Below are 57,671 nucleotides of genomic sequence, written 5' to 3'. Positions count from 1 at the left end.
GTTTTAAATGATTTACATATCAAAAATGGAAAAATCGATCAACAAACATTACCTCAACCTGCCAAAAATGTAGAGCCTAAACAAGCAGAAACTACATCTAATTTCGAACAAAAAGGTTTTCAGTTTAAGCCAATTGTAACTTCTAATAAAGCAGAAAAAGATGTTTTTTTTAAAGGAAAAATCAAATTAGAGATTAATCAGAAAGACTATAAAGTCATTTTAATAAGCGAAGGAGGACACCTTGTAAATAATGCAAAGGAGGATAATCCGGTAAAAGTCCGAGTAGTATTAGTGAAAGACCTGAAGGAAAATGAAGACGGGAAAGGCTTTAATATAGCAGAATATTCATTAGACAATGTACCGGCACAAACAAAATTTGCTAACTTTACCTTTCAAACAAACTTATTACGCTTGATACCAAAAGGTAAATATACACCTGTTCTGATGATTGCAAAAGAAGAAAACGGGGAATATTTATTCAAATCTAGCTATGTTTTCGATAAAGAAATAGAGATAAAAAACTAACATTCTTTACGGTGTAAAAAATTAGTTTTTAATTATTTATAGCAAAGACTTAAACTATCTGTTTAAGTCTTTGTTGTTGATATATTCAACCAATGGTAAATCAAATATTTTTTTATCAAGATCAGTTTTTTTTTACTAGTTTTAGATGATAATATTTATCAAGTTTATCAAGCTATTTATTTATGTTACCTAAAGATAATCCGAAATATATAAAAGCCTGGGTTTCTTATGATTGGGCAAACTCTGTACATTCTTTGGTGATAGCATCGGCAATTTTCCCGGTTTATTACAGTGCTATTACTTTATCGGGTACCGATCAACCCATAAAATTTTTAGGATTATTGCCCGAAACAGCATTTAATTTCTCTTTGGCAATTTCCTTTTTAATTGTGATTATTCTCTCACCTATTTTATCATCCATTGCCGATTTGTTAGGTGATAAAATCAGATTTCTCCGTTTTTTTTGTTATATGGGATCATTCTCGTGTATGGGGATGTTTTTCTTTTCAAGTGCCGATTATATTTGGCTAGGATTGTTGCTAAACATTACAGCAAGTATAGGATTTTGGGGAAGTTTGGTATATTATAATGCTTATTTACCCGAAATAGTTTCCTATGAGAAAATGGATAAGGTTTCGGCTTGGGGATATATGTTCGGATATATAGGCTCGGTATTGTTGTTGGCGTTTTGCCTAGCGATAATCATGTTTGGACCAAAAGAAGAAGAATCTTTACTTACACGAACTTCGTTTTTGATAACCGGAATTTGGTGGTTCGGTTTTGCGCAATATGCTTTACGCGTTTTACCAAACAAAAAGAACAATAAAAAAGTACCCAAAAACATTATAGAAAGCAGTTTTCGTGAATTGAAAAATACCCTAAGAGATTTGATGCAATACCGAAATTTGCGGGTATATTTAGCAGGATTTTTCTTCTTTAGTCTAGCCATGCAAACGATTTTTTTGATGGCAGCCTTGTTCGGTAGTTCAGAAATTGGCTTAGAAAGTGATGAGCTAATTTTGACTATTTTATTAATCCAGATCGAAGCCATACTAGGTGCTTGGTTATTTTCTCTACTATCAGGGAAAATAGGAAACAAAAATACAATCTTGATAGCTCTATTCATTTGGATTGTCACCTGTTTCATTGCGTACTTTATGGGTAAAGACGATCCGAATGTAAAATTGAAATTCTATCTTATGGCCGCTTTGGTTGGCCTAGTTATGGGCGGGTTACAACCTTTGTCTCGAAGCACTTATTCTAAACTTCTGCCTGAAACCGATGATACGACTACTTATTTTAGCTTTTATGATGTGTTCGAGAAAAGTGCATTGTTCTTCGGATTAGTTATTTATGGTGTTTTGATAGAATATTCTGGCGGAATGAAACTATCGGCTCTTGCAATGGGGGTATCGTTTATGATCAGTGTGGTGATATTTTTATTTTTTAAAATGGAAAAAGCAGAAAAATAATCCTAACATTCTATCGGTAAATCAGGATTTGCACCCCATTCTGACCAAGATCCATCATACACTTTTACAGAATGATAGCCTATAGAATAGGCTGCCAAAGCCAAAATACTTGCTGTAATTCCCGAACCACAACTAAAAATATAATCATTTTCAGGATCTCCAATAGCCTTGAAAATTAAATTGATTTTTTGTGGAGATTGTAAAAAATTTTCATCCAGAATATCTTCAAAAAACACATTGTACGCATTTGGGATATGTCCACTTCTTATACCTGGGCGTGGTTCTGCTTGTTTACCCCTAAAACGTGCAGGAGAACGTGCATCTACAATACGTACGTTTTCATCTTCTAAAACCTGTAAAACATTGTCTGCAGTTGCTATCCATTCTTTGTTTAATTGTACCGTTATTGGAGTTGTTTTTTTAGTTTCTATGTACGCATCAACCACTGGTAATTGATTACCTTTCCAGGCAGGTAAACCACCATCTAAAACAAAAACATTCTCAAAACCAAAAACCTTAAAAGTCCACCAAGCTCGCGGAGAAGAATAGACGCCCCAACGATCATATACGACAATAATCGAATCTTTATGAATGCCCAATTCTGCTATATAATTAGAAAAATTTTCTACAGAAGTCAATGTGTGTGGGAGAGGAGAGCTGGTTTCTGAAGCTCTATTCTCGGTATCGAAAAAAAGTGAGTGCGGGATAAGCTCTAATTTTTCATCTTTAAGAGAAGCATCAATTTTATCAATTGTTGCATCTAGAAGAACCAAATTTTCGTTATCGAATATTGCTTGCAATTGTTGCGTTGTGATAAGCGGATGTTGACAATTCATAAAAAAAATACCTTTATTACGAGAATAAAGGTATTTAAAAATAACGTAAGATAAGTTATTTATTGTTCAGAAAATGATTCTGTCTGTGCTTGGCCGATGCTACCATTAGGTGCTTCGATTTTTAGTAAAGAAGACAAAGTTGGTGCGATGTCTGTCATGTTAACGGTCTTATAACTTTTACCATGTTTTACTCCCCAACCCATCATAACGAACGGTATATGCGAATCGTACGAATTCCATGATCCATGCGTAGTACCAGGAGAGTTTTGTTTCCCGCTATACCATTGTGGATTTAGAATGTATTGTACTGCGCCACTTCTTTTATTGTGGTATCCGTTGACAATTCGTTCTTTAAGTAGGCTTGGTACAGAATACATCCCGATTCGTTCTACATCTACTGCAAAGGAAATTGCCGGGTGTTTTTGTAACTCACGCACAATTGCATCTTTCAATTTTATCTCATCAATTTTATTACTTTCGATAATCGGATAATTTAGATGAGCTTGATAATTGGTCAATGATCTTACCAAGTTACTAACACCAAACTCTTGTTCTAATGCCGTGTTTAGTTGATCTCTTGTTTCTTTCGACTGAAAGTATCCACCATTTCCTTTGTGGTCTGTTATATATTTTGGGTTGTGAGCGGCACCGTGATCAGCGGTTAAGAATACTAAATATTCTCCTTTCCCTACTTTTTGATCCAAAAATGTAAAGAATTTAGCCAAATCTTGATCCAAACGTAAATAAGTATCTTCGATTTCGGTTGTGTTTATCGAGTAATGATGCCCTATGTAATCGGTAGCAGAAAAACTTATTGCAAGAAAATCGGTAATGCCTGGTTTATTCTGTCCCAATTTTTCGTTTTCGATAAGGGCTTGAGCTAATTCTGCTGTAATTGTATTTCCGTAGGGCGTTACTTTTATCAAATCGTATCCATTCTCCTTCTTTAGTTGAGCCAAATTTTTCGGAAAGTCAGCTTTCTTTTCTCCTTTAAAAAGTCCTTTGTATTCATATCCTTCTTGGTCGGTATTGACATAGGTATTTTTAGGATAAAGCGTGTTCCATTCTTTTAAATATTTATCTGCAAACTTACTGTCATTCAGTTGGTTAATCCATTTTGGTAAGGTTTTCATGTAGAAGGTACTCGAAATCCATTTTCCCGTCTCACCATCTAACCAATATGCTGCATCACCAAAATGTCCGGCAGGTAAAATTCCTCCACGATCTTTGATAGAAATTCCATAAACTTTCGAACGGAAATTCGTTGCTAATTTCAATTGATCTGTAACGGTAGAAGCTAGTAAATTTCTAGGCGACATTTTACCGTTTTTGTTTGTTGTACCAACACTTTCTACACTATCATCTTGTGTACAATACATGCTTTCTCCGGTTGCTTGGATGATAAAGTCATTTCCTGCAATACCATGAATAGCAGGTACACTTCCGGTGTATATGGAAGAGTGGCCAATGGCTGTGTAGGTTGGGATATAATCGATATAGGTATTTTCGTAGGTAAACCCTTCGTTGAGTAAGCGTTTGAAGCCACCAGGCGAGTAGCGATCCTGAAAACGGTACAAATAATCCCAACGCATTTGGTCTACTACGATTCCGACAACAAGTTTTGGTCGGTTAACTTCTTGCGCTTGTGTAAATTGAGTTGCAAATGCAAAGATAAATCCAAGAAATAATTTCTGAAATTTCATTTTTGATGTAATTTTTTGGATGTAAAATTAAAGTTTATTTTTTTTGTTTAAATTAAGATTGGATTAAGTTTTATCTCATACAACAGAATTAAATAGTCTATAAAGAAAAAAACCATCAACTTTTTTGATGGTTTTTATGTTTTCTAACTATTCTTGTACGAAATATTGATAAAAGTAAGGGATGGTTTCGATTCCTTTGTAGAAATTGAATAAACCATAGTGTTCATTTGGTGAGTGGATTACGTCAGAATCCAAGCCGAATCCCATCAATACAGATTTTGTACCTAATTCTTCTTCGAACAAGGCTACAATCGGTATAGAACCTCCACCACGTTCGGCAATGGCTTCTTTCTCGAACGTTTCACTCAAAGCTTTTTTTGCAGCTTTGAAGCCTTTGTGCGAGGTTGGTAATAGATAAGGTTTACCACCATGGTGTGGCATAACTTTTACTTCTACCGAGTTTGGTGCTAAGGTTGGGAAATAGTCGACAAATTTTTGGGTAATATCATCCGGATCCTGTCCTGGTACCAAGCGCATAGAAATTTTGGCATAGGCATGCGATGGAATAACTGTTTTGGCTCCCTTACCAATATAACCACCCCAAATACCGTTTACGTCTAACGTAGGTCGGGTAGATGCACGCTCTATTGTACTGAAACCTTCTTCACCTTGAATATCTTTTATTCCTATAGATTTTTTATAGTCTTCTACATCAAAAGGAATTTTGGCTAATTCTTCTCTTTCTTCTGCAGTAGGTTCGATAATATTATCATAAAACCCTGGAATTGTGATGTGTCCTTTATCGTCTATTAATTTGTCGATCATCGAACATAGAATGTTGATCGGATTGGGAACTGCTCCACCATACACCCCCGAATGCATATCTCGATCAGCACCTTTCACTTCGACTTCGATATACGATAAACCTCTTAAACCAACATTGATAGAAGGTTGATCGTTTGAAATGATAGAAGTGTCTGAAATTAGGATTACGTCATTCTTTAGTTTTTCTCGGTTATTTTTCACGTAATTCACCAAACTAGGCGAACCTACTTCTTCTTCGCCTTCGATCATGAATTTTATATTGCAAGGCAATTCATTTGCCGCTATCATGGCTTCGAATGCTTTTACATGCATAAAGAATTGTCCTTTATCATCAGCAGATCCGCGAGCAAAAATTGCACCTTCTGGGTGAATTGTTGTTTCTTTGATTACTGGCTCAAATGGTCCGGACTCCCATAACTCTATTGGGTCGGCAGGCTGTACATCATAATGCCCGTAGACCAAAACAGTTGGCAAAGCTGGATCGATAATTTTATCACCATACACTACAGGGAAACCTTCTGTTTCTTCGATACTAACATTATCTGCTCCTGCTTTGGTAAGAAAATCGGCAACTTTCTCTGCGGTATCGTATACGTCTTGTGTATATGCAGGATCTGCACTGATTGATGGGATTTTTAAAAGTTCAATTAATTCATCCAAAAAACGTTGTTTGTTTTCTTGTATAAATTGTTGTGTCTTGTCCATTTTTTATTTTTAATGAAATATTCGCCTAAAGTAATAATAAAACTTCGAAAAGTCTTCATTAATCCATTTTTTTTATCTTTGTGCAAATGATTTGAAACATGATTATATACAATACCACATTCTTTGTAGATGCTGCTGTAGAAGAAGAATGGCTAGAATGGTTTCAGAACGAACAGATTACAAATTACTTAGAAAAAAAACATTTTTCAGAAGGAAGGTTTGCCAAAGTTACCTCGCACGAACAAGATGGTACGGTCTCGTATGCTATGCAATTATTTTGTGAAAACCAAGAGAAATTAATGCAGTTTAGAAAAGATATATTGCCATATTTGCAAACAGAAAGTCTAAAGAAATTTGGTACGAAAGTACTTTCATTTGAAACTGAAATGTTGCACATAAAGGATTTCGGATCAAATTAATAACGTTGTAGCGATACCCTAAACAAGTTTAGGGTATTTTTTTTGGTTTACTTATTTTATATCCTACACTTTTTTCTAAACTTCTCTTAGAATCGCTTCTATTTCGTGGGCTTCTATCACATGAACTGCTGGCCATTTTTTTTGGGCTACAGTAAGCATTGCCTGTGCCAAACGATAGGTAGGAAGTGGTTTTTGTTTTTGCAGTAAACCGATGCGATTGATAAATTGCAGCACATAAACCGCTAAGTTTTCTCCTTTTCGATCAGAGTTGGGGCGAACCAAAAGTGGAGGACGAACTATAATACATTGCTCAAACTTCAATTGCTCTACAGCTTTTTCTAGTTTACCTTTCATTTTCGAGTAAAAGAAAATCGAGTTTTCGTTGGCTCTACTGGCCGACACCAATACATATTTCGGTACCTTGTTTTCTTTGGCAATCCGAGCAAAGGTATACTGATAGTCAAAATCGATCGTCCATTGATTTTTTTTACTACCTGCTTTTTTCAGCGTGGTGCCCAATGCAGAAAACAGAACATCTCCCAAAACCCATTGTTGCCATTTTTCGGGTTTCGAGAAGTCGATGCAATGAACGGTCAATTTAGGATGCACTTTAAACGTATTTTTTCGTACAAAAATAGTGATCGAAGAATACGCCGGATGTTCGAGAAGTTGTTGTACCAATTCTTTTCCTGTCGCGCCCGTAGCACCGATAATCAGAGCATTCATTGTTTTTTGTTTTATAAAATATAATCCTAAAGATACATCAATTTCTTTGATAATCGAACACTCAGGGGACATGGTTAATAAAGTATTCTTGGGATGTTGTTTAGAAGTATGTTCGACGAGCAGAATACCTTATGCATATTTGTGTATGAGCTAAAGTTGTTATTGTGTGCTATTTGTTTCAATGTGAGATTTGTGAATAGAATTGCAGCAAGTGCTTTCAGCATTCGCATTTTTACAACGTATTGGCTATAGGTACAATTGAAATAAAACTTAAAAGCATTCTGAACTTCGTAGATCGAGTATTATAATATAACCTATAACATATACGGTTTTGTTTGGATGAAATTCTGAAACAAATGAATGCTAAAAAAGATTACTTTTGCGTTGGTTTTTCTATCGACTTTTCGCCACTAAGAAAATCATATGATATAGAAAATTGATGTTCAGAAATTTATAAATAAACAGGATAGAAATTTATGTTCAGACACAGCGGTAAAAAAAGAACTTTCAGGCACAACATGCGTATTGCGTCTCTTTTATCTTTTGTAGCTGGAATTGTGAATGTTGCTGGTTTTTTATCGATACAACAGTTAACAACCAATGTAACGGGACATTTTGCGTTCTTTGTTGATGAGGTATTCCGTTGGAATTTTTGGGGAAGTTTAGTTTTCTTTCTTTATATTTTTTTCTTTTTGTTAGGCTCCTTCGTGTCGAATATGATTGTAGAAATTATATCTAAACTCAACGACAAGCCAAGTTATCGTACACCGATTATCATCGAAAGTATTATCTTGTTATTGGTGGCTACTTTCGGACAAAAATTAATTTACACTCATGCAGATTTCATCGCTTGTGTATTGCTTTTCACGATGGGTTTACAGAACTCATTGGTAACGAAAATCTCTAAAGCTACCGTTCGTACTACGCATCTTACCGGACTTTTTACCGATTTGGGCATCGAATTATCGCAGCTGTTTTTCTATAAATTACCCGAACAAAAAAAGAAGCTCTTGTCTTCTATCAAATTGCGTTTGACCATTATTAGCTTTTTCTTTTTAGGCGGATTTTTGGGTGGAATTTTGTATTCTTCGCTACAATTGAATATTTTGGCAATTGCCGCTGCTTTTTTACTATTCGGATTGATCTATGATGAGATTCGATTGAAAATTGCACGTTTCAATCATTAATGTTAATTGTTTTTGATCAACGAGTTTTTCTATATTTAAATTTTCAAACCATACTGTTTATTTTATGAAAATTGCTTATTCTAAAAAGAGACTTCTTATCAATGCATTTTTAGGCTTTTTTTGGGTGCCAATGGGAGCGATATATTTAATGACAAATGTTAATTTTTCTTGGTTGAGTTATTTAACGATCATTTTAGGATGTCTGTATATTTATTTGTTTGTACGAGATTATTACAAAAAATATATAGAAGTGAATGAGAATTCTTTGACAGTTAATACTTTCCCTGTTAAAACTATTCTTTTTAAGGATCTCATTAATGTATCATATTTTGCAGGTGAGTTTACATTCAAGACTGATAAAGCTACAATTCGAATTAATAAAAATTTATTACAAAAAAGTCAACAAGTTTTTTTCGAAGAGTTTTTTCAAAACTTAAAAAATAGAATAGACTAATATTGAACCAAAACTTATTATTGTATCTATTTTTACCGCTTATTTATAGAAGTAAAGGCAGAATATTCGGCAAATTCTACCGAAAAGATTAACTTTACGTAATTAGAAAATTATCGAACAAAATAGATTACCATGAGAAAAAGATTAATTACTTTGTCTATCATGGCTTTAGCAATAAATTATTCTTGCTCTAGCTCGAAAAGTACAGTTAGTTTACCCATGACACAAAGTGACGAAAAAATTGACGAAAAATACAAAGACAATCCGTTCTTTACCAAAAGCTCTTTACCGTATCAGGCACCGGATTTTGATAAAATAAAAGACGAACATTATCAACCTGCTTTCGATTTTGGATTGCAACAACAATTATCAGAAATTGAGTTAATTACGAAAAATGCAGAAGCTGCAACCTTCGAAAATACAGTTTTGGCTTTAGAGAACAGCGGAAAAGTATTGAAGCGCGCACAGATTATATTTTATAACATGACAAGCGCGAATACGAATGATGCTTTGCAAGCTTTGCAAGAAAAATATGCACCGATTTTTGCGGCTCATTATGATAAAATTTATTTGAATGAAGATTTGTACAAGCGGATAAAAAGTGTTGATACGAAGAATCTAAATTCAGAAAGTAAGCGTTTGGTTGAGTATTATTTACAAAACTTCGAAATTGCGGGCGCCAATCTTTCTGTAGAAAATAAGACCAAGTTGAAAGAAATCAATCAACAATTGGCAAGTTTATCGACCCAATTTGGGAGCAAATTATTAGAAGCCAGAAAGAACGGTGCTGTTTTGTTTGATGATGTAAAAGAACTCGACGGACTTTCTGCAGATGATATTGCTGCAGCTGCGAATGATGCTAAAAAAGCTGGCTTTGACGGGAAATATCTCTTAGCCTTGCAAAATACTACCCAACAACCTTTGCTGCAAAACATGAAAAATAGAGCTTCTCGCGAAAAACTTTTCAAAGCATCGTGGACGCGTGCAGAAAAGGGGGATGCCAATGATACCCGAGAAACCATCGAGCAATTGGCCAAATTGCGTTTAGAAAAAGCTCAGTTGTTTGGTAAGAAAAACTTTGCCGAATGGAAACTGCAAGACCAAATGGCCAAAACGCCCGAAGCGGCTTTTGGTTTGATGAAACAATTGGCCAAACCTGCAGTAGAAACAGCCAAGAAAGAAGCCGCAGAAATTCAATCGTTGATCGATCAACAAAAAGGGAACTTCAAACTCGAGCCTTGGGATTGGAATTTCTATGCAGAACAAGTACGAAAAGCTAAATATGATTTGGATGAAAACGAGATAAAGCCTTATTTCGAATTGAAAACGATTCTGGAAAAAGGAGTATTCTTTGCTGCTGAAAAATTCTACGGAATCACCTTCAAACAACGAACAGATTTGCCGGTTTATCATCCAGATGTTGTGGTTTACGAAGTGTTTGATCACGATGGAAAGTCGATGGCATTGTATTATCTAGACTTTTATACCCGTAACAATAAAAGTGGTGGTGCTTGGATGAATAATTTTGTGGAGCAGTCTCATTTATTAGGACAAAAACCAGTCATTACCAATGTATTCAATTATCAGAAACCGGCAGACGGAAAACCCTCGTTGATTTCTTTTGATGATGTAACCACGATGTTCCACGAATTCGGGCATACGTTGCATGGTTTATTTGCAAATCAGGATTACGTATCTCTTTCAGGAACCAATGTTCCGCGAGATTTTGTTGAGTTTCCTTCTCAAATCAACGAACATTTTGCGTTAGAAGCAGAAGTATTGAAAAATTATGCAGTTCATTACCAAACGAAAAAAGTAATGCCACAAGCATTGGTTGATAAAATAAAAAAAGCATCTAATTTCAATCAAGGCTATGCGACAACCGAATTGGTAGCTGCTGCTTTGTTAGATATGACGTATCATACCGTAAGCAAAACTCAAGATTTTGCACCTGTTTTGGAATTCGAAAAACAAGCTTTATTGTCAAATGGTGTTGCATTATCACAAGTTCCGCCGCGTTATCATTCACCATATTTTGCACATGTCTGGGGAGGAGGTTATTCGGCCGCGTATTATGCTTATATTTGGTCGGAAACCTTGGATTCAGATGCTTGGGAATGGATAAAAGCTAATGGTGGAATGACCCGAGAAAATGGAGATCGATTCAGAAAATACATTCTTTCGATAGGGAATACGAAAGATTTGAATCGAGCTTTTGAAGAATTTACTGGCCGAAAAGCAAGCATAGAGCCACTGCTAAGAACACGGGGATTCATCAAATAGAACAAAATAACCGATAAAAAAGCTATCATTTTTTGATGGCTTTTTTGTTTATACAACACAAAAAAACATGATTGGCTAGTTGTATATCCTAAATAGATGGTCTATTATCGCACAGAGTTTACAGAAATAGTAGTATCGAAATAATTGAGTAATTTTATATAAAAATATTAAACCATGTACACCATTTTACACAATTCACGTTGCGGAAAAAGCAGAGAAGCAATGAAGATATTGGAAGAATCGAACAAAGAATTTACGGTTAGAGAATACCTTAAAAACCCATTGAACAAGGAAGAAATTGTATCGATATTAGGAAAGTTGAACGTGAAGCCAATGGACATTATCAGAACCAATGAAGAGGAGTGGAAAACGAATTTCAGGGGAAAAGAGTTGAGTGATGAAGAGTTGATCGATGCGATGATTGCGTATCCTAAATTGATTCAACGGCCCATTGTTTTTGATGAAAAGAGTGGAGTAGTAGGAAGGCCAACAGAATTGGTAAAAGAATTTATCCAATAACCTATGGCTTGTAAAAATCCATCTAAAAATCGATAGGCTAAATTTATCATCATAATAATAAAATAATTATAAAAAAAACATTCTAAGGTAAATTGGTTTGATAATTGAAGGTTTGAATATAAAAACCTTTAAAAAAATGGAGAACAACAAAAAAATTAAACAACTTACCAAAAGTGTAATTGATAATCAGGACCAAGTTCTAACGACGAACGATGGTGTACCGATTTATGATAATAACAATACACTAAAAGCGGGTGATCGAGGACCTTCTTTACAACAGGATCATATTTTTTATGATAAATTAGGACATTTTGATCGAGAAAGAATCCCAGAAAGAGTCGTGCATGCAAGAGGAAGTGGTGCGCATGGTGTATTAGAAATTCATGAAGATATTTCAGAATTTACGTGTGCTAAGTTTTTACAGAAAGGAGTGAAAACACCATTATTTACTCGTTTTTCTACCGTAGCCGGTTTCAAAGGTTCTACCGATTTGGCTCGTGATGTTCGTGGTTTTTCTGTGAAATTCTATACCGAAGATGGCAATTTTGATTTGGTAGGAAATAATATTCCGGTATTTTTCATTCAAGATGCAATGAATTTTCCAGATCTTATACACGCTGTGAAACCAGAACCCGACAAAGAAATTCCACAAGCCGCTTCGGCGCACGATACTTTTTGGGATTTTGTATCGTTGATGCCAGAATCTGCTCATATGATTATGTGGGTGATGTCTGATCGAGCCATTCCTCGAAGCCTCAGAATGATGGAAGGTTTTGGGGTGCACACATTTAAGTTGGTGAACAAAGATGGGAAAGGAACTTTTGTGAAATTCCATTGGAAACCAAAATTGGGTGTACATTCTGTTGCTTGGAATGAAGCACAAAAAATATCTGGATACAATTCAGATTTTCATCGTCAAGATCTATGGGATGCAATCGAAAGTGGTAACTATCCGCAATGGGATTTGGGTGTACAATTGATTCCGGAAGAAGATGAATTCAACTACTCTTTTGATCTATTAGACGCAACCAAAATTGTTCCTGAAGAAGTAGTGCCGGTGAAAATTATTGGTACGATGACTCTAAATAAAAATCCGGATAATTTTTTTGCAGAAACAGAGCAGATTGCTTTTGATCCAGGTAGAATTGTTCCTGGCATCGATTTATCGGATGATCCTTTGTTACAAGGACGTGTTTTCTCGTATATGGATACACAAAATTATCGTCTTGGTGGGAATTTTCACGAAATTCCGATCAATAGATCTATCGTACAAAAGCATAACAATCAGAAGGATGGAAGTTCACGTATCGATATTCTGAAAGGTAATGTAAGTTATTTTCCGAATAGTAAAGCTTCAGGTTGTCCGTACCAAGCGATGTGGAAAGGTGAAGAAGGATTTGTTTCGCACAAACAAAAAGTAGATGGTGCGAAAGTTCGTGCAAGATCAGATTCTTTTGCTGATCATTTTTCACAAGCTACTTTATTTTATCGATCTCAGTCGGAAGAAGAGAAGCAACATATTATAAATGCTTTAAGTTTCGAGTTGAGTAAAGTAAATGATCCGAAAATTAGAGAACGTCAAGTTGCGATTTTATATCAAATTGATCCTACTTTAGCGCAAAAAGTTGGTGATAATTTACAAATAACTCCTCCGACCGAATTGGATGAGTTGACGTTGAAATTTGCTCGTCAGAACCATCCTAATTATCCTATCCAACCTAAAAAAGTTGAAGTAGAAAAATCGGCTGCACTTAGCATGAAAGTTGGCAAAGGAGAGGGAACGATTGCAACAAGAAAAGTAGCCTTTTTGGTTAGCGAAGGAGTTGAAAAACAAAGTATTGATGCGTTGAAAAATGCTTTAGAAAAACAAGGCGCAGAAGCGGTGCTGATCAGTACAAAAGTAGGTGATCTTACGTTGGATAATGGAGAAAAAGTAAATATAGAACATACGTATACAACGGACCCTTCGGTATGTTTTGATGCTGTTTATACTCCGGTAGGCGCTTCGGTTGACGTCTTAAAAGACAATGCAGATTATTATGAGTTTATCAATGATGCGTATAGACACTGTAAAGTTTTGGCTTTTGCGAAAGGCACTGAAAAGTTATTGGATAAATCTTTTGTAGAAAAAGATGCAGGTGTTTTCTTAGCCAATGAAAATGATCAGTGGGTCGATGGATTTATCGATATGTTGAAAAAACATAGAGTTTGGGAGCTAGAAGAAAGTAGAAAAGTTCCCTCATAAACTTGTACTACCGAATAATCGTCTAGATTGAAATGTAAAAAGGGAAAAGTTTTCAGGCTTATCCCTTTTTTGGTAATTGTTTCTCTGCAAATTGTTTAAGTTTTTGTAAACCTTTTCCTGTGCGATTATTTAATATGGCTATTCAGACAAAGCTTCATCAAATATATTATTAAGAATTAAAAATTAAGAACGAATAAAAAAAGCTCTGTAAAAATATACCTACAGAGCTTTTCATGATAAAAAAATTATGGTTTTGATGAAATTATTTTTTCATAAATTTTAATGTAATAAATTGGTTGTCTTTTGTTTGAAGTTTTAGGATATACACACCTTTTGTAAGGGTTTGCACATCTATTTGCTTACCGTTGTATTTTTGTTTTCGAATTGTTCGTCCGGCAACATCTTTGATTTCGTAAGCAATAAGGTTTTGACTGTTTTCTAAGTTTAGGAAATCATTCGTTGGGTTTGGATAAACTTTTACTGATGAAGCGTAAAACTCGTTAGTATTTAGATTAGTTGTTACTTCTAATTTAAATGTCCCTTCTGTAAAATCGATAATAGAAGAAGAGCCAATATTGATGTAGTATTTTCTACCTTCTGTAGTGTTAAGTAAAGTAACAGTTTCTGGTTTAGAAAAGCTTTGATCGTCTACATTTGCCAAACAAGAGGTTTCGTCACAGCTACCTTCTTTCACTACTATTTGCGGATTCCAGAAAGATGTTGGCGTTACGGTAATGGTAATATCACTGCCGTTACCTTCTACTACATACCAAAGTCCATCATTCGCTACTCCTTGACCGTTACAATTTACGGGACCTTCTGAGTTCGATGCAAAACTTCCGTCGATGTCTTTAGAGAAGGGTAGGGTAGTGATTGATTCTGCTGTAGAACAATTGTCATTGGCCACAGGTGTACCTGTTGTGAAAGTTGTAATTTGACAGTTTTCTGCTTCACCTTCTGCATTTACCGGTGTTATTTGCACATAGTGCTTGGTATTTGGCTTCAGTTCATAGGTGAAAAAATAGTCAAGATAAGAGCCATTATCATATTTGTTGGCGATATTCCAGTTGCCTTGTTCATCACCTACAGAAACCAAATATTTTTCTGCTCCTGCTGCTGCATCATAAGCAATTTTTGGCAAGAAAATCTGGTTTGTAGCACCGTCTACAGGGAGTATAGCTTTGGTACAGCTTGGTAGAGTAGATCCGCCTTCTAATCCATACAAAGTGATGTTTGGTAGAATGTCATATAATTTTCCTTCGCCCGGATTATTCGGATTAATTACGTTAGCATCTGATAATTCTCTACGGTATAATGATGAGTTATTAGCACTCAAAGTTCCTATAAATGCACTAGAAAAACTACCATATCCTTTCTTTTTTTCGTGAATAGTTACTACCAGATGGTCTATTCCGTTGTACGTAAACTCTTGATCGAAATTGATTTTTACCTTGTTATTTGCATCAATAACCAATGTACCCGAAAAAACTATCGTCGATTCTGAATTAGGAGACCAATCGGTTGTCGAACCAAAACCATCTTCTTTTTTGTGCGACAAATAAACATCTACTTCATCAGAATTATTCAAGTTGCTACCTGCTTTCATGGTGTATTCTATCGCATTTATTTTACCAGAAACGCCTATTGCGCTTGCTTTATAAATAGACTGCGAGTAAGTATAATTGTAAGGAATAGAAATTGGCAGGTTGGTAGAATAGGTGTCATTTCCGATGTGGATTTGTCCTATTGCGAAAGTACCTAATAATAAGGCTAGAGAGTAAAGATGTTTTTTCATTTTTTATTAAAGTTAATGGTTGCAAAAATAATATAATAATCAACGATAAGCCATTATATTCAGGAAAAATTTCAAGCATTTTGTCTTATGTTAGAATCGTATTCTACTAGATTGTTCTGAATGATTTATCTATTTCGGATATAAGAATACATCTTATCAAAAAAAATAAATGATTAAATAAAGGTTGTAATTTGCTATTTTGCAGTTCTGTAAAAGTAAAATTTATACCATGAAAAGCTTCCTTTATCTTGCCAGTGCAATTTTGTTCGAAACCTTTGCCACTTCTATATTGAAGAAAACCGAAAATTTTACCAAGCCATTTCCGTCGGTTCTATTTGTTGTTTTTATGGGTTTTTCTTTTTATATGCTTTCTTTGGCACTCAAAGGGATTCCGATAGGTATTGCGTATGCAATTTGGTCTGCCGTAGGAATTATTTTCATTTCTTTGATTGGCTTTTTTGTCTACAAAGAAAAACTAGATTTCCCGGCTGTTTTGGGTATACTCTTCATCATCGTTGGTGTAGTCATCATCAATGTTTTCTCTGAAACCAATACTCATACGTAAAACAATAATTTGATACAAAATAGAGATTATTATCCTGTAAATCGAGGAATGCAAAAGGGAAATTCGTCTTTAGTGAGTGATAAAAAAGCAAATAAATAGGGTCCGATTCAAAAAAAATAAAAAAAATTCCTAACGATTTAATTGCTAAATTAACCCAAAAATTTACGGTTAAAGATTGGATACAAATATATGGGCAAACACTGTAGAAAAAATAATGCCAATAAAAAACTTTAGACAATGAAAATTAAATTGTTGCGACTCAACGAGAAGAATAGATATTTACATATTTATAATCGTTTTTATTGCCAAAAAAATATTATTCCTATTGGCAGTGATTGTCATGCTGCGTATATTCTAAACGCTTTGAATTTAAGGAAACAATCGATTGTTTTTGATTGGCTTTTTTGCAATTCGAAAAAGGGAGTTGAATATGTCAATAAGATGATAGAAACAAATTTTTCTGATTTTTTATGCAATTTGACCAAGAACGAAAGACAACATATTATTTCTGAAAATTATCCTTATGTAGAGTTTTTTCATGAAAAGAATTTAATTGATTCCTCGACCGATCGTAATAAAATGAGCAAAAGAGGAAAAAGATTTCTAGAGGCAATTGAAAAAGAATCTTGTATTTTATTGTTTGTATGTTGCAAATTATGAGTTTTTTAAAAAAGAAAGCGATACCGATTATTTTATCGAAACTTTGCATCAATTGAACATATTAACTAAGAATGCACATTCCATAAAAATATTTATCAAATGCAATCAAAATGTAAATAATTTCGAGCAAATTAATTATTTTGTAAATTCTTGTAATGAACTAAAAAATGTTAAAGCTGTAAAATATTTTCTCGACACCCAAAAATATGGTGCTTGGGGGAATGCAAAAGATTATATACCTTTGTTAACAGCTTTAGAAATTCCGGTAAAAAAACACTTTCTACCAAAAGTTTTTATCAAATAAAATTATACAATATAAATCTCGAGAGAAAAAAATATATATTTACGAAAGCACCCATATTTTGGTGGGTACTTATGGATTCATTTAAAGAAAAACCATGAAGCAGTTAAAGAAAACATATTATGATTTTTTGATAGAAATTATAACGTATATTGTGATAATAGTATCGGTTGTTTTTTTATTTATTAATTATCAACAATTACCAACAACAATTCCGATTCATTTCAATGCGCGTGGTGAAGTTGATGGTGTTGGAGAAAAATACACGCTCTATATTTTGGTGTTGATACAAATTATTCTTTTTATTGGTCTCAATTTTCTGAGTAAAAAACCGCATCTCTATAATTATCCTGTACCCATTACCGACGATAATAAAGCACAACAATATCAATTGGCAAGTCGTTTTATTCGGGTGCTTAACCTGTTTATTAGTTTTATTTTTTTCTTGCTAATTTATGAGACTATTTCAGTTGCTTTAGAGAAATCGAACGGTTTGGGAGAGTGGTTTTTACCGCTATTTCTTGGCCTCACCTTCGTACCGACTTTGGTATATTTGGTGCGAGCCAGTAAAATTAAATAAACTTAATCCATAAAATACATTTGCACCTCAAGCGAAGGAAAAATATCTAAAAAGATAATATAAAATAAATATCAACTGCTAGAGTAATAAAATAACAGTGGTAGGACAATTGAACGCATATTTGTTTTATCAAGTAAATCTTTGTATCTTAGCAAAAGATGTATACTGCTACATGAAGATAGTTTTATCAATATCTCAATTTTTGTGTTGTGCAAAAAGTCTCGTTTCTTCTTTGGCTTATTTGCATGATGATTCTTATATACGAAACTCGAAAGAGTTTATCAACTAAGCCCTGCTAAGATCTAAAAAGCAGGGAAAAACAGCTTACGAAATTTAACGTTTAACTTATATCATCGTTCTTCTTTTTCGATTCTATAAAGCTAATTAATTTACTACATGCATTTATAGGAAAAAAAGAAGAACACTATTACAAAAAAAAATATTATGGAGTACAATGTAGTTTTTACGACGGGGATCAGTGATATGATCAGAGAGCACTTGAGGAGGAAACTAGTAAACCCACAAGTAGAGAATTTATTAACCGAAGAAATCAGAAACATGGAGTTGGTTTCTCGAAAAGAATTACCTGCAGATATAGTAAATATCAACCGAAAAGTACGCGTAAAAAATCACACAAAAGGGACTGAACAAGATTATATTTTCTTGTCGAGTAACTTCCGTGAAAAGCCAAAGAAAAATAAATATTCTATTCTTTCTTCAATGGCATTGGTTACACTTGGGCGCAAAACAGGAGATCGCTTTACTTGGCCGTTTGATGAAGGAGAAATGGATATAGAAATTCTAAGTGTAGAAGATTATTCAAACCCTAACTAATTTTTTAGCGTTTAAATAAATACATTAAGCGAAGAGCAATACAAAATTTTTTATCGAAAAACAGCAAGCTTTTTTTAATAAGCTCTGCTGTTTTTTTTGCACACAACTCAAAAATAATAATCACATAAGATAAGTATGCAGCCAATATTTTTTGTAGAAAAAATACGTATATTCAACAAATATTGAAAAATAAAAAAATATGAACTATTCTATTCTCGACTTGGCCTATGTAATGAAAGGAGATACGTTTACACAAACTTTCGAGAAATCAGCATTATCAATCCAACTTGCAGAAGATTTAGGATATACCAGATATTGGGTTTCGGAGCATCATAACATGGCAAACGTTATCAGTTCGGCAACAAGCATTTTGATTGGTTACTTGGCAAGTAAAACTAAAAAAATACGTGTTGGTTCGGGCGGAATAATGTTGCCCAACCATACCACCTTATCCGTTGCAGAACAGTTTGGTACCCTCGATGCAATGTATCCCAATAGAATAGATTTAGGTTTAGGGCGAGCTCCAGGAACAGATGCGCTAACAGCACAACGATTGAGAAGAGGCATTTTAGACTATAATTATCCTTTTGAACAGCATATAGAAGAACTAGAGCTTTATTTTTCTATAGAAAATGCTCAATCAAAAGTGAGAGCTTTACCAGGAGAAGGAGCAAATGTACCTTTGTATATGCTAGGTTCTAGTACCGATTCTGCCTATCTATCGGCAAAACTAGGTTTACCCTATGCATTTGCAGGTCATTTTGCGCCAGCTCAGTTCTTCGCAGCCCATAAAATTTATCATGAGAATTTTCAACCATCAGAACGACTAGCAAAACCATACATGCTTTTGTGCGCAAATTTTATTCTGGCCGATACAGTAGAAGAAGCACATTATTTGTCCAAAACCATGTATCAATCATTTGCAAATATTGTAACCGATCATCGTAAACCGATTGTTTCACCCGAGGAAACTTCATTAGAAAATCTAAGCAAAGAACAACTTGCAGTAGTACAAAACATGACAGCTTTCAGTTTTGTCGGAGATATAGGAACAGTGAAGTCTGATTTAGAGCAATTCCTTCGCCCAAATCCGGTCGATGAAATTATTGTATCAACCAATATTTATAACCTTCAGAAAAAATTACATTCTTATCAATTAGCCGCAGAAGTTTTTAATACAAAATAGGTTACTTACTTTGAATGATAAACTCTATATTTGTGAGAATTTATTAAAAAAGAACATGCACTCAATCGAAGAACTTCATCAAATAATCGATCAAGCTATCGAAAAAAATTTAGATATTAAATCGCCAAGGGAACTTTATGAGCCGATTGAATATATTTTAGGAATCGGAGGAAAAAGAATTCGTCCGTTGATTGTACTGATGGGCAATCAAATGTTCAACGGTCTAATAGAAGATGCCGTGAAACCTGCCATAGCGATGGAATATTTTCATAATTTTACCCTGATGCACGATGATATTATGGATTCTGCTCCGCTGCGTCGTGGGAAAGAAGCGGTGCATATTAAATACGGTATAAATTCAGCAATTTTATCAGGAGATACCATGCTGATTCGGGCATACGAGTTATTAGAAGACTTACCAAATGATGTGTTTAAGGAAGCCATCCGACTATTCAATAAAACTGCAATCGAATTATGCGAAGGACAACAGTACGATGTAAATTATGAAACCCAAAAAGAGATTTCTTTCGAAGATTATTATAAAATGATCAAAGGAAAAACAGCTGTTTTGGTGGGGGCTTGTCTCAAATTAGGAGCACTTATTGCTGGTGCCCCCAAAGAAGAAGCTGATCGGCTGTACGAAATAGGGCTTAATTTGGGTATTGCTTATCAACTAAAAGACGATTATCTTGATGTCTTTGGTACATCGGTGAAGATTGGTAAAAAACATGCCGGTGATATTTATGAAAATAAGAAAACTATACTTTTTGTGACTGCACTCCAAAATGCTGATGCAAAAGAGCGAGACGAGTTATTGTATTGGTACAACATAAAAGCAGAAAACATAGACAAAGTGTATGCGGTAGAAAAATTATATCGAAAACTAAAAGTTAATAAACAAATAGCACAACTGATAAAAGATTATACAAAAAAAGCGAAGCAATTAATAGACGAAGTAGCAGTCGCCGAAGAAAAAAAATATTATTTACGAGAGTTGAGTGAAATGTTAATCGATCGCCAAGAGTAAACTATGCAATTTCGGACAGAAATTACCCCCAAAAAACCACCTTTTTTTATCCATCATAAACATAAAATTGTATCGATAGGATCATGCTTTGCACAAGAAATAGGAGCTAGAATGTCGAATGCAAAATTCAATATTCAGACCAATCCTTTTGGGATTTTGTTTCATCCATTGGCTATAGAAAACGCATTGGGCAGAATCCATTCTCGTATACATTACATAACCAACGAAATATTCGAGTATAATAATTTATTTTTTTCATGGGATCATCATTCGAGTTTTAGTAACCCATCGAAAGTAGAATGCATCAATCAAATTAATCAATCTATAGAATTTTACAACGACTTCTGTAGAAACGCAGATTATTTTATTGTAACTCTTGGGACTGCATGGGTATATAAGATAAAAAGTATGGATTTGATAGTAGCAAACTGTCATAAATTACCCCAACGAGAATTCGAAAAAAAAATACTATCAACCCAAGAAATTTATCAATCATTGCAGACGATAATGCAATTGATCCTAGACATGGCACCGACTGCAAAAATTATTTTCACAGTAAGCCCAGTTCGTCATATCAAGGATGGATTGATGGAAAACCATGTTAGTAAAGGTCGATTGATTAACGCAGTTTACGAAATAGAAAAACAATACAATGAGTTGTTTTATTTTCCGGCATATGAACTAATGATGGACGATTTACGAGATTATCGATTTTATAAAAATGATTACCTTCATCCGAATGAATTAGCAATCGATTACATTTGGGATAAGTTTACACAAACTTGGATGCAGCCACACACACATGATCTACTAAACGATATAAAAAAAGTAAATCAAGCCTTAGGACATCGAGCTTTTAATGAACAATCCATACAACATCAATCTTTTTTATACAATACTATAAAAGAAATGAAAAGATTGAATGAAAAACTCACCGAAAACAACTATAAAAAAGAAATAGAATTACTAGAACAAAAACTTGGAAAATGCTAATCGATACCCATACGCATCTTTATTCTGAGCAATTTGATGAAGACCGAAACGAAATGATTCAGCGAGCCTTAGCGGTTGGTGTAGAGCAGTTTTATATGCCAGCAATAGATTCATCGTATACAGAAGCAATGCTTCAATTGGAAAGACAATATCCAGAAAACATACACGCTATGATAGGGTTGCACCCAACCTCTGTAAGTGCTGAAAATGTGGAAGAAGAGCTGACTCATGTAAAGCATTGGTTAACCAAAAGAACATTTAAAGCAGTTGGTGAAATTGGCATAGATTTGTATTGGGAAAAAGAAAATTTAGTAATACAGCAAAAAGCTTTTAAAGAACAAATTCAGTTAGCCAAACAATATCACTTACCGATTGTGATCCATTGTCGAGAAGCTTTCGAAGAAGTTTTTGATGTTTTGGAAGATGAAAAAGAGGATACACTTTTTGGAGTCTTTCATTGTTTTACTGGAACAATAGAAGATGCAAAACGCGCACTGGATTATAACATGCATTTGGGTATAGGAGGTGTGGTAACATTCAAGAATGGAAAAATTGATCAGTTTCTCCATGAAATTCCTCTAGAAAAAATAGTATTAGAAACAGATAGTCCATATTTAGCCCCGACACCCTATAGAGGCAAGCGAAATGAGAGTAGTTACCTCACTCGAGTGGTAGAAAAATTAGTTGATATTTATAGAAAAACTCCTGCCGAAATTGCCGAACAAACAACTGCGAACGCTCTATCAATTTTCGAACGAAGCTAAAATTCAGCATAGAATATTCATCAAATCCATTATATTTGCAAAGAAATCCTTTTAAAAATGAAATACAAAAGAATACTCCTCAAGTTAAGTGGAGAAGCCTTAATGGGTGATTTACAATATGGTATAGATCCTGCAATTTTACAACAATATGCAGAACAGATAAAAGAAGTCGTAGATTTAGGTTGTGAAGTTGCCATAGTCATCGGAGGAGGAAATATTTTTAGAGGAGTACAAGGTGTCGCCTCGGGGATGGATCGCGTGCAAGGTGATTATATGGGGATGCTTGCAACTGTAATCAACAGTATGGCTTTGCAGGGTGCTTTGGAAGATATCGACCTGAAAACACGTCTACAAACCGCAATTCGTATGGAGCAAATTGCAGAACCTTTTATCAAAAGAAGAGCAACAAGACATCTAGAAAAAGGACGTGTCGTTATTTTTGGTGCAGGAACCGGAAATCCATATTTTACTACCGATACAGCAGCAGTATTGCGCGCCATTGAAATTAACGCAGATGTAATTCTGAAGGGAACTCGGGTAGACGGCATCTATACTGCAGACCCTGAAAAGGATAAAAATGCAGAAAAATTCGATACGATTACGTATGAAGAAGTATACAATAAAGGTTTGAAAATCATGGATATGACAGCCTTTACTTTAAGTGATGAAAACAATTTACCGATTATCGTATTTGATATGAATACGAATGGTAATCTGAAGAATTTAGTTTTAGGAGAAAAAGTAGGAACATTGGTAACAAATAATTAAATCCCGAAATGGAAGAATTAGATTTAATCATTGCACAAGCAAAAGAACAAATGCAAAAAACCATGGAGCACTTGGATAATGCATTCGGAAAATTAAGAGCCGGTAAAGCATCACCAGCCATGTTGAGTACTGTAAAAATCGATTATTATGGTAGTGTTACACCATTAAGTCAGGTAGCGAATATCAATACACCCGATGCGATGACCATTAGCGTACAACCTTGGGAACGTAACTTAATAGGTGAAATAGAAAAAGCAATCATCAACTCTAACCTTGGATTTGCACCATCCAACAATGGAGATATGATTATTATTAACATTCCACCATTGACAGAAGAACGTCGTAAAGAATTATCTAAATTAGCTAAGGCAGAAGCTGAACATGCAAAAGTTAGCATTCGTAATGCACGAAAAGATGCCAACAACAATCTAAAAAATATAAAAGATATTTCTGAAGATGTTGTAAAAGGATATGAAAATGACATACAAGATTTAACAGATAACTACATCAAGAATATCGATGTAGCTTTTGCTAAAAAAGAGTCAGAAATCATGAAAGTATAATACAATCAAGCATTTATTATACACAAATTGATAAAAAATATCAATGAAAAGCAGCATAATGCTGCTTTTTTTATTTACTTTGCAAAAATTGCAAAAATGGGTAAATATATACTTTGTTTATCTTTCTTTCTCGCTTCCTTTGTACAAGCACAACAACTTATTCGCGTTTATGATGCAACGGATGAATTTCGTGTTTCTAAAGCAAAAATTCTAAACACCGATAATCAATTAATTGGACTGACCGATGAAAAAGGAGAACTATTACTTGCTAAATTCTATGCAAAAATTATAGTTTATCAAGATGGATACGATACACAACTTATACATCTTTCACCAACCCAAAACCCAATCGATGTTTACCTAGAACCTTCGTATATAGAGCTAGAGCAAGTGAGTGTTGGGCAAGAAAATCAGAATAAATTGGGCAAAAACTTTATGCAACAAGTTGTAAATCGGATCAAAGAAAATGATCTGAATACGGCAGATTCTTATTTTTTCAGGAGTTATACCAAATATTGGAGCTCTGTAAACAAAGATTCTATTCCATTTATCCTACAACCCAAAAGTGAACGAGATGTTATTAGCAATCATTGGCGAACTATTTTAGAAAAGAGTCATTTATTTCTAGGTGAACGAGCAATGGATCATAAATACGCCAAAAAATTTGGACGCAAGAACATTGTCCAATCTTCTAAAATTGCAGGAATCAATTCGCCAATTCATGAGTATTTAGCCATACAACCGGTTGCATTACAATTCAATAGGCCAACAATTAATTTCTTTTTTCGTGATATCATCAATCCAATTTCCACAGAAGGTTTAGCGTATTACCGCTTTATTATCAAAGAAAAAACCATCTACAATAACCGTCCAACTACTATAATATCTTTTACTCCGTCCAAGCGAACAAGCGAACAACAATTCAAGGGAATATTATATATCGACGACGAAACTCTGGGTTTAACAAAATTCAAAGCAGAGAACTTTTTTAGTGATGAAATTGCCGAAATTGATGCCGATTGGAAGCTCGTTAACGGATTGTGGTTTCCGTATAAACAAAAGTTTCTCTTAGATGCAGGGAATTTTGGATACAATGCAAATGCTAATAAAGAAAATGAAGAAGAAAAAGAACAAGCAGAAAAAATATGGATACATATAGAAATAGCCATATCCAACTTACAATCACCACATTCTTATAAAAGAAAAGAGTTTGCAGGCTACGAAAATGAAATTGCCTTTCAGAATATGAAACCAGGTAGATGGGAAGATGTGATGCAAAATTATCGAAACCAAAACCTTACGACAATCGAACAAAACACCTATCCAATTATCGATAGTCTAAGCGGTGATACATACGCTAAAAAACAAAAAATAATGCGTTTTCTAGCAACGGGCGGAAAAATAAGTTTTGGAAAAATCGATGCCGACGTCACGAAATTCTTGTCGTTCAACAATTACGAAGGAACTCGCTTGGGAGCAGCACTAAGCACGAACGAAAAAGCAAGTCAGAACTATTCCCTCAACGCATATGCCGCGTACGGCACGAAAGATAACGCCTGGAAATGGGGAAGTGGTCTGGATGTTTTTGTCAATAAGCCATATTCGGGTAGAATACAACTCAATTATGCACAAGACATAAGTCCGTCTGGCAAAACGAGTAACTTGCTACAAAACGGCTACAATCGTTTTATGAACCATACTTTGGGTAATTTATACAACGATCAGTTTTATCATTACCACCGTTATACGTTGGGGTATGAACAAGATATCTTCAATAATTTCACGTTCAATGCCTCTACAAGTTACGAAAAACAAAGTGCGAATTTTGATTATTTATACCAAAATATAAATAAATCCTACCATACTTTATACAGCAAATTGGCTTTGCGCTGGGCACCAAAAGACCAATATATCCGTACACCATACGGGAAAGTTACGGTAGAAAGAGGCCATACAATTTTCTATTTTACACTACAAAAATATTGGGATTTATTCGATGCTGATTTTTCTCCGGTACGAATGAATTTTTCGTATTATGATATTTTGGAGAATTATTTTGGTGAAACTCATCTCAATATCAATGCTGGAATGTTGATTGGCAATGCACCGATTATGAATCATTTCGAATCGTCTGGTAATGCAAAACTCGGAGGATTCCCTAAAAATTTTCAGCTTGCAGGATTGAATAACTTTGAAACGATCCGTGCCGGAGAGTTTTATTCTTCTCAATTCTTATCTTTTCAAGTGAAACATACATTTGGTGGTTTTGATTGGTTCGGTCGAGCTGTCTTTCCATTGTTTATATACCGCGGAGCATTGGGCGAAATGAAAAATGCAAACCTACACACTGTTTTTGAATATAAGCAATTAAACCATTATTACCAAGAAGCAGGTGTAGAGTTTAATCATTTAATTTTTAATACGTTCGGTCTTGGGACTTATTATCGATTTGGCGCATATCAATACCCGAAATTCAAAGATAATTTCTTCTTAAAGTTAACGTTTCGACTCAATTTATATTGATTTTTTAAGAATCGAAATCATAGAATTCAACCTATCGGATACTACCAGAAAACTTGTAGAAAATTTTAGAGCTTAGCAAAAATTATGCCTCCTATTTTCTAAAGGTAAATAAAAGTATTAATTTTGTGAAACTATAGAATTTTAGAAATGCAATCATACAGTATAAAAACCTTGTTGGAGAAAGGCAAAGAAGTAGCCTTGCAAGAAGTAAGTATTCATGGATGGGTGAGATCTTTTCGTAGTAATCGATTTATCGCACTCAATGATGGATCTTGTTTAAAAACAATTCAAGTCGTTGTAGATTTTGATAAGTTTGATGAAGAACTTATTCAACAAATTACTACAGCAGCATCCTTACAAGTTGTAGGAGAAGTAGTAGAAAGCCAGGGTAAAGGGCAAGAAATAGAGATCGTAGCCAAAGATATCAAAGTGCTAGGCGTTGCAGCTTCTGAAGAGGTTCAGGGGACAATTCTACAGCCCAAAGCACACTCATTAGAAAAGTTGCGCGAACAAGCACATCTGCGTTTTCGTACCAATCTGTTTGGTGCTGTAATGCGAGTGAGAAATGCGTTGATGTTTGCAATTCATCAATACTTCAATGAGCTCGATTTTGTCTATATTAACACACCTATAATCACAGGCTCTGATGCAGAAGGAGCAGGAGAGATGTTTCATGTGACAAATTTCGATTTAGATAATTTACCACGTACCGAAGACGGCAAAGTAGACTATAGCCAAGATTTCTTTGGGAAAGCGACAAACCTTACAGTTTCTGGACAATTAGAAGGGGAAGCTGCCGCTATGGGGTTGGGTAAAATCTATACATTCGGACCGACTTTCCGTGCAGAAAATTCGAATACTTCACGTCATTTAGCTGAGTTTTGGATGATCGAACCCGAGATGGCTTTTTATAATTTGGATCAAAATATGGATTTGGCCGAGGATTTCCTGAAATATGTTATCCAATATGCCAAAGATAAATGTCCAGAAGATTTGGCATTTTTAGCCGAACGTTATGCCAAAGAACAAAGTCAGAAACCAGCCGATGAGCGATCAGAGTTAGGTTTGATGGATCGTTTAGATTATGTTTTGAATAATCGTTTTATTCGCTTATCTTACACCGAAGCTATTGATATTCTGAAAAATTCTAAGCCAAACAAAAAAGGAAAATTCAAATATCCGGTAGATGGTTGGGGTGTGGATTTACAATCTGAACACGAACGTTATTTGGTAGAAAAACATTTCAAAACACCAGTAATTTTGTTCGATTACCCACAAGAAATTAAAGCCTTCTATATGCGCCTAAACGAAGACGGAAAAACAGTTCGTGCAATGGATGTTCTCTTCCCTGGAATTGGTGAAATTATAGGCGGATCACAAAGAGAAGAACGTTTAGATGTGTTGGACGAAAGAATAAAACAGTTTGGTATCGATCAAGAAGAAATATGGTGGTATAGAGACACACGCCGCTTTGGTACCGTACCACATTCGGGTTTTGGATTAGGACTAGAACGCTTGGTTCTTTTTGTGACCGGAATGGGAAATATACGCGATGTTATTCCGTTCCCTAGAACCCCGAACAATGCAGAATTTTAGTATAAGAAGTTAATCGAGTAGAAGAAAAATCATATGTTAAAGCAGGAATTAAATCTAAAATTACAACAAAAGTTATCACCACAACAAATTCAATTAATGAAGTTGGTGCAATTACCTACTGTTGCCTTTGAACAAAGAGTGAAAGAGGAGTTAGAAGAGAATCCTGCTTTGGACGAAGATTCACCTAATTACGAAGATGAATTCGAGATGTCGAATGATAACGACTGGGATTCGCAAGATGAATACCAAGAAGAAAATGTTATCGATACAAGCGACATCAATATCGATGAGTATTTGAGTGATGATGATATCCCGAATTATAAAACCTATACCAATAATTATAGCGATGACGATGACGAAAAATCTGTTCCTTATGCACAAGGAGTTTCGTTTATCGAGTATCTAGAAAAACAATTGTATACTAATCGTTTGACAGAAGAAGAATATGAAATCGCAGAATTTATTATCGGAAATATTGATGAAGATGGCTACATCCGCCGCGATCTAAAAGCTCTGGTCGATGATTTAGCATTTTCGCAGAATATCTATACCGAATTAGAAGTAGTAGAAAATTTACTTGTAAAATATATTCAACGAATGGATCCTGTTGGTGTAGGAGCAAGAGATTTGCAAGAATGCTTGTTGATACAACTCGAGAATAAAACCCAAAACGAGTCTATCGAATTGGCCGAAAAATTAATTACTGAATCGTTTGATGCATTTACGAAAAAACATTATACAAAATTAATGACCAAGTATGGTGTGAACGAAGATGAATTGAGAGACGCAATTAGCGAAATCGAACGATTGAATCCAAAGCCAGGAAAATCATTCTCGAGTAGTAGTAAAATTATCGAACAAATTACACCCGATTTTACGATTACAATAGAGAATAGTGAGCTAAATCTTTCTCTTAACGGTAGGAATGTACCAGAATTGCGTATCTCCTCTGCTTATGCAGAAATGCTCGAAACTTATAAAAAAACAGAGAATAAATCCAATGAGCAAAAAGAGGCAGTATTGTTTGTTAAACAAAAATTAGACTCGGCCAAATGGTTTATTGATGCAGTACAGCAAAGACGAAACACGCTCATGATTACCATGCAGGCAATCATGAAGTTTCAGAAAGAATATTTTCTTACAGGAGACGAAACCAAAATCAAACCAATGATTCTGAAAGATATATCTGATCTTATCGGTATGGATATCTCAACAGTTTCTCGAGTAGCTAACAGTAAATATGTACAAACACCCTACGGCACTTTTTTAATCAAAGATTTATTCTCAGAGAGTTTAACAAATGACGAAGGTGAAGAAGTCTCGACCAGAGAAATCAAACGCATATTACAAGATGTCATTAACGAAGAAAATAAACGTACACCGTTGACAGATGAAAAACTAACGGAAATACTAAAAGAAAAAGGCTACCCAATTGCGCGCAGAACTATTGCAAAATACCGTGAACAATTGAGTATTCCGGTAGCGAGATTACGTAAAGAAATCTAAAATATTTTGCCATAAAAAAACCAGCTAACGCTGGTTTTTTTATTCAATCTGGATAGGTGTTGTTCGAATTCTATTTCAAAATCTAGGTTGCTTTTTTCTGTAGTATCTTGTAAGCTTGCCGAGTAGGTAGATGATTTTTTATCGACGGAGATTGTTGTAACTTCCAAATTAAAAGAGCGAATTTCACCATTTATAGCATCAAATCATCCAAACAGATATTTTGAATGATTAGTGATAAATTCTGAAATTTGTTTTAGCCTATCATTTTTTCTGCAAGAATTATTTCTAAGAATTGATAAAGTCAAAATACATTCGATAATCGTTTCGTCGGAATTTTTCATAAAAATCTCTTTATTGATTGAACAAGTAAACAAACTAAATAGGAAGACAAATAAACCAAGAATAGAGTTTTTTCTCTATAAGGAAATTGGATTTTAGTAAAAGTAGAGATATACTTTTTTGCTTTGTACGATGAGAACAAGTATCTTTGATAATGTTAAAAAATATAAAAAGATAAAATGAGAAAGACATTGATGAAAACGTCGTTGCTTTTGAGTTTTTTGGCTCTCGGTAACACTCTTTTTGCACAAGGCGGAGGAATGTGGATACCGACAGAACTGAACGAAAAAGAAATGAAAGAAATGGGACTAAAAATTTCTGCAACCGATATTTTTAGTAACGGGAAAAAGAGCATAAACAATGCCATTGCCCATTTTGGCGGTGGATGTACATCAGAAGTAATATCCCCAAATGGATTGTTGCTAACCAATCATCACTGTGGATATGGTCAAATCCAAAGTCATTCGTCATTAGAGAACGATTATTTAAAAGATGGCTTTTGGGCCAAAGATATGAAAGCAGAATTACCAAATAAAGGACTCACAGCTACTTTTATTGTAGATATTATCGATGTTACAGATAAAATTTTACAAGGAGTAACTGATAATATGCCAGAGGAGCAACGGATGGAGTTGGTGAAACAAAACATACAAACACTTTCTGCACAAACCGAAACAAAATCGTACCAAGAAAATTATGTTCGACCATTTTACAAAGGGAATAAATACTACCAATTTATCACCGAAACCTTCCGCGATGTACGTCTAGTAGGAGCTCCACCTTCGGCAATAGGTAAATACGGTAGTGATACCGATAACTGGGTTTGGCCAAGACACACAGGAGATTTTGCATTGTTTAGAATTTACGCTGATAAAAACAATCAACCTGCAGATTACTCACCAAACAATGTACCTTACAAACCAAAACATTTTTTACCGGTAAATATTGGTGGGATAAAAGAAGGTGATTTTACATTTGTTTACGGATTTCCAGGAACAACGGATGAATATCTACCAGCTTCATCATTGCTTCAAATCCAAGATGTGATAAATCCTGCTAGGATAGGAGCAAGAACGATTGCACTGCAGCATATAGATAAAAAAATGCGTGAAGATGATGCAACGCGTATCAAATATGCCTCTAAGCAAGCGAGAATTTCTAATGCACACAAAAAATGGATAGGAGAAAAATTAGGATTAGAAAGGAGTAAAGCTGTAGAATTGCGTTTGGCTAAAGAAAATGATTTTGCAAAAAGAATAGCCAAAAATAAACAACAAAAGAAAACATACGGGAATATCATTCAACAATTGAATGCGTTGAACAAAGAAAATGAAAAGTTTGCGGTTGCAACCACCTTGTTTGGCGAAATTTTCTCTACAAACTCAGAAACTTTTCGTATGACTTTGGCATTGAATAATTTAGCCAATTCATATAAAAAAGAAAGTTATCAGAATATTAAATCTCGTGTAATCAACCAATTAAATGGGATGTATAAAGATTATGATGCAGCCTTGGATCAGACTATTTCTGCAGAATTAATCGAATATTACAATACCACAATGCCCAAAGACTTATTGCCAAAAAAAGTTGCTTCGGCAGAAGAGATACAAACTGTTTTGGATAATACGTTGATTAACGGAACAGCAACAATTAATGGCAAAACTCTGCTAACTTCCTTAGAAGAATTATCGAAGAATGACGATGAATTTATTAAAGCAATACAGCAAGATCCTTTGGTATTATTGGTTAAGCGTTATTTGGATACTTATCAAGAAAAAGTTAGTACACAATATTTAGCGAACCAAAACAAAATGAATCAGCTGATGCGTACCTATATGAAAGCACAATTGGAAGTGTTTTCTGATCAAAAACTATTCCCAGATGCCAATTCTACTTTGCGCGTAACCTATGGTAAAGTTGATGGATATCAGCCGCGTGATGCAGTTTATTATGAGCCAGTTACATATTTAGATGGTGTGGTAGAAAAACATATTCCGGGAGATTATGAGTTCGATTTGCCACAACCATTGATTGATTTGTATAACAAAAAAGATTTTGGGAAATACGCAGATAAAAATGGAAAATTACCCGTTAATTTTATTGCAACCAATCACACAACGGGCGGTAATTCTGGAAGCCCGGCAATTGATGGAAATGGAAATTTGGTAGGATTGAATTTTGACCGTGTTTGGGAAGGAACAATGTCTGATTTGAATTATGATCCAGAAATTTGTAGAAACATTATGGTTGATGCACGATATATTTTATGGGTTATCGAAAAATATGGAAAAGCTGACCACTTAATAAAAGAAATGAAAATCGTAACTAAATAATTTTTAATTCAGTTTATGAGTCCAGTAAAATCCCGTATATGCATACGGGATTTTTTGTTTAATAACTTTTCCTATAATATATATTATGTTAAATAGAAAGATTGAGTTTAAGAAAAGCTATCATTTTTATTTGATAGCTTATAAATGTAATTTAATCAACTCATTCTTCTTCTGTATTTTTCATCGCCATAAGTAAAGCATATGCACCTTTCGAAACATATTTTTTGTTAGAATCTAATGGCGACTCAATTGCAACCATATTTTGTTCTACTTTACCTATTTTCACTTTTTTCATCTTATACGTGTTATTGCTAAGCACTTCATACACATAATCTTTACCTTCAAAATGTACTACAGATTCTTCAGGTAAAACTTGCGCAAACTGATTAGCAAACGATAATTCTACTGTAAAATACATTTTAGAAATCATTTGTTGTGGCAAAGGATTAGACAACTGAGCCAAGACATTTACAGATCCATCAGAATTGACTTCTTGACCAATAGAAATCACCTTAGCTTCGTATTTTTGCTCTGGGTTTTGATTGGTTGACGCTAAAATTTTTTGACCAATTTTCAATGCAGCTAATTGATTTTCAAAGGCTTTTATTTCCAATAATGGTGTTGAAGATTGGATAATTTCCAACAAAGGTTCTGAAGCCGAAACATATTGACCTCGATTTACAGAAACCTTATTTATGGCGCCCGAAACCGGCGAAACAACCGTTAAATTTCTTTTGATAGCATTTACGGTGACCGAATTTGGTGACAAATGCATCAAGTGTAATTTTTCTTCCAAAGCCCTTTTCTTGATCAGCAATAATTTTCGATCGGCTTGTGCTTCTTCCAAAATTTTGGTGCTTGCCGCCTGCGCTTCATTCAGTTCTTTTTGTCGTTTAAAGTTAGATTCCGCCTTCTCCAACAAAGCTTTTGTCGTGAGATATTCCTCTTGTATTTGCACAAACATTGGGTCTTCTAACACTGCCAAAACTTGCCCTTTTTTCACATACGTTCCCGGAATTACCTGAATCGACTTCACAAAACCACCTAGCATATGCGTTACCGAAATTCGGTCTTGCGGCAACACTTGAGTTCTTGCGCTCAATTGCATCGTAGCATTCAGGTCTATCGTTTCTACTTTCACGGTTTCGATCGTGAGTTGTTTTTGCTGCGCTTGGGTTAATGTTATTTCCTGTGTGTTTTCGGTTTCTCGAAGCGTTTTGTTTTCTTCTTTTTGAGAGGTACAAGCACTGAAATTCATTCCGATAATCAATGCCCAAATATAGTTTTTCATTATTCGTTTGTTAAAAAATTAAAAGTTATAACCGATTGATTTCGTTGCAAAAGTTGATCTGCAAATTGATTCTGAATCTGAATCACCTGATCATTTTGCACCACCCAATCGAGATAATTGATTTCACCGCTCAACAATTGTTGCGAAATGGTTTGTTGTAAAAGTTGCGTTTCTGGCCACTGAACCGATTGATACGAAGTAAGCACTTTGTCTAACGCGTCAATTTCGTTGTTGATTTGTTGCACTTGATTCGACCAGTTTTTTTGTTCGATTTGCAATTGATTTTCTTGCATTTGCACCAAAACTTCTGCCGATTCGATGTTCGATCGAATGCTTCCAGAAAAAAGCGGAACCGCAACACCCACCATCAAACCTTGGTAGCGTTTGTCATTAAGTTCCTTAAAACTCTGATTAAAATATCCTACCGAAAACTCTGGCAACCGCTTTGTTTTCTCCACATCTACTTGCATTTGATTGATAAGAAGTTTCTCTTTTTCTACTTCTATTTGTGCCGATGTTGTTCCGATTTGCTTTTGGGGTAGGAAAAAATCTTGCTCGGTTTTGGGTTCGATGGGTTCTTCGATTTGCAACAAATTCTGAAGGTTCCAACAAATAGACTGCAATTGAGATTGGATAAAAACAGCTTCATTTTTCAAGTTCTGAAAACGAATTTTAGCCATCGAAACCTCTGCTCGATTGCTCTCTCCTTTTTGGAAACGCAAAGAAGCCTTCGCTAAAAAATCTTCATATATCTTTAGATTTTTTTTGAGAATAGCTTGTTTCAATTGCCAATATTGCCAAGCAACATATTGGTCTGCAATTTTTTTTTCGAAAACCTGCTCGCCTAATTTTTCTTGCATTTTCGCCTTTTTGATCCGTTGCTGATTCACATTTCGTTGTTTCTGAAAATAAGTAGGAAATGGGATTTTCTGAACAACACTAATTTTTTCATCAAACAAATCACTATTGATTTTTCCGAATTCGACTGAAAAATCCGTAGGTGCCAAACCTAAATTGGAACGATTGTTCTTTTGATGGTACGCGGTTTCAAAACGAGCTTGCTTCAAATGTAAATTCTGATTTTTTCCGACCGAAATCATTTCGTCATACGTCATAATTTGTTGCGCACTAAGCGAATTTCCTATCAAAAGAAACAAGAAAATACTGACCGTTTTTAGCGGTGTGGATACTTTGGATTTCATATGTGTTTTTTCGAATAAAATGTATAAAATGGGTAAAACAAAAAGAGTGAGAAAGGTGGCAATCAATAAACCTCCGATGACCACAGTGGCCAAAGGACGTTGTACTTCTGCACCCGAACCGTGACTGAGCGCCATAGGTAAAAAGCCAAGCGATGCAACCGAAGCTGTCATCAGAACAGGACGTAAACGGGTACGAGTTCCCATCAGAACAACGCGCGGAATATTGTGAATGCCTTGTGCTTTGAGGCGATTATATTCGGACACCAACACGATGCCGTTGAGTACCGCCACTCCGAAAAGTGCAATAAAACCAACGCCTGCACTGATGCTGAAAGGCATGCCTCGAAGAACTAATAAGTAAATGCCGCCAATAGAAGACAAAGGAATAGCGGTATAAATCAATAAACTGTATTTGATTGATTTGAAGGCAAAATACAACATCAGAAAAATCAATAAGAGAGCTACAGGAACTGCGACTCCTAAGCGTTTTTTGGCCTGATTGAGGTTTTCGAAAGCGCCGCCATACGTTGCATAATATCCTGAAGGAAATTGAATTTTTGCGGCCACTTGTGCTTGTAAATCTTCTACAACGGTTTGCACATCTTTATCTTTCACATTGAATCCTACAATAATTCTTCTCTTGGCATCTTCTCGCTGAATTTGGTTTGGCGTGTTTTTATAAGCCACTTCGGCCACTTGAGAAAGCGGAATTTGCAACCCGGAATCGGTAGGAAGCAGCAGATTTTGAATATCGGTTATCGATGCTCTACTTTTTTCATCCAAGCGAACCGTTAAATCAAAACGTCTTTGTCCTTCGAAAACATTTCCGGTTGTTTGACCTGCAAACGACATATTGATGATTTTATTCGCATCGCCAATACTCAGACCATGTTGAGCCAATAACGCACGGTTGAATTCTATCACCACTTGTGGCGTTCCGCTAACGGGTTCGATGTACAATTCGTGTGCTCCCTCTACTTGCTGAATTACATTCCCCAACTTTTGTGCATAATGTGCCAAACTATCCAAATTTTCTCCAAATATTTTCACAACTATATCTTGCTGTGCACCGGTCATTAGTTCGTTAAAACGCATTTGTACAGGAAATTGAAAACTAGTACTTAGACCAGGAACTTCTGCAACGGCAGCACTCATTTTATTGGATAATTCGGGGAAAGTTTTGGCAGAAGTCCATTCTTTCTTAGGTTTCAGTACAACAATCATATCTCCTGTATCCATTGGCATAGGATCGGTTGGGATTTCTCCACTTCCGATTTTAGTAACGACCATTTCGACTTCTGGGAAACGATCTTTCAGGATTTTAGCAGCTTTGTTGGTGAATTCTATCGTGGTTGATAAATTACTTCCGGGTAAAACACGTGCTTCTACGGCAAAGTCACCTTCTTCTAGAGAAGGGATGAATTCACCTCCCAAACGGCTTAAGAGAAACACTGCCAATGAGAACATCAAAACAACTGTAATTAATACGAGTTTTCTTTGTTTGATAGCTTTCAGTAGCCAATGATAATGAATGTTTTCTATTCTAGCCATTACTCGATCTGATAGGTTTGGCTTTGTTTTTTTCTTTTTACTCAACACCATAGAGGTCATCATTGGTACATAGGTAAGAGACAAAATAAAGGCGCCGACCAAAGCTAAAGAAACGGTTTGTGCCATGGGTTTGAACATTTTCCCTTCGATTCCTTGCAAAGTGAAAATTGGAAGATAGACGATTAGGATGATAATTTGTCCAAAAACGGCTGAGTTAACCATTTTTTTAGCAGCTGAACCTACGGTAGCATTCATGTTTTGCGTAGAAAGTCGTTGATTTTTTCCGAATTGTTTACTGAGGACTAATTGATGCATCGCGGCTTCTACAATAATGACAGCGCCGTCAACGATCAAACCAAAATCAAGTGCTCCTAAGCTCATTAAGTTGCCGCCAATTCCTAAAATATTCATCATAATAATAGCGAAAAGTAATGCTAACGGAATAACAGAGGCAACGATGAAACCTGCACGAAGATTTCCTAAGAATAAAACTAATATAAAAACAACGATCAAAGCACCTTCTAGAAGATTCGTCTGAACGGTATGGATTGTATTATCGACCATTTTTTTTCGATCGAGAAAAGCTTCAATTACTACGCCTTCGGGTAATGTCTTTTGAATTGTTTCTATCCGATCTTTTACCCGTTTAACGACTTCATTACTATTCTCTCCCTTGAGCATCATGACGACTGCGCCCGAAACTTCACCTTGGCCAATATAAGTCATGGCTCCATACCGTGTTGCATGGCCGATTCTAACTTCGGCTATGTCTTTCAGCAATAAAGGCAAACCGCCCGAAATCCGTTTTACTGCAATATTTTCTATGTCTTGAATGGAACCAATCAATCCTTCGGAGCGAATAAAAAGAGAAGTCGGACCTTTTTCGATATACGCGCCACCGGTATTTTGATTGTTCTTTTCTAAGGCATCAAAAACATCGTTTATAGTGAGATGATGCGCCTGCAAACGGTTCGGTTGTAAGGCAATTTCGTATTGTTTTAACTTCCCACCAAAACTACTTACATCGGCCACACCGGGAACGCTTATCAATTGTTGACGAACAATCCAGTCTTGAATGGTGCGCAATTCTGTGGCATCAAAACGATCTTCGTAACCTTTTTTCGGACGAACAACGTATTGATAAATTTCTCCCAAGCCGGTAGAAATCGGGCCTAATTCAGGCTCACCAATTCCGTCCGGGATTTCGTTTCGTACTTGCAGTAAACGTTCGCTCACTTGCTGTCTTGCCCAATAAACATCGGTCTTATTGTTGAAAACAATCGTTACCAAAGACAAACCAAAGCGAGAGAAACTCCTCAATTCGGTAATTCCTGCAATGTTTGCCGTTGCTTGTTCGATTGGGAAAGTAACCAAACGTTCGATATCTTCTGCTCCAAAAGAAGGTGCAACGGTAAGAATTTGAACCTGATTGGATGTGATATCAGGTTGAGCATCAATAGGTAACTTCTTTACTTCGTAAATTCCGAAAACGAGTAAAGCAAGTGTAAAAAGACCTATGATGAATTTATTTTTGATTGAAAAATCAATGATTTTATTTAACATCATTTTCTTTATTAATCCAGAAATAGATTCATTATCAGTAAGATAAATCAAACCGAATAATGAAATTTCTAGATGAATTAACCACTAAGTGAAACTTGAATTCTACCGAAAATAGAATTCGAAATTATGCGAAAATGTGTTGTTGTTTTGGCGGTTGCCAAATAGATGCGAGATATGAAGACTGTGTGAATTGATCGACCCATATATGCATAGTTTGTGAATCGATATCAATAATTTTATTAGTGATTTGAAGTTGAAATTTTGGTACAAAACAAGGGTCTTGATAAACGCGATCAACGGTCATAAAAGGTAGTTTCTGGTCGGTCTCCCAGTCTTCATCCATCTCATGATTATCGTAATGAAGTACAATAAATGTTTTGAACTCGGAAAATGTCCAGTTGTTTTGACTGTGTTCGATGAAGTGCGAAAAGAACAGAGGAATCTTGTACAACTGTGAGAATTGAGTTGTAGAGGCCAACTGCATGAAAGTAATCGTTAAGATTAACCATCTTTTCATACAACAAAAGTAGAGATGTTATCTAAAAAGATATCATAAAGAATGAATGAAAGAGGTAGTTTAGAATTGGATTAAATATTGAAATTCTAGGTAAGAATACGATAAAAAAGAAGTGTAAAAACAATAACCCCACCACACGGTGAGGTTATTGTTAAAATGAATTTTAGAAAAGGAAATAAAATGATTTAGAATCATTGAGGTGCTTGAAAAAGTATGAAGTGAAATCGGTAACTTTTGCGTGCACCGCATTACCACTACTGATTCTTTTTACTCCTAAATTTTTCTGTGCTGGATAATCTAATGATTTTGCTGTAACAAATGTATTAAGCGGTAAATCTATAGTTTGTACCATTTTTTTTATATCTTCTTCTGTAGTAATTAATGGGACAAAAATGCCGTCTGCTCCTACATCTTTATATATTTTCGCACGTACAATTGTTTCGTCTAATGCTCTTGGATGTTCTGTGGTATAGGTATCAATTCTCGCATTAATGAATAAATCTTTTCCTTTTGCTTTGAGGTAAGTCTTGATAGAATGGATTTTGTCGGCTAATACTTTCACATCGTCTAACTTACGTTCATCGGTGCTTGTATTTCCATCTTCTATATTGATGCCCACTACTCCAACATCTACTAATTTCTCAACATACTCATTCAATTGATTGAGGTCTTTCGTAAAACCCGACTCTATGTCTGCGCTTACCAATAAATTCGTAGATTTCGCTATGCGTTCTATCATGTATAACATTTCATAAAACGACATATTTTCTCCGTCTTCATACCCTAATACATTAGCAATTGCATGACTCGAGGTTCCAATAGCTTCGAAACCAGCTGCTTCTGCCGCTTTTGCACTTATAACATCCCAAACATTAGCAAGAAATAGCGGATCTTCTTGCTCGTGTAATTTCCTGAATTTATCTACTTTCATAAGTAATTGTATTGTTTTTTGTTTTGTTTAATTATTTACCTAAAATACAATAAAGCTTTGAGTATGAATTGATAAATTATTGTTAAAAATTACTTGGTCTCTAATCTACCTGCACGATTGGCGTCTACAGCGACTGGCCATTGAGCTGTTTTACCATCTTTTGTAGGTAAAACTCTTTTCGTACGATCTACCAACTCTTCTTCCTCTGAAGCTAAATATGCTAAACTAGCTGTTAAGATGACGTTGTTTCTTACTTCATCAAAAATAATTTTATCGTACGTATCTTTATTAGTATGCCATGTGTAACCAAAATATCCCCAGTTTAGAGAACTCAACATAAAAGCAGGTATACCCGCAGCTACAAAGGAAGAATGATCAGACCCTCCTCCACTTGGCATACCAGGGAAAGACGTTTCTATGTGTTTACTTACGTCGTTTGGGACTTGATTCAACCAGCGAGAAACATACTCATAGGCATTTACAAATCCTTGTCCATTGATGTTTACTACTCTTCCTGTACCATTATCTTGGTTGAAAACGACTTGGGTTTTAGCAACAATGTCTGGATGATCTTTTACAAAAGCTCTAGATCCATTGAGGCCTTGTTCTTCGCTCCCCCATAGTCCAATAATAATAGTTCGTTTCGGGTTTGGATAAAGTTTCTTTAGGATACGTGCAGCTTCCATCATAGTTATAACGCCCGTTCCATTATCTGTAGCACCTTGTGCACCATCCCACGAATCGAAATGTGCCGATAAAATGACATATTCATTCGGTTTTTCTTTTCCTTCTATTTTTGCAATGGTGTTAAAGGCTTTTGCTTTTCCTAAATCTTTTGATTGTACATTGATAGAAATTCTTGGTTTTTTATTGTTAACTGCCAATCTATACAACATTCCATATTGTTCAAGTTCGATATCGATCATGGGAATGTTTTTCGTTTTCGCATCGAAAATTCTATTGGCGCCCATAATTCCACTCCAATTAGAAATTACGATTGCTGCTGCTCCTTTTTGCTCTAAAAATTCAGCTAATTGGTTTTGGGTATATCCTATCGCTTGTAAAAAAGATTGATATTCTTTTTGCCTATTTTCGTTTTCTTTTTTTAGCTTTTCGTAAGTATCAGGCGTTGCAAATTCCTTTAGCTGATAATCGGGTCTACCTACTGGTTGATACATAGATAAAAGCACCACTTTATTTTTGATCTGATTGCTCCATTTCGCAAAATCTTTAGGGTCTTTTGGCAAGGCCACAACCTCTGACTCGATAGTTTTTTTGGTTGCTGGGCTCCAAGCAAGTTGTGTTGCATTTAGAGATACTACACGCGGTGAAGTCATCGTAATGTTTGATGCTCCTCTTTGCCATGCTTTCCATTCGCCATAGTTTTGTCTTTCGGCATCAATTCCCCATTGTTTGAACTGTGCAATGGCCCAATCACTTGCTTTTTCCATTTCAGGTGATCCTACCAAACGCGGCCCGATTCCATCCAAAAGTTCGGTTGCTAAAAGCTCGAGTTGAGAATTGTTTTGTGCTTCTTGAGTAATAGCACTGATAATAGCATCTTGTTGTGTGTTGTTCTGTGCCGTTAAAGTTATAGAGGCACATAAAACGGTTGCCAATTGTAATGGTCTATAAAACTTCATTATGATATTTTTTTACTAAAATAATAAAAGCCTCTTAAATAGAGACTTTATCTTGATGTTTTTTTATTTCATGGATGTTTTTCTTCTTTATTCCACCCAATAAATGTTCCTGTATTCAGTAAGGTGAAAAGTTTTGATTAATTAATAATGTATTGATTATACATCGAAATTTAGACTATTTAGCTATGTGTGTTTTTTGCGTAAAAAGAATGTATAATTTATAAATAGTTACTTTATTTTTTCTTTAATATAGGCCAAAATTTTATCTCCTTCTTTGGGTGAGAACCAACAAACACTCTTATCTTTTCTGAACCATGTGAGTTGTCTTTTTGCAAATCTCCTTGTATTTTTCTTAATTTCTTCTACTGCTTGTTCTAGTGTAAACTCTTGGTCTAAATAACAAAATAGCTCTCTATACCCAACAGTTTGCAAGGCATTTAGGTTTTTTTTAGGATAAACTTCTTTCACTTCGTCTAGCAGATTATTTTCCATCATAAAATCTACTCGACGATTAATTCGATCATACAACTCTTCCCTTGGCAAATCCAATCCTATCTTGATAATCTCGAAAGGTCTTTGCACAATAGAATTGCTGCGGTAGGATGAAAATTTATTTCCTGTTCCACGAATTATTTCTAACGCTCGAATAATTCTTTTTCCATTCTGCTGATCTACCTCTGCAAAATATTCAGGATCTTTCTCTGCTAATTCTTGTTGCAAAACTTCTATCCCATCTGTAGCAAAAATTGTATTTAGCGTTTCTCTAATCAATGGGTCAACTTCTGGAAAATAGTCCAAGCCTTGAGTAAGTGCTTTTTCGTACAAACCAGAGCCACCGACCAAAAGAGCAATATTGTTGGTGTTAAAATAATTTTCTAGAAAAGCCAATGCTTCACGTTCGAAATCTCCTACCGAATAGTCATCTTCAATAGATATGTGTTGTATAAAATGATGCGGAACATGGGCTAATTCATCTTTTGTAGGAACAGCAGTGCCGATAGAAAGTTCTTTGAAAAATTGTCGAGAATCATTGGAAAGAATTTCGGCTTGTAAATTTTTGGCTAAAAAAATTGCTAAGTCGGTTTTACCAATTGCAGTAGGACCGACTAAGCTAATTAAGTATTTTTTATTTGTATCAATCGATGATTTTTGCATCTTCTAGGTACGAATATTTAGGCTGTAAAATTTCCCATGCAAGATACTTTTCTATTTCTTTATTTAAAAATTTTAGACCAAACATTAAAATCCCGAAATCATCTATTAGACCGATTGGCCCGAACATAAAAGAAGGTATAAAATCTAATGGAGAAAGTATATAAATAAACGCCAAGAACGGAAGTATAATGTTTTTCCAAGTCGGTTTGTAAGTTCCACGAACTATATCATTTAGCATACGAAAAGTGGTTTTTACTTTTGTTGTGAATGTTTTGTCTTGCTGTGCTTTAGCAGCTGCAGCTCCAGCTAATCTAAAAAATCTTTTTTTGTTCATTTCCCTAAATAGTTTTTGATGTGTTATGTAAAATTCAAAGCACGTGCCAAAGTCTATTTGTCAGTTTTACAATACTTTATAGACAAATAAGTTATTACAAACTTTCAAGGTTTTCTAAATAAAATAAAAGCCTCGAAATTTCGAGGCTTTAGTGTTAATGCATAATTTTCAGATTGTTTACATATTTCTGCGATACTGTCCACCTACATCAAATAATGATTCTGTTATCTGACCAAGTGAACAAACTTTTGTAGCTTCCATAAGTGCCTCAAAAATATTACCGTTCTGGATGGCAACTTCTTTAACTTTTTCTAATTGTTCTTTTTCTTCAGCCTCTTTTATTTGGTGTAGTTTTTCTTTGGTCAGAATTTGGAATTGTTTTTCTTCTTCAGTCGCACGAATAACTTCCGCAGGAATCACTGTTTTTGATCCCGTAGAACTTAAAAATGTATTGACTCCAATGATAGGATAATCTCCGTTGTGTTTTAGTGTTTCATAATACAAAGATTCTTCCTGAATTTTCGAACGTTGATACATGGTTTCCATTGCACCTAAAACTCCTCCACGCTCCGTAATTCTATCAAACTCGGCCAAAACGGCTTCCTCAACCAAGTCGGTCAATTCTTCGATAATGAATGAACCTTGTATCGGATTCTCGTTTTTCGCTAAACCTAATTCTTTATTGATAATGAGCTGAATCGCCATGGCTCTACGCACCGATTCTTCTGTTGGTGTTGTAATAGCCTCATCGTAAGCATTGGTATGCAGAGAGTTACAGTTGTCATAAATTGCATATAATGCTTGTAAAGTGGTGCGTATGTCATTAAAATCAATTTCTTGTGCATGCAACGATCGACCAGATGTTTGGATATGATATTTTAACATTTGTGCTCTTTCGTTTGCGCCGTATTTATACTTCAGGGCTTTTGCCCAGATTCTTCTTGCTACTCGCCCGATTACCGAATATTCTGGATCGATTCCGTTCGAAAAGAAAAATGACAAGTTGGGTCCAAATGCATTGATATTCATTCCTCTAGATAAATAATACTCTACATACGTAAAGCCATTTGCCAAGGTAAAGGCCAATTGCGTTACTGGATTTGCTCCTGCTTCGGCAATGTGATAGCCGGAAATAGATACGGAATAAAAGTTTCGAACATTATGATCGATAAAATATTCTTGTACGTCACCCATCAAGCGCAAAGCAAATTCGGTAGAGAATATGCACGTATTTTGTGCCTGATCTTCTTTTAGGATGTCTGCCTGTACGGTTCCGCGTACTTGTGCCAAAGTTTGTTTTTTAATTTCTTCGTATACATCTTTTGGCAAAACCTGATCGCCAGTTACACCCAATAGCATGAGTCCTAAACCATCATTCCCTTCTGGTAAGTCGCCATTGTATTTTGGTCTTTCAAAGCCTTTGTCTTCATATATTGCTTTTATTTTGGCTTCTACTTCGGCTTCTAATCCATTTTCTTTTATGTATTTTTCACAATTCTGGTCGATAGCTGCATTCATAAAAAAGCCTAACAACATCGGTGCAGGCCCGTTGATAGTCATTGATACCGACGTCATCGGATGCGACAAATCGAAACCAGAATACAGTTTTTTAGCATCATCCAAACAACAAATCGATACACCTGCATTCCCAATTTTTCCGTAAATATCTGGTCGGTGTCCTGGATCGTTACCGTAAAGCGTTACCGAGTCAAAAGCGGTTGACAATCTTTTGGCGGGCATCCCCTTTGAGACATAGTGAAAACGACGGTTTGTGCGCTCTGGTCCTCCTTCACCGGCAAACATTCGGGTAGGATCTTCTCCTTCGCGTTTGAATGGATATAAACCTGATGTGAACGGAAATTCACCCGGTACATTTTCTTGCAAAACCCAACGCAACAAATCGCCCCAAGCTTCGTATTTTGGTAATGCTACTTTAGGAATTTGTAGGTGTGATAAAGACTCTGAGTGGGTTTTTATTTTGATTTCTTTGTCGCGAACCTTGAAACTATAAATTGGATTTTTGTATTTGTTTACTTTTTCGTCCCAAGTAATGATTGCCTCCCAATTGAATGGATCTAAATTTCGTTTCAATTTATCGAATTCAGCCAAAAGAACTTTTGATAGTTCTTCGTTTTCGGTTCCGGTAATTTCGATTCCGTGTTGTGTGAGATTGGGAGTTGTTCCCGAAAGAGTTTCTATTGTTTTGAAGATTCCGTATAGTTTTTGGGCGACTTCCTTTTGTGTAGATGTTTTGGTATCGTAGGCACGATTATTCTCGGCAATCTCTGATAAATAGCGTGTTCTTGCTGGAGGAATAACAAAAATTTTCTCCGACATTTCTTTTGTAATTTCAAATGAAGAAACCAAGTCTGCACCCGTTTTTTCTACAATTTTCTCTATGATTGCTTTGTAGAGTTGATTGGTTCCTGGATCGTTGAATTGTGAAGCAATTGTACCAAAAACAGGCATTTCGTCAGGATTAACATCCCAAAGATTGTGGTTGCGTTGGTATTGCTTTTTCACATCGCGAATAGCGTCTAAAGCTCCTCTTTTATCGAATTTATTGATGGCCACAATGTCGGCAAAATCCAACATATCAATTTTTTCTAATTGTGTAGCTGCACCAAATTCTGGTGTCATGATATAGAGTGATGTGTCTGAATGATCTAGAATTTCGGTGTCAGATTGTCCGATTCCTGAAGTTTCTAAAATAATCAAATCGAAATTAGCTGCTTTCAAAACCTGCAAAGCTTCTTCTACATAGCGAGATAAAGCTAAATTGGATTGGCGTGTGGCTAACGAGCGCATATATACACGCGGATTATTGATCGAGTTCATGCGAATACGGTCGCCCAGTAATGCACCGCCTGTTTTCTTTTTAGATGGATCTACAGAAACCAAAGCAATGGTTTTTTTGGGGAAATCAATCAAAAAGCGACGAACTATTTCATCGACCATCGACGATTTTCCTGCTCCGCCGGTTCCAGTAATCCCGAGAACTGGTGTCGATTTATCGATTACTTTATCATAATGAAAAACTTTTAGAAAGTCTTCTTCTCTGTTTTCTGCCAATGAAATCAGACGGGAAATGGTTGTAACGTCTTTGTCTAGTAGTGACTGGTAAACATCTTTACCTTCTGGTAACTCTAAATTTCCTGTTGGGAAGTCTGATTTTTCAACCATATCGTTGATCATACCTTGCAAGCCAAGTTCACGACCATCATCGGGCGAATAAATTCGGGTAATGCCGTAATCCATTAGCTCTTTTATTTCGGTCGGAAGAATTACTCCGCCTCCACCACCAACTATTTTTATGTGTCCTGCTCCTTTTTCTTGAAGCAAATCGTACATATATTTAAAATACTCATTGTGACCACCCTGATAAGAAGTCATTGCAATTGCATTGGCATCTTCTTGTATCGCTGTGTTCACTACATCTTCTACCGATTTATCATGCCCCAAATGTATTACCTCGCATCCTGTAGATTGAATGATGCGGCGCATGATATTGATGGCTGCATCGTGACCATCAAACAAAGCAGCAGCAGTAACAATACGTACTTTGTTTTTTGGTTTATACGGGATTTGTGATGGTTGTTGAAGGGAAACTTGTTTTTCTTTATTTTCTGTAGTAATCTCAGACATTTTGTTTGTTTTGATGATGGCTAATATACATTAATTCCTATAGATTTCGTGATGAAAGGGTTAAGCGAATAAAATTTTTATATAATCTTTATGATAATTGTATAAAAAAATATTAGGAGTGTTATTTATTTGATTCACGTAATCGGAGCTTTTCTTTGTAAAAAGCTAGAGTGCTTACATAAAGTTCTTTTTCTAATTCTGCATACACATTACCTTCTATATCTTTAATTTTCAGTTGCTTAGTGATTGTTATTTCATCTTCTTCTTCAATTATTTTTTTGATGTTCTTAATTTCATTTTCTGTAAAAATATATTCTACCCAAACTGTTTTTTTGATTGGTCTTTTGAATTTGGCTTTTACCGATTTGTCCCATACTACATATTTTTTACCTAAAATCTGTGTCAATTGAACCATATAAATTGGGTCGGTTGCCGACAACATACTCCCGCCAAACATAGTGCCCATATAATTCATGTTCTTATACGAGAAAATGATTTTTCCTTTTATGTAATGCATATCCTTCGAAATTTCGATTAAACGCCCACAAGAGCGACGATACATTGGTGAAATATTGAAGAAAAGTTTTAGATACTTATGCTTGTTTGGGCTTTTTTCTAGCAAATTGGCTAGTTCTTGATAAAATGACATGCTTTTTAACTTTTTAGAGTTTTCTTCGTTTGATTTTACCCGATTCAGTGCGATCAAATTGAGGTTGAAATATTATTTCTTTTGGCTTTTCGAATTGATTGAAATCAATATCATCCAACTGAAAATCAAATGGGTCTCCTTCTATCATCAAGATTAATTTTTCACCCAAAAGATCATCTCTTTTGCTGCTTACATAAAATGCACGTTGAAGATAAGGTTTTAATTTTTCTTCGATTTTTTCTGGATACAACTTTATTCCTCCAGAATTGATAATATTATCGGCGCGCCCTATCCAAATAAATTCTTTTCCAGATAGTATTTCTACTACGTCGTTTGTAGTGAGAATTTCATCATAGTAAGGTGTTTTTATTTGTAAACAAGAACGGGCATCTTGGCTGATTTCTATTTCATCAAAAACCTCGAAACTATTTTTCTGATTAGGATATTGTTCATTTCTTAGCTGTTTAAAGGCAATATGTGTAATGGTTTCGGTCATGGCATAGGTCTCGAAAATTCTATTTCGAAATTTGTACAATTTATCCTTAGTATGTTGATTGAGAGGTGCTCCGCCTATTATCAAACAACGACAATGGGATACAAAATCGATTGATTTTTCTACTTGCATAGGCGTTAATGCTACAAAATCTATCGTATCATTCGGCAGATTCAGTTGTTGAAAATCCTCCCATAGAAAAACCGAACGTGGCGTGGAGCATATCAATTTCAAACCTAAAACAATTGCCCGAACAAGCATCATTTTACCTGCAATATAATTTACTGGCATTGCCAAAAGTGCGGTATTTCCTTTTTCTAGAGAAAGATATTTACCTGTAAGTTCTGCACTTTTTTTCATGTTGCTTTTGGTCAACATCATTTTCTTAGGAATTCCTGTTGAGCCAGATGTCTGTACTTCTACTTTTTTATCATCGTTGTACCAATTCTCTAAAAAATTAAGAATTTCTTGTTCGAAAACTGTAGCAGCCTGGAGTTTCTTATAATTAAAATTCGACAAACTAAAATCTAAAATCATCATAGTATCGAGTAATTTGCGCCAGCATTAATCTCAATTGGTAAGAAATTATCAGCAGGTGGTATGGGACAACTGAAATTTGTGCTGTATGCACAAAGTGGGTTAAATTTAACAATTTCTCCATTGGGTGTATAAATGAAATTAGCCTTTACCCGATACTTTTCTTGTATAGGAAAAAAATCGATTCCTGAAAATTTTATATTTTCACTTCTTTTTAGTGGTTTTATAGAGTTGAAATAATATGCATTGAGTTCGGCTTGATAATCAGTTATTGTCTTTTCATAGGAAGCTTTTTGGGTTGAACTTATACTACAAGAAAATAAATATAATATAATAATTATCAGTGGTTTAATTATTTTCATTTTGTATTTTTTTTCGATACAACTGATCTTTTTCTACTTGCAATCTAGAACTGAAATTATTGCTAAATAAGCCTCCTGTGCCCAAACCCTGAGGCATTTCTGGATACAATATTGCAGTCCATTGAGCAATTGCATTGAGGCCAATATTGCTTTCTAGTGCAGAAGTGATCCAAAAACCAATGCCCAAAGCATCGCAACAATCTATCCACTCTAACGATCCTCGAACACCACCAACCAAACTTGGTTTTAGGATAATATATTGTGGCCGAATTTCTTGTAAAAGTGCATATTTATCATCTAGATGAAAAACGCCAATCAATTCTTCGTCCAGGGCTATTGGGGTTGGAGATTCAACACAAAGGGTCTTCATTTCTTGGATTTGCCCTTTTTTGATTGGTTGTTCTATCGAATGAATGGATAATTCTTTCAGTTGACGCAAAACTGTTTTGGCTTCTTCAAAACTAAAACCTCCATTGGCATCTACCCGAAGTTCTAATTTATTGGCAGGATATTTTTCACGTAATTCTTTCAGTATTTTATATTCCTCCTTCCAGTTTACGCCAATTTTCAATTTCAAACAATGAAAACCTTGTGCTAATTTTTCTTCGATTTGTTTTTTCATAAAATCGATATCGCCCATCCAAATAAGTCCATTGATCGGGATTCCTTTTTCACCATTTTTAAAAGCCGATTCGTACAAGTCTGGGTTATACGGGTCGGTATAATCAGGGTTGTCTAGGTTCATTCTAATGGATTGAAATAGCTGTTCTAAACCAAATTGTATAGAAGGAAAACCCCGCAATTCTTCCCAAAGAAAAGTCAAACCTTTGTCGAAATGATTACAAGCCCATTGTAGTTTTGTTTCATACTCTGGAACATCATCCGCACTTAAACCTTTAAAAAGTCCGCATTCTCCCAAAAATACCTGGTTGTTTTCTTCTGCCTTGAGGATATAGGTTAATTTTTCAGTTAAAACGCCTCGAGAAGTCCCACCCGGACGTTTAAACTGTAAGACATATGGTGTATAAGATACTTTCATATCTCAAATATACGGATGTTCTATAAAAGAAAAAATGCTCGATTGCCGAGCATTTTCATTCTATGTGATAAAAATCAAATCGTGATAGATTCGCCAATTTCTAGAAGAATTAATTCTTTGTTACAGTCAACGAATGCTTTTTTTGCATCTTCATGATTAATTTTGATTGGAGGAAACGTATCGTAATGATACCCAAGTACTCGATCTACTTGTACAAATTCTGCAGCTTTTGTGGCCTGATGATAATCCATTGTGAAATTACCGCCTATTGGTAGAATAGCTAAATCTACTTTACCTAGTGTTTCTGGGATCAATTTCATTTCATAGGTCAGTGCTGTGTCGCCTGCAATATAAAGTCTTTTTCCTTCGCTTTCTACTACATAACCATTAGGATTTCCTCCGTTCGATCCATCATCAAAAGAACTCGAATGGAATGCAATGGTTGCGTGCAATTTTCCAAATGGAAATTCATAACAACCTCCTGTATTTAATCCATGTGAACGCAAACCTTTTGCTCCGTAATAACTTGCAATTTCTGCATTTGATACAATAGTAGAATCGTTTTCTTTTGCCAATTGTTCGGCATCATACACGTGATCTCCATGGGCGTGTGTGAGTACAATGAAATTTGGCTTCAAGGTTTGTAGATCAATTTTTTTAGCCAATTCATTTGGTGTAATAAACGGGTCGACTACTATACGTTGATCTTTAGTTTCGATTAATAAACATGCGTGACCTAAAAAAGTAATTTTCATTATTTTGTTATTTGTTCCTACCAAATATACAATTTTCAAACGATTTTAGCGTGTTAGAGCATCTATAAAATCGAATCCAATTAGGCTATAGCCTAATAATAAAGAAAAGATTAGTGCCATCATAGCGATTGGTTTTAGGAAATTATCAAAATCTTTAGGGTCTTCTACAGTCATTATTTTTCTTCTGATTTGGGTAGCCATAAAGAAAACAATCATAAAAACAATTCCACTCAATTTCCCAGGTTTCACCTGAAGTACATATGCCAAAGCTAAGAAAAATGGAATATTCATTAATATGATTTGGTAAATTTTTGCTTTCCTTATGCCGAGTTTAGAAGCAATCGTAATTTTATTGTTGCGCACATCGTTTTCTACATCGCGCATATTGTTCATGTTGAGAACAGCCACACTCCAAAAACCAATTGCTGCAGCAGGTAGAATATTGATCCATTGAAAAGTTTTCGAATATAAAAATTCTCCACCAAGCACTGCGACTAATCCGAAAAATATAAAAACAAAAACATCCCCCAAACCTATATAACCGTAGGGTTTTTTCCCCATAGTGTATAGCATTGCAGCCAAAATGCTGGCAATTCCTAGTCCTAGAAAAAGGATAAAATAATTCCAATGCAGTGGTACAAAAGCAATGTACAACAAGGCCAATACAGAAAAAAGAGAAACAATCGACATGATCAGAATCGCCAATTTCATTTGCTTAGGGGTCACTTCTCCAGAGGCTACAACTCTTTTTTCTCCTATCCGATGAGTGTCGGTACCGCGAGCAGCATCGCCGTAATCGTTGGCATAATTGGATAAAACCTGAAAGCAAAAAGCGGTGAAAAGAGATAAGAAAAATATATTTGTTTGATAAACACCTTTGAATTTAGCGATAAAACCAGCTAAAATTAATCCACTTAGAGAAAGCGGCAAGGTTCGTAAACGTGCAGCGTGAATCCATTTTTTCATAGCGGCAAAGATAACGATTATTCTAAGTTGTAGAATAATTTCGTCGGATAGTTTTTGAGCTGATCAATACAAGAATTGTCTATAAGCAAGCTATACATTTCATCCTACCAAATAATAAAGCTTCTGTTTGGGCTATGTCAATGGATTAATGAAAAGATTATGCTTAACTTTGTAAGAATAAATAGAATAAAATGTTAGGATTAAAATTATTGACCGATCCGCGATGGGCCAATATCGCTGAATCTAATTTGGAAGAAATATTAACCGACCATGCTTGGTGCGAGCAAAAAGCTGCCTCTAATGCCATTACGCTGATAACCAATAATTCTGAGCACGAAGATTTGGTGCACGAACTGGCGGCGATAGCGATTGAAGAAATGGAACACTTCAAGATGGTGGTTGACATCATCAAAAAACGGGGTTATACGCTCGGTAGAGAGCGTGCGGATGATTATGTGAATCAGCTATTCAAGTTCATGAAAAAAGATGGCTCACGTAATCAGGCGTTTATAGATCGTTTACTATTTGCAGCAATGATAGAAGCTAGAAGTTGCGAGCGTTTCCGAGTGCTTTCTCAGAATATAAAAGATGAAGAACTGAAAAAGTTCTATTATGATTTGATGGTTTCTGAAGCAAATCATTATACAACTTTCTTGAATTTCGCCAAACAATACACGATAGATGTTGATGTAGACAAACGTTGGAAAGAATGGTTGGAGTTTGAGGGAGAGTTAATTCAATCGTACGGAAAAAAAGAAGCCATTCACGGTTAAGATTAGCAAAATTACCGAAGGATCGACTGAATACTTTTGATGCTGGTTTTGAAAGGTGATTATTTTCATGTCTGAAAATTTCTCAAAAAAAAAGCTCTATAATAAATTTTATAGAGCTTTTTTTTTGAGTATTTTATCTATTAGGCTTCACAAGAAGCACAGCTTACCAAATTCGACACTAATTCTTTAGCAACCGACTGAGAGCGTTGGTAGTATAAAGTTTTCACGCCTAGTTGCCAAGCTTCTATCATTAAGCGGTTTACTTCTTTTACAGGTAAATTTGCAGGGATATTTAGATTCAATGACTGAGATTGATCCACAAACTTCTGACGAATTGCTGCCTGTTGAACAATTTCTAATTGAGAGATTTCTTTAAAGGTTTTGAAAACAGCTTTCTCATTCTCTGTCAATTCGGCAATATGTTGCACAGAACCTCCATTCAACATGATTCCACGCCAAACATCTTCATTATCCATACCTTTTTCTTCTAGTAATTTTTTCAGGTATTTATTTTTTCGCATGAAGTTGCCTTTCGATAAACCAGCTTTGTAGTAGTTGGATGAAAATGGCTCGATCCCTGGAGAGGTTTGCCCTAGAATTGCCGAAGATGAAGTCGTTGGAGCAATTGCCAAGGTGGTTGTATTTCTTCTTCCGTAACCTTTTAATAGTTCTGGTTCTCCATAGATACGTGCTAATTCTTCCGATGCTTTGTCTGCTTTAGATTGGATATGTTTAAAGATTTCTGTTGTTCTTAACTTTGCTTCCATCCCTTCGAAAGGAATCATGTTTTTCTGAAGGTAAGAGTGCCACCCTAAAACACCTAATCCTAATGCGCGATGTCTTTTTGCGAAACGATTTGCAGCAGTTAGGTAATAGTTTCCTTCTGTTTTTTCTATAAATTCTTGTAGCACAGCGTCTAAAAAGAAAATTGCCAACCGAACCGCCTCAGTATCTTTCCATTCATCATACAATTCCAAATTCATCGAAGATAAACAACAAATAAACGATTCATCGCGTGAAGAAGGCAACATAATTTCTGAACAAAGATTACTCGCATTTATTCTCATATTGAGGTCTTTGTACACTTGTGGTTTATTTTTATTTACGTTGTCTGAAAAGAAAATGTATGGTAAACCTTTTTCTTGTCTCGATTCTAAAACTTTTGCCCAAATGTTGCGTTTTTCTACATCGCCATCGATCATTTCTTGCATCCAATAATCGGGTACACAAACTCCATAAAATAAATTCTGAATCGGATTTCCGATAGATTTTATTTTCAAGAACTCTTCAATATCCGAATGATCAATATCCAAATAAGCCGCAAAAGCTCCACGGCGAACTCCCCCTTGAGAAATGGTGTCCATCGCCGTATCGAAAAGCTTCATAAAGCTTACTGCTCCACTACTCTTTCCATTATCGGTAACTGCCGATCCTCGCTCGCGTAGCTCACCAAAGTAACCTGAGGTTCCGCCACCGATTTTGGTTTGCATAATTACTTCGCCTAATTTATGGGTAATTCCTTCTATGCTATCGGGGATATGTACATTGAAACACGAAATCGGCAAACCACGTTCGGTCCCCATATTGGCCCAAATTGGGGAACTCAAACTCATCCATCCACGCTCGATCATTTCCTTAAAAGATTCTTGCATTTCTGGCTTATACAATCTTCTTGCTGCTGCTGCGGTAATACGGTCAATGGCACCTTCGACGGTTTCTCCTTTTAGAAGATACCCTCGATTAAGGATCTGTTCTGATTCTGAATTCTTCCACCAAAGCTTTGGGGTTTCTTCGGTATGGTCTGATGGGGTGAGTGATATATTCTCCATTGTATTTGCGATGTTATTATGCGTTATCTTTTGTTCTTAAGTTAATATATATGTACTTGTTCTAAAATAAATCGTCTCCCGTGATACTCTTATCGTGTTTTGTGTAATCTACTGGTCTTTTTGCAAAGAAATCGTCTAAACTATTGGCAAAAACTTCTTCTTCGAACCAAACCATTGGCTGATATTGCTCTGCAGTTATATTGTAAATTTTACCAAAACCTATTTTCAACATACTTTCGTCTACACGATATTTCATGAAATTTAGCAAGTCTTTTTTCTTAATCGTTTCGATTTCACCTTGCTCGAAAATCCAATCTAAAATTTGTGATTCTACTTCGATCGAATGGGTAACGACATTCTTGATTTCTTGTATGGTTTCTTCTGAAAAGAAATCAGGGAATTCCTCTTTTATCTTATTAACGATATAAATTCCTGCATTGGCATGAATTTGCTCATCAACCGACGTCCAGGCAATAATGTTCGACACATTTTTCATGTATCCCTTGAAACGAGTAAACGATAAAATAATCGCAAATTGGCTGAATAAGGATACATTTTCGATAAGGATACTAAACAAAATTAACGAAATCACATATGATTTTCTATCCGATGATTTAGCATCTTTTAGTGCATTCGATAAATAGTCAACGCGCCCTTTTATCACTGGAATATCTAACAAGGTTTGGAAATCGTCGTTATACCCCAAGACTTCTAACAAACGTGAATATGCTTCTGAATGACGGAACTCACATTCTGCAAAAGTAGCTCCTAAACCATTGAACTCTGGTTTTGGAAAATGATCATATATATCTCCCCAAAACGTTTTTACAGCAACTTCTATTTGAGCAATTGCTAATAAACTATGTTTAATCGCAGTTCTTTCTGCTAAGTTCAGATGAGAATGAAAATCTTGAGTGTCGGCAGTAAAATCTACTTCGCTATGAACCCAAAAAGCTTTATTGATAGCTTCAGTAAAAGTTAAAATCTCTGGATATTCGAAAGGCTTATAATTTATTCTTTTATCAAATATTGACATTTTTAATTGTTTATTGTTGTTTAAATCATGTGTATTTGAGTGTGCATTGTGTCCAAAAAAAGAACAACCTACTCGTACTAAAATCTTTAAGATTATTCGCTGTTTTTTTCTACTATTTTTCCAAAGTTAGGACAAGTATTTTAATTCAGACGAATGCTTTGTATTAAATGTTTCGAACATTATCAACAAGTTATCAACTGTCTGATAAACAAATGACTACAAATAATTGTTTAGCTCGATTCTACAAATATACGAAATATGATTATAAAAAATTTTTGCTTATACTTTTCATAAAAAACGACAAAAAACTTTCTATAATATACAAAAATTTTGGTAGAATAAAGTATTTTATCCTACCAAAATTCAATTCAAACATGAAGTGTTCTACAAATATTACCAGATTACAATGCGGTCTTTTTTGGGTACATATAGTTTATCACCTTTTTTTATATCGAATGCATCATAAAACGCATCAATGTTTACTAGTGGTCCAAACGCGCGAAAATATCCTGGCGAATGTGGATCGGTTTTTACTTGATTTATTACAGCTTCATCGGTTGTTTTGGTACGCCAAATTGTAGCCCAAGACAAGAAAAAACGTTGTTGTTGTGTAAAACCATCAATTTTTGGCAATGTTCCTTTGTCTTTCAGATACATCATGAGTGCATCATAAGCTACAGCAGCACCGCCCAAATCGCCAATATTTTCACCTAATGTAAATTGACCGTTCACAAAGGTTCCTTTTACTGGTTCGTATTTGTCGTACTGTGCTGCCAAAGCTGCTGATGCTGCTTTGAATTTTTCTTTATCTTGCGGTGTCCACCAGTTCTCTAGATTTCCATCGCCATTGTATTTGGCACCCGAATCATCAAACCCATGAGAAATTTCGTGACCGATAACTGCTCCAATTCCTCCGAAGTTTACGGCAGGATCTGCTTTGTAATTATAAAAAGGAGATTGTAAAATGGCAGCCGGGAAGACGATTTCATTCGCAGATGGACGGAAATAGGCATTTACTGTTTGTGGAGACATTCCCCAGCGAGATTTATCTACCGGTTGGCCTACATCTTTAAGATTTTCTTGGAAAGACCATTGGCGGATAATTAAGGCGTTTTCTATCAGGCTTTTTCCTGTAATTTTCAATCCAGAATAATCTCTCCATTTGTCTGGATAGCCAATTTTTACCGTGAATTTATTTAATTTTTCTAATGCTTTTTCTTTCGTTACAGGAGACATCCATGCTAAGTTTTTGATATGCATGTCGAACGACTTAAATAGATACGATATCATTTCCTCTGCGTTGGCTTTGGCTTCAGCCGGAAAATTGTCTTTTACGTAAATTTTCCCTAATAATTCACCGACATTATTGTTTACATAAGCTAAGCCTCGTTTGTCTAATGCACGTTGTTCTTTTTGTCCGGCCAACTTTTGACCATAAAAAGAGAAGTTAAGTTTGTCTAACTCTGTGGTTGATAGTGATGAGAAACGATCCAATAATTGGAAGGTTAGATATGCTTTAATGTCGTCTAGGTTTTCTTGAGTCAACAATTGATTTAGACCTTCGAAATATTTAACCTCAGAAATAATAACTTCATCAACATTGACTCCGTAAGTTTTCATAAATTTCTCTAAGTCAACGACTTTTACTAATTTTTTTAAGTCTTTAGTTTTATAGACATTGTAGCGTTTGTCGGGGTCACGAGCTTCAACAACCGTTTTCAGGTTTTTCGCAATTTGTTTCTCAAAAGCTAAAACGCGTGGACCTTTCAGGTCTTTTGTTTTAGAACCACTGTACGGATAAAGTTGGTTGATGTAATTAATGTAATGATCTAAGGTTTCTTTGTTTCTTTCATCTTCTACTTGATAATAAGTTCTTCCCAATCCTAGACTACCTCCTGCTAAATAAACCGCATTGATAGTAGAGTTTTTCATGTCAGCAGAAGCATAAAAACTATAAAAAGGATTGAGGCCAAGTGGTGTAACTTTGGTGAGATATGCTTCTAGTTCTGCGATTGATTTTAGATTATTTATTTGCTCGATATAGGGTGCAATCGGCTGTAATCCTACTTTATTTCTTGTCTCTAAGTCGATATAACTATGATAAAGATCGGTGATTTTTTGTTCGTCAGAGCCTTGTAGATGTTTTTTTCCGTCTAAATCTTTCAACAATTGCAGCGTAACTTTGTCGGTTGACTCGCGCAATTCATCAAAACTTCCCCAACGACTACGGTCGGCTGGAATTTCGGCTTGTTTCATCCAATTTCCATTTACATAATTATAGAAATCATCTTGCGGACGAACTGAAGTGTCCATATAATCCATCCGAATAAATTGGTTTATTTCTTGCGCAGTTGCTGTAAGCGCCGTGAATAAGGCACCTCCTAACATGAGCTGTTTTTTCATAGCTTTCTTTTTTTTGATATATGATTTTGAAATTATTATACTTTTCTATCAATAATGGAAACTAATTCTAGTTGATTTTTCATCTCCTAAATAGAATCTATTTTTGCTAATATAAACAAAAAAACTCTACCTTTTGGGTAGAGTTTTTTATCGGTTATCTGGAAGCGATCTTACGCCTTCAGGATTTCATTTACTTCATCGGCTCCTCCTCCATTGTAAACATCTTCCACTCCATTTTCTTGCATAAATTGTGCAGCTGTCGCAGAACGATTTCCACTACGGCAAAAGAAAACTAGTGGTTTTGGCATTTCTTTTATCTCCTCTAGTTTCTGTGGAACTTCTCCTAACGGAATATTGATTGCTCCATCAATTACTCCGTCTGTCTCTAACTCATATGGTTCTCGGACATCGATAAGCGTGGCATTTGGATTTTTAATTGCTTCTGTTGTTGTCATTTTTATAATTTTCTTTCGTTCTTTATACCAATTAATTATTTTTCTAAACATAATTTACCAAATATAAACACGATCTTCTTTAGGAAGGTATAATTTATCTCCTTTTTTTACATTGAATGCTTCATAAAAAGCATCTATATTTACCAGTGGACCAAACGCACGGAAGTATGCCGGTGAGTGTGGATCGGTTTTTACCTGATTGATTAAGGCTTCTTCGGTTGTTTTGGTACGCCATATTGTTGCCCAAGATAAGAAAAAGCGTTGTTGTTGGGTATATCCGTCTATTTTTGGCAATGTTCCTTTATCTTTT

At 35.3% G+C, this 57,671-nt stretch carries 49 protein-coding genes (2 of these 49 cut by a window edge); 24 read left to right on the top strand and 25 right to left on the bottom strand.

The features are described 5' to 3' along the window. Positions 1-525, top strand: partial view of a hypothetical protein gene (locus HMPREF2660_RS07350; RefSeq protein ID WP_070486408.1) — the 3' portion only. 432 nt of this gene lie to the left of the window's left edge; 525 of the gene's 957 nt are visible here — the last part of the coding sequence; its start codon lies beyond the left edge, outside the window; it ends in the stop codon at positions 523-525. Between the two features lie 182 nt (positions 526-707). Next, positions 708-1,997: an MFS transporter gene (locus HMPREF2660_RS07345; RefSeq protein ID WP_070486406.1), complete on the top strand. Its 1,290-nt coding sequence runs from the start codon at positions 708-710 to the stop codon at positions 1,995-1,997. Positions 1,998-1,999: 2 nt separating this feature from the next. On the opposite strand, the gene HMPREF2660_RS07340 is transcribed toward HMPREF2660_RS07345, so the two are convergent. From HMPREF2660_RS07340 to HMPREF2660_RS07330, 3 genes are all read right to left on the bottom strand, one after another. Then, positions 2,000-2,833, bottom strand: a complete 834-nt coding sequence (locus HMPREF2660_RS07340; RefSeq protein ID WP_013599124.1) for a sulfurtransferase — start codon at positions 2,831-2,833, stop codon at positions 2,000-2,002. Positions 2,834-2,892: 59 nt separating this feature from the next. After that, positions 2,893-4,536 carry an alkaline phosphatase PafA gene (gene pafA, locus HMPREF2660_RS07335; protein WP_070486404.1) on the bottom strand — a complete coding sequence of 548 codons (1,644 nt, stop codon included), beginning with the start codon at positions 4,534-4,536 and terminating at the stop codon, positions 2,893-2,895. 147 nt (positions 4,537-4,683) lie between these two features. Continuing rightward, complete coding sequence (locus HMPREF2660_RS07330; RefSeq protein ID WP_013599122.1) at positions 4,684-6,066, bottom strand: dipeptidase; 1,383 nt, start codon at positions 6,064-6,066, stop codon at positions 4,684-4,686. A gap of 98 nt (positions 6,067-6,164) precedes the next feature. Here HMPREF2660_RS07330 and HMPREF2660_RS07325 point away from each other — a divergent pair, with 98 nt between their 5' ends. Beyond that, on the top strand, positions 6,165-6,485 hold the full coding sequence (locus HMPREF2660_RS07325; RefSeq protein ID WP_013599121.1) for a DUF4286 family protein: 321 nt from the start codon (positions 6,165-6,167) through the stop codon (positions 6,483-6,485). Positions 6,486-6,560: 75 nt separating this feature from the next. Here HMPREF2660_RS07325 and HMPREF2660_RS07320 read toward each other — a convergent pair whose 3' ends face one another. Together HMPREF2660_RS07320 and HMPREF2660_RS11245 are read right to left on the bottom strand one after the other, a co-directional pair. Continuing rightward, positions 6,561-7,283 carry an NAD(P)H-binding protein gene (locus tag HMPREF2660_RS07320; protein WP_255356434.1) on the bottom strand — a complete coding sequence of 241 codons (723 nt, stop codon included), beginning with the start codon at positions 7,281-7,283 and terminating at the stop codon, positions 6,561-6,563. A gap of 2 nt (positions 7,284-7,285) precedes the next feature. Continuing rightward, positions 7,286-7,507, bottom strand: a complete 222-nt coding sequence (locus HMPREF2660_RS11245) for a helix-turn-helix domain-containing protein (RefSeq protein ID WP_369021506.1) — start codon at positions 7,505-7,507, stop codon at positions 7,286-7,288. 180 nt (positions 7,508-7,687) lie between these two features. On the opposite strand from HMPREF2660_RS11245, the gene HMPREF2660_RS07315 reads away from it, so the two are divergent. The 5 genes from HMPREF2660_RS07315 (at position 7,688) to HMPREF2660_RS07295 (ending at position 13,899) form a co-directional block, all read left to right on the top strand. Next, positions 7,688-8,398 (top strand): YoaK family protein, encoded by a 711-nt coding sequence (locus HMPREF2660_RS07315; RefSeq protein WP_070486401.1) that lies wholly within the window; start codon positions 7,688-7,690, stop codon positions 8,396-8,398. A 64-nt stretch (positions 8,399-8,462) separates the two neighbouring features. After that, positions 8,463-8,852: a hypothetical protein gene (locus tag HMPREF2660_RS07310; protein ID WP_070486399.1), complete on the top strand. Its 390-nt coding sequence runs from the start codon at positions 8,463-8,465 to the stop codon at positions 8,850-8,852. A gap of 219 nt (positions 8,853-9,071) precedes the next feature. Further along, the gene (locus HMPREF2660_RS07305) at positions 9,072-11,135 is read left to right on the top strand and encodes a M3 family metallopeptidase (protein ID WP_255356441.1); all 2,064 of its coding nucleotides are present in this window, start codon (positions 9,072-9,074) and stop codon (positions 11,133-11,135) included. Between the two features lie 174 nt (positions 11,136-11,309). Then, a complete protein-coding gene (locus HMPREF2660_RS07300; protein ID WP_013599116.1) occupies positions 11,310-11,654 on the top strand; it encodes an arsenate reductase family protein in 345 nt (114 codons plus the stop codon). Between the two features lie 136 nt (positions 11,655-11,790). Next, positions 11,791-13,899 (top strand): catalase, encoded by a 2,109-nt coding sequence (locus tag HMPREF2660_RS07295; RefSeq protein WP_070486594.1) that lies wholly within the window; start codon positions 11,791-11,793, stop codon positions 13,897-13,899. Between the two features lie 262 nt (positions 13,900-14,161). Here the strand turns inward: HMPREF2660_RS07295 and HMPREF2660_RS07290 are convergent, their stop codons facing one another. Continuing rightward, positions 14,162-15,694, bottom strand: a complete 1,533-nt coding sequence (locus HMPREF2660_RS07290; protein ID WP_070486395.1) for a T9SS type A sorting domain-containing protein — start codon at positions 15,692-15,694, stop codon at positions 14,162-14,164. A gap of 229 nt (positions 15,695-15,923) precedes the next feature. Between HMPREF2660_RS07290 and HMPREF2660_RS07285 the strand changes: the two genes are divergently transcribed. From HMPREF2660_RS07285 to HMPREF2660_RS07220, 15 genes are all read left to right on the top strand, one after another. Continuing rightward, on the top strand, positions 15,924-16,259 hold the full coding sequence (locus HMPREF2660_RS07285; RefSeq protein WP_070486393.1) for a DMT family transporter: 336 nt from the start codon (positions 15,924-15,926) through the stop codon (positions 16,257-16,259). A gap of 237 nt (positions 16,260-16,496) precedes the next feature. Then, positions 16,497-16,919 carry a DUF1796 family putative cysteine peptidase gene (locus HMPREF2660_RS11140; RefSeq protein ID WP_255356433.1) on the top strand — a complete coding sequence of 141 codons (423 nt, stop codon included), beginning with the start codon at positions 16,497-16,499 and terminating at the stop codon, positions 16,917-16,919. After that, positions 16,873-17,223: a hypothetical protein gene (locus HMPREF2660_RS11135; protein WP_255356432.1), complete on the top strand. Its 351-nt coding sequence runs from the start codon at positions 16,873-16,875 to the stop codon at positions 17,221-17,223. Before HMPREF2660_RS11140 ends, HMPREF2660_RS11135 begins: the two co-directional genes overlap by 47 nt. Before the next feature lie 94 nt (positions 17,224-17,317). Next, on the top strand, positions 17,318-17,800 hold the full coding sequence (locus tag HMPREF2660_RS07275) for an SdpI family protein (protein ID WP_070486391.1): 483 nt from the start codon (positions 17,318-17,320) through the stop codon (positions 17,798-17,800). 444 nt (positions 17,801-18,244) lie between these two features. Beyond that, positions 18,245-18,634 (top strand): GreA/GreB family elongation factor, encoded by a 390-nt coding sequence (locus HMPREF2660_RS07270; RefSeq protein WP_070486389.1) that lies wholly within the window; start codon positions 18,245-18,247, stop codon positions 18,632-18,634. Positions 18,635-18,833: 199 nt separating this feature from the next. Then, a complete protein-coding gene (locus tag HMPREF2660_RS07265; protein ID WP_070486388.1) occupies positions 18,834-19,820 on the top strand; it encodes an LLM class flavin-dependent oxidoreductase in 987 nt (328 codons plus the stop codon). A gap of 55 nt (positions 19,821-19,875) precedes the next feature. After that, positions 19,876-20,847, top strand: a complete 972-nt coding sequence (locus HMPREF2660_RS07260) for a polyprenyl synthetase family protein (RefSeq protein ID WP_013599108.1) — start codon at positions 19,876-19,878, stop codon at positions 20,845-20,847. Positions 20,848-20,850: 3 nt separating this feature from the next. After that, positions 20,851-21,840, top strand: a complete 990-nt coding sequence (locus tag HMPREF2660_RS07255) for a GSCFA domain-containing protein (protein WP_070486386.1) — start codon at positions 20,851-20,853, stop codon at positions 21,838-21,840. Next, complete coding sequence (locus HMPREF2660_RS07250; RefSeq protein ID WP_070486384.1) at positions 21,834-22,604, top strand: TatD family hydrolase; 771 nt, start codon at positions 21,834-21,836, stop codon at positions 22,602-22,604. Before HMPREF2660_RS07255 ends, HMPREF2660_RS07250 begins: the two co-directional genes overlap by 7 nt. 57 nt (positions 22,605-22,661) lie before the next feature. Beyond that, entirely contained in the window at positions 22,662-23,372 is a 711-nt protein-coding gene (gene pyrH / locus HMPREF2660_RS07245; protein ID WP_013599105.1) for a UMP kinase, read from the top strand. Between the two features lie 8 nt (positions 23,373-23,380). After that, positions 23,381-23,935 carry a ribosome recycling factor gene (frr, locus tag HMPREF2660_RS07240; protein ID WP_013599104.1) on the top strand — a complete coding sequence of 185 codons (555 nt, stop codon included), beginning with the start codon at positions 23,381-23,383 and terminating at the stop codon, positions 23,933-23,935. Positions 23,936-24,031: 96 nt separating this feature from the next. Then, positions 24,032-26,458 (top strand): DUF5686 family protein, encoded by a 2,427-nt coding sequence (locus HMPREF2660_RS07235; protein WP_070486593.1) that lies wholly within the window; start codon positions 24,032-24,034, stop codon positions 26,456-26,458. A 147-nt stretch (positions 26,459-26,605) separates the two neighbouring features. Continuing rightward, on the top strand, positions 26,606-28,054 hold the full coding sequence (gene asnS, locus HMPREF2660_RS07230) for an asparagine--tRNA ligase (protein WP_070486382.1): 1,449 nt from the start codon (positions 26,606-26,608) through the stop codon (positions 28,052-28,054). Between the two features lie 33 nt (positions 28,055-28,087). Beyond that, positions 28,088-29,560 carry an RNA polymerase factor sigma-54 gene (gene rpoN, locus HMPREF2660_RS07225; protein ID WP_070486381.1) on the top strand — a complete coding sequence of 491 codons (1,473 nt, stop codon included), beginning with the start codon at positions 28,088-28,090 and terminating at the stop codon, positions 29,558-29,560. A gap of 518 nt (positions 29,561-30,078) precedes the next feature. Further along, complete coding sequence (locus HMPREF2660_RS07220; protein ID WP_070486379.1) at positions 30,079-32,232, top strand: S46 family peptidase; 2,154 nt, start codon at positions 30,079-30,081, stop codon at positions 32,230-32,232. Positions 32,233-32,392: 160 nt separating this feature from the next. Here the strand turns inward: HMPREF2660_RS07220 and HMPREF2660_RS07215 are convergent, their stop codons facing one another. From HMPREF2660_RS07215 to menA, 14 genes are all read right to left on the bottom strand, one after another. After that, complete coding sequence (locus tag HMPREF2660_RS07215; RefSeq protein WP_070486377.1) at positions 32,393-33,523, bottom strand: efflux RND transporter periplasmic adaptor subunit; 1,131 nt, start codon at positions 33,521-33,523, stop codon at positions 32,393-32,395. After that, a complete protein-coding gene (locus HMPREF2660_RS07210) occupies positions 33,523-37,839 on the bottom strand; it encodes a CusA/CzcA family heavy metal efflux RND transporter (RefSeq protein WP_070486591.1) in 4,317 nt (1,438 codons plus the stop codon). Before HMPREF2660_RS07210 ends, HMPREF2660_RS07215 begins: the two co-directional genes overlap by 1 nt. Before the next feature lie 124 nt (positions 37,840-37,963). Continuing rightward, complete coding sequence (locus HMPREF2660_RS07205; protein WP_070486375.1) at positions 37,964-38,356, bottom strand: hypothetical protein; 393 nt, start codon at positions 38,354-38,356, stop codon at positions 37,964-37,966. Positions 38,357-38,519: 163 nt separating this feature from the next. After that, the gene (locus HMPREF2660_RS07200) at positions 38,520-39,287 is read right to left on the bottom strand and encodes an isocitrate lyase/PEP mutase family protein (protein ID WP_070486373.1); all 768 of its coding nucleotides are present in this window, start codon (positions 39,285-39,287) and stop codon (positions 38,520-38,522) included. Positions 39,288-39,376: 89 nt separating this feature from the next. Continuing rightward, complete coding sequence (locus tag HMPREF2660_RS07195) at positions 39,377-40,930, bottom strand: M20/M25/M40 family metallo-hydrolase (RefSeq protein WP_013599096.1); 1,554 nt, start codon at positions 40,928-40,930, stop codon at positions 39,377-39,379. A 228-nt stretch (positions 40,931-41,158) separates the two neighbouring features. Beyond that, on the bottom strand, positions 41,159-42,085 hold the full coding sequence (gene miaA / locus HMPREF2660_RS07190; protein ID WP_070486369.1) for a tRNA (adenosine(37)-N6)-dimethylallyltransferase MiaA: 927 nt from the start codon (positions 42,083-42,085) through the stop codon (positions 41,159-41,161). Continuing rightward, a complete protein-coding gene (locus tag HMPREF2660_RS07185; RefSeq protein WP_070486367.1) occupies positions 42,066-42,419 on the bottom strand; it encodes a YkvA family protein in 354 nt (117 codons plus the stop codon). The genes miaA and HMPREF2660_RS07185 overlap by 20 nt, the downstream gene beginning before the upstream one ends. Positions 42,420-42,596: 177 nt before the next feature. After that, the gene (locus tag HMPREF2660_RS07180; protein WP_070486364.1) at positions 42,597-46,064 is read right to left on the bottom strand and encodes a methylmalonyl-CoA mutase family protein; all 3,468 of its coding nucleotides are present in this window, start codon (positions 46,062-46,064) and stop codon (positions 42,597-42,599) included. Positions 46,065-46,185: 121 nt separating this feature from the next. Next, entirely contained in the window at positions 46,186-46,713 is a 528-nt protein-coding gene (locus HMPREF2660_RS07175; protein WP_013599092.1) for a PaaI family thioesterase, read from the bottom strand. Between the two features lie 13 nt (positions 46,714-46,726). After that, on the bottom strand, positions 46,727-47,746 hold the full coding sequence (locus HMPREF2660_RS07170; protein ID WP_013599091.1) for an AMP-binding protein: 1,020 nt from the start codon (positions 47,744-47,746) through the stop codon (positions 46,727-46,729). After that, complete coding sequence (locus HMPREF2660_RS07165) at positions 47,743-48,105, bottom strand: DUF1684 domain-containing protein (RefSeq protein ID WP_070486362.1); 363 nt, start codon at positions 48,103-48,105, stop codon at positions 47,743-47,745. Before HMPREF2660_RS07165 ends, HMPREF2660_RS07170 begins: the two co-directional genes overlap by 4 nt. Further along, positions 48,092-49,144, bottom strand: coding sequence for an o-succinylbenzoate synthase (locus tag HMPREF2660_RS07160; protein ID WP_070486361.1), 1,053 nt, complete (start codon positions 49,142-49,144; stop codon positions 48,092-48,094). Before HMPREF2660_RS07160 ends, HMPREF2660_RS07165 begins: the two co-directional genes overlap by 14 nt. A gap of 74 nt (positions 49,145-49,218) precedes the next feature. Continuing rightward, positions 49,219-49,899 (bottom strand): metal-dependent hydrolase, encoded by a 681-nt coding sequence (locus HMPREF2660_RS07155; RefSeq protein WP_041942370.1) that lies wholly within the window; start codon positions 49,897-49,899, stop codon positions 49,219-49,221. A gap of 45 nt (positions 49,900-49,944) precedes the next feature. After that, a complete protein-coding gene (gene menA, locus HMPREF2660_RS07150; protein WP_070486359.1) occupies positions 49,945-50,865 on the bottom strand; it encodes a 1,4-dihydroxy-2-naphthoate octaprenyltransferase in 921 nt (306 codons plus the stop codon). Positions 50,866-51,056: 191 nt separating this feature from the next. Here menA and HMPREF2660_RS07145 point away from each other — a divergent pair, with 191 nt between their 5' ends. After that, a complete protein-coding gene (locus HMPREF2660_RS07145) occupies positions 51,057-51,638 on the top strand; it encodes a MiaE family protein (RefSeq protein WP_013599086.1) in 582 nt (193 codons plus the stop codon). Positions 51,639-51,778: 140 nt separating this feature from the next. On the opposite strand, the gene HMPREF2660_RS07140 is transcribed toward HMPREF2660_RS07145, so the two are convergent. The 5 genes from HMPREF2660_RS07140 to HMPREF2660_RS07120 form a co-directional block, all read right to left on the bottom strand. After that, the gene (locus HMPREF2660_RS07140; RefSeq protein WP_013599085.1) at positions 51,779-53,467 is read right to left on the bottom strand and encodes a ribonucleoside-diphosphate reductase subunit alpha; all 1,689 of its coding nucleotides are present in this window, start codon (positions 53,465-53,467) and stop codon (positions 51,779-51,781) included. A gap of 61 nt (positions 53,468-53,528) precedes the next feature. After that, positions 53,529-54,503, bottom strand: coding sequence for a ribonucleotide-diphosphate reductase subunit beta (locus tag HMPREF2660_RS07135; RefSeq protein WP_013599084.1), 975 nt, complete (start codon positions 54,501-54,503; stop codon positions 53,529-53,531). Positions 54,504-54,896: 393 nt separating this feature from the next. Further along, entirely contained in the window at positions 54,897-56,906 is a 2,010-nt protein-coding gene (locus HMPREF2660_RS07130) for a M13 family metallopeptidase (RefSeq protein WP_070486357.1), read from the bottom strand. A gap of 170 nt (positions 56,907-57,076) precedes the next feature. After that, positions 57,077-57,361 carry a rhodanese-like domain-containing protein gene (locus HMPREF2660_RS07125; RefSeq protein WP_013599082.1) on the bottom strand — a complete coding sequence of 95 codons (285 nt, stop codon included), beginning with the start codon at positions 57,359-57,361 and terminating at the stop codon, positions 57,077-57,079. 54 nt (positions 57,362-57,415) lie between these two features. Continuing rightward, positions 57,416-57,671 carry the 3' end of a M13 family metallopeptidase gene (locus HMPREF2660_RS07120; RefSeq protein ID WP_070486355.1) on the bottom strand. It continues 1,766 nt past the right edge of the window, so the window shows 256 of its 2,022 coding nt (coding positions 1,767-2,022); the start codon falls outside the window, past its right edge; it ends in the stop codon at positions 57,416-57,418.

This window comes from Weeksella sp. HMSC059D05 (assembly GCF_001809725.1).
Lineage (GTDB): Bacteria > Bacteroidota > Bacteroidia > Flavobacteriales > Weeksellaceae > Weeksella > Weeksella virosa.
Note: the sequence above shows the minus strand (reverse complement) of the source record. Positions and strands in the feature narration are given on the sequence as shown.

Excerpts from the sequence above, each read along its gene's own strand:
- HMPREF2660_RS07345 (WP_070486406.1), top strand. The coding sequence starts at position 708 with ATGTTACCTAAAGATAATCCGAAATATATAAAAGCCTGGGTTTCTTAT.
- HMPREF2660_RS07340 (WP_013599124.1), bottom strand. The coding sequence starts at position 2,833 with ATGAATTGTCAACATCCGCTTATCACAACGCAACAATTGCAAGCAATA.
- pafA (WP_070486404.1), bottom strand. The coding sequence starts at position 4,536 with ATGAAATTTCAGAAATTATTTCTTGGATTTATCTTTGCATTTGCAACT.
- HMPREF2660_RS07330 (WP_013599122.1), bottom strand. The coding sequence starts at position 6,066 with ATGGACAAGACACAACAATTTATACAAGAAAACAAACAACGTTTTTTG.
- HMPREF2660_RS07325 (WP_013599121.1), top strand. The coding sequence starts at position 6,165 with ATGATTATATACAATACCACATTCTTTGTAGATGCTGCTGTAGAAGAA.
- HMPREF2660_RS07320 (WP_255356434.1), bottom strand. The coding sequence starts at position 7,283 with ATGTCCCCTGAGTGTTCGATTATCAAAGAAATTGATGTATCTTTAGGA.
- HMPREF2660_RS07315 (WP_070486401.1), top strand. The coding sequence starts at position 7,688 with ATGTTCAGACACAGCGGTAAAAAAAGAACTTTCAGGCACAACATGCGT.
- HMPREF2660_RS07310 (WP_070486399.1), top strand. The coding sequence starts at position 8,463 with ATGAAAATTGCTTATTCTAAAAAGAGACTTCTTATCAATGCATTTTTA.
- HMPREF2660_RS07305 (WP_255356441.1), top strand. The coding sequence starts at position 9,072 with ATGACACAAAGTGACGAAAAAATTGACGAAAAATACAAAGACAATCCG.
- HMPREF2660_RS07300 (WP_013599116.1), top strand. The coding sequence starts at position 11,310 with ATGTACACCATTTTACACAATTCACGTTGCGGAAAAAGCAGAGAAGCA.
- HMPREF2660_RS07295 (WP_070486594.1), top strand. The coding sequence starts at position 11,791 with ATGGAGAACAACAAAAAAATTAAACAACTTACCAAAAGTGTAATTGAT.
- HMPREF2660_RS07290 (WP_070486395.1), bottom strand. The coding sequence starts at position 15,694 with ATGAAAAAACATCTTTACTCTCTAGCCTTATTATTAGGTACTTTCGCA.
- HMPREF2660_RS07285 (WP_070486393.1), top strand. The coding sequence starts at position 15,924 with ATGAAAAGCTTCCTTTATCTTGCCAGTGCAATTTTGTTCGAAACCTTT.
- HMPREF2660_RS11140 (WP_255356433.1), top strand. The coding sequence starts at position 16,497 with ATGAAAATTAAATTGTTGCGACTCAACGAGAAGAATAGATATTTACAT.
- HMPREF2660_RS07275 (WP_070486391.1), top strand. The coding sequence starts at position 17,318 with ATGAAGCAGTTAAAGAAAACATATTATGATTTTTTGATAGAAATTATA.
- HMPREF2660_RS07270 (WP_070486389.1), top strand. The coding sequence starts at position 18,245 with ATGGAGTACAATGTAGTTTTTACGACGGGGATCAGTGATATGATCAGA.
- HMPREF2660_RS07265 (WP_070486388.1), top strand. The coding sequence starts at position 18,834 with ATGAACTATTCTATTCTCGACTTGGCCTATGTAATGAAAGGAGATACG.
- HMPREF2660_RS07260 (WP_013599108.1), top strand. The coding sequence starts at position 19,876 with ATGCACTCAATCGAAGAACTTCATCAAATAATCGATCAAGCTATCGAA.
- HMPREF2660_RS07255 (WP_070486386.1), top strand. The coding sequence starts at position 20,851 with ATGCAATTTCGGACAGAAATTACCCCCAAAAAACCACCTTTTTTTATC.
- HMPREF2660_RS07250 (WP_070486384.1), top strand. The coding sequence starts at position 21,834 with ATGCTAATCGATACCCATACGCATCTTTATTCTGAGCAATTTGATGAA.
- pyrH (WP_013599105.1), top strand. The coding sequence starts at position 22,662 with ATGAAATACAAAAGAATACTCCTCAAGTTAAGTGGAGAAGCCTTAATG.
- frr (WP_013599104.1), top strand. The coding sequence starts at position 23,381 with ATGGAAGAATTAGATTTAATCATTGCACAAGCAAAAGAACAAATGCAA.
- HMPREF2660_RS07235 (WP_070486593.1), top strand. The coding sequence starts at position 24,032 with ATGGGTAAATATATACTTTGTTTATCTTTCTTTCTCGCTTCCTTTGTA.
- asnS (WP_070486382.1), top strand. The coding sequence starts at position 26,606 with ATGCAATCATACAGTATAAAAACCTTGTTGGAGAAAGGCAAAGAAGTA.
- rpoN (WP_070486381.1), top strand. The coding sequence starts at position 28,088 with ATGTTAAAGCAGGAATTAAATCTAAAATTACAACAAAAGTTATCACCA.
- HMPREF2660_RS07220 (WP_070486379.1), top strand. The coding sequence starts at position 30,079 with ATGAGAAAGACATTGATGAAAACGTCGTTGCTTTTGAGTTTTTTGGCT.
- HMPREF2660_RS07215 (WP_070486377.1), bottom strand. The coding sequence starts at position 33,523 with ATGAAAAACTATATTTGGGCATTGATTATCGGAATGAATTTCAGTGCT.
- HMPREF2660_RS07210 (WP_070486591.1), bottom strand. The coding sequence starts at position 37,839 with ATGTTAAATAAAATCATTGATTTTTCAATCAAAAATAAATTCATCATA.
- HMPREF2660_RS07205 (WP_070486375.1), bottom strand. The coding sequence starts at position 38,356 with ATGAAAAGATGGTTAATCTTAACGATTACTTTCATGCAGTTGGCCTCT.
- HMPREF2660_RS07200 (WP_070486373.1), bottom strand. The coding sequence starts at position 39,287 with ATGAAAGTAGATAAATTCAGGAAATTACACGAGCAAGAAGATCCGCTA.
- HMPREF2660_RS07195 (WP_013599096.1), bottom strand. The coding sequence starts at position 40,930 with ATGAAGTTTTATAGACCATTACAATTGGCAACCGTTTTATGTGCCTCT.
- miaA (WP_070486369.1), bottom strand. The coding sequence starts at position 42,085 with ATGCAAAAATCATCGATTGATACAAATAAAAAATACTTAATTAGCTTA.
- HMPREF2660_RS07185 (WP_070486367.1), bottom strand. The coding sequence starts at position 42,419 with ATGAACAAAAAAAGATTTTTTAGATTAGCTGGAGCTGCAGCTGCTAAA.
- HMPREF2660_RS07180 (WP_070486364.1), bottom strand. The coding sequence starts at position 46,064 with ATGTCTGAGATTACTACAGAAAATAAAGAAAAACAAGTTTCCCTTCAA.
- HMPREF2660_RS07175 (WP_013599092.1), bottom strand. The coding sequence starts at position 46,713 with ATGTCATTTTATCAAGAACTAGCCAATTTGCTAGAAAAAAGCCCAAAC.
- HMPREF2660_RS07170 (WP_013599091.1), bottom strand. The coding sequence starts at position 47,746 with ATGATGATTTTAGATTTTAGTTTGTCGAATTTTAATTATAAGAAACTC.
- HMPREF2660_RS07165 (WP_070486362.1), bottom strand. The coding sequence starts at position 48,105 with ATGAAAATAATTAAACCACTGATAATTATTATATTATATTTATTTTCT.
- HMPREF2660_RS07160 (WP_070486361.1), bottom strand. The coding sequence starts at position 49,144 with ATGAAAGTATCTTATACACCATATGTCTTACAGTTTAAACGTCCGGGT.
- HMPREF2660_RS07155 (WP_041942370.1), bottom strand. The coding sequence starts at position 49,899 with ATGAAAATTACTTTTTTAGGTCACGCATGTTTATTAATCGAAACTAAA.
- menA (WP_070486359.1), bottom strand. The coding sequence starts at position 50,865 with ATGAAAAAATGGATTCACGCTGCACGTTTACGAACCTTGCCGCTTTCT.
- HMPREF2660_RS07145 (WP_013599086.1), top strand. The coding sequence starts at position 51,057 with ATGTTAGGATTAAAATTATTGACCGATCCGCGATGGGCCAATATCGCT.
- HMPREF2660_RS07140 (WP_013599085.1), bottom strand. The coding sequence starts at position 53,467 with ATGGAGAATATATCACTCACCCCATCAGACCATACCGAAGAAACCCCA.
- HMPREF2660_RS07135 (WP_013599084.1), bottom strand. The coding sequence starts at position 54,503 with ATGTCAATATTTGATAAAAGAATAAATTATAAGCCTTTCGAATATCCA.
- HMPREF2660_RS07130 (WP_070486357.1), bottom strand. The coding sequence starts at position 56,906 with ATGAAAAAACAGCTCATGTTAGGAGGTGCCTTATTCACGGCGCTTACA.
- HMPREF2660_RS07125 (WP_013599082.1), bottom strand. The coding sequence starts at position 57,361 with ATGACAACAACAGAAGCAATTAAAAATCCAAATGCCACGCTTATCGAT.